The following is a 56,974-nucleotide window of genomic DNA, read 5'->3' as shown; positions in this document are numbered from 1 at the left end:
TGACGAAGCTATTGAGGTGCGCGAGATGTGGTGGGGATATGAAGGACTCGTGACGAGAACGTGACGTGACCGGACGGTAGCTCTCCGCTCAGGGCCGCCGAGCGCGTACGGTGGGGCGGGTCCGGACCAGCGAAGGAGCCGCGGATGACCGGCTGGACCACGGGAGACATCCCCGACCTGGACGGGCGCGTCGCCGTCGTCACCGGCGCCAACGGCGGCCTCGGCCACGTCATCGCCCGGGAGCTGGCGCGCAAGGGCGCGACCGTCGTGCTCGCCTGCCGCAGCGGGGCGCGGGGGAGCGCGGCGATGGAACGCATCCTCGGCGAGGTGCCCTCCGCGGCCGTGGAAGCGGCGCGGCTGGACCTCGGCGACCTGGGCTCGGTCCGGGAGTTCGCCTACGGGCTGCCGTACGAGCGGGTCGATCTCCTCGTCAACAACGCCGGGGTGATGGCGCTGCCCCACGGGACGACGGCGGACGGCTTCGAGACGCAGTTCGGCGTCAACCACCTGGGCCACTTCGCCCTCACCGGGCTGCTGCTGCCCTCCCTGCTCGCCGCGCCCGGCGCGCGGATCGTGACCGTCTCCAGCTTCCTGCACGTCCTGGCCAACGTCGATCCGCGCGACCTCAACAGTGTGCGGCGGTACGGGCGCTGGACCGCCTACGCCCGCTCGAAGTCCGCCAACCTGCTCTTCACCCACGAGCTGGCGCGCCGGCTCGCGGCACGCGAGGGAGCCTCGGACGTGCGGGCGGTCGCCGCCCATCCCGGGTACGCCGAGACCGGACTCCAGACCGCCGGGCCCCGGGCCGAGGGGCGCCGGCTCGCCGAGCGGCTGGCGCGGCTCGGGAACCGGGTCGTCGCCCAGTCCCCGGAGGCCGGCGCGCTGCCCGTCCTGTACGCCGCGACCGCGCCCGGCGTGCCCTCCGACTCCTTCACCGGCCCGTCCTTCGCGATGTGGCGCGGGTCGCCCGCACCGTCCTGGCGGGCGTCCTGGACCACCGACGACACGATGGGGGAGCGGCTGTGGGCCGCCTCCGAGCGGCTGACGGGGGTCGTCTACGAGCCGCTGCTGCCCTGAGGGCCCCCGCAGCCGGCCCCGGCGCTCAGGCCGTCTGGCCGCCGTCCACCACCAGGTCCGTACCCACCACGGACGCCGCGTCGTCCGACGCCAGGTACAGCACGGCCGCCGCGACCTCCGCCACCGCCGACACCCGGCCGAGCGGCGTCTCCTCGCGCATCCGCTCGGCCCGCCCCGCCTCCGTCTCGCCCGGCCGCAGGGACATCGAGGTCGCCGTGGCGCCGGGGCTGACGGCGTTGATGCGGACGCCGTCCCCGATGTGGTCCAGGGCCGCGCCCCGGGTGAGGGCCGAGACGGCCGCCTTGCCCGCCGCGTAGGCCGTGGCGCCCGGGCTGCGCTTGTGCGCGCCGAAGGTGGAGGCGATGTTCACGATCGTGCCGCCACCCGGCCGGGTGCGCATGTGCCGGACCTCCGCCCGCAGGGCGAGGAACACGCCCGTGACGTTGATGTCGAGCTGGGTGTGCCAGTCCTCCTCCGACAGGTCGGCCAGGGGAACCCCGCCGCGGAAGACGCCCGCGTTGTTCACGGCCACGTCGAGGGGGCCGAAGTGTTCCACCGCCGCTGCCACGAGGGCGTCCACGTCGGCGCCCCGGGTGACGTCGGCGGTGACGGCCAGGGCCTTGCCGCCCGCCTCCTCGACCAGGGCGGCCGTCGCGTCGAGCGGCTCCCGTGCGCGCCCGGCGACGACGACGTTCGCGCCCTCGGCCGCGAGCGCGAGAGCGACGGCCCGTCCGATGCCGGAGCCGGAGCCGGTGACGAGGGCGGCCTTGCCGGTGAAGCGCTGGGTGGTCATGGATCTCCCCTTTTCCTGACCGCGTTGCCGCGTTGTCGCTTTTTATTGACCGATCGGTTCAGTATGGGCTCGTGAAAACACCCCTCCGCGGAGGGGTGCGCCCGCGGCTCAGTCGAGCAGTGCGAGCGCCTGTTCCGCCGCGTCCCGCACCCTGGCCGGGTCCGGCGAGGCCTTCCCGACCACCCGCATGCCCTGGAGCAGGACCAGCAGCATCCGGGCGAGCGCCAGCGGATCGCGTCCGGCGGGCAGTTCGCCCTCGGCGCGGGCCCGGGCCAGGGACGTGTGCAGCACGGTCTCCAGCTGGTCCCAGTTGCGCTCGACCCGCCGGGCGGCGACCGCGTCGTGCGGGGCCAGCTCGGCGGCGGTGTTGGTGACGAAACAGCCCTGCAGGCGCGAGTCGTCGGCGCCCGCCTCGGCGGCGTAGCGCCGCACCAGGGACCGCACGCCCGGCAGGGCCGGGCCCGGCCGGGACAGGTCCTCCAGCAGATCCAGGAGCAGTCCCTGCTCGTAGCGCGCCAGCGCCTTCAGGTACAGCTCGCGCTTGTTGCCGAAGGTGGCGTAGATGCTGGCGCGCCCGACGCCGAGGTGCTCGACGAGGTCGGACATCGACGTCGCCTCGTAGCCGCGCCGCCAGAACAGCTCCAGGGCTGCCCGCAGCGCGGCGTCCGGATCGAACTCCTTGGTCCTGGCCATGACCCGCAGCCTAGGCTCTTCTGAAACGATCGGTCAAGAAAGAGTGGGTCGGTCGGAGCTCGGTCAGGGGGCCTTCACAGCCGTCACCCGGTACGTCGCCACCCGCACCGCCCCGTCGTCCAGGCACTCCCCGGTCGCGAGGTCGAAGCGCTGCTTGAGCAGCGGGGAGGCGACGAACGGGCGGCCCCGGTGGGTGCCGGTCAGCCCGCGCGAGAGGACCGCCGCGCCGGTGAACGGGTCCCGGTTGTCGATGGCGTACAGCACGCCGTCCCGGTCCCGGAACAGGGCCGCTTGCCCGCCGTCCGGCAGCAGGGCCGCCACGCCCCGGCCCGGGAGCAGGGCGCCGAGGTCGCAGGCCGTGAACCAGTCGTCCGTCAGCCGCAGCCGGACCTCGATGCCGGCCGTCGCGGGAGCGAGGGTCTCGGGTGCCAGGGTCATCGCCGGGTGCTTCCTTCCAGGAGGTCGTCTTCCGAGGGGCGCCGCAGGCCGATGTCCAGCAGCGGCAGGTCGGGCTTGATCTGGTCGCGCTCGGGCACGAAGCCCACGACCGGGTCGGGGGTGTCGGGCGCGTTCACGAAGGACACGAACCGGGCCAGCTTCTCCGGGTCGTTGATGGTCTCGGCCCACTCGTCGCGGTAGTGCGAGACGTGGGCGGACATCAGGGACTCCAGTTCGTCGCAGATGCCGAGGGAGTCGTGGACGACCACGTCCCGTACGTGGTCCAGGCCGCCGGGGATCCGCTCCAGCCAGGTGGAGGTGCGCTCCAGCTTGTCGGCGGTGCGGATGTAGAACATCAGGAACCGGTCGATCAGGCGGACCAGTTCGGCGTCGGAGAGGTCCTGCGCCAGGAGTTCCGCGTGGCGCGGGGTGGCGCCGCCGTTGCCGCCGACGTACAGGTTCCAGCCGGCCGACGTGGCGATCACGCCGAAGTCCTTCGACCGGGCCTCGGCGCACTCGCGGGCGCACCCGGAGACCGCCGACTTCAGCTTGTGCGGGGAGCGCAGCCCCCGGTAGCGCAGCTCCAGGTCGATCGCCATGCGCACCGAGTCCTGGACGCCGTAGCGGCACCAGGTCTGTCCCACACAGGACTTCACCGTGCGCAGCGACTTGCCGTACGCGTGCCCGGACTCGAAGCCGGCGTCGACCAACCGTGCCCAGATCACCGGCAGCTGCTCCACGCGGGCGCCGAACATGTCGATCCGCTGACCGCCGGTGATCTTCGTGTAGAGCCCGAAGTCCCGGGCGATCTCGCCGATGACGATGAGCTTCTCCGGCGCGATCTCGCCGCCGGGGATGCGCGGGACGACGGAGTACGAGCCGTTCTTCTGGAGGTTGGCGAGGAAGTGGTCGTTGGTGTCCTGGAGGGCCGCCTGCTCGCCGTCGAGGACATAGCCGCTGGCGCCGATCGCCGGGGCGAGGGAGGCGATGACCGAACCGACCGCCGGCTTGCAGACCTCGCAGCCCTCACCGCCCCGCGCGCCCTCGCGGCCGTGCCGGTCGAGCAGTTCGCGGTAGGAGGTGATCCGCAGGGCGCGGACGACCTCGTACAGCTCCTCGCGGGTCTGCGCGAAGCAGCCGCACAGCCCGTTGTCGACCTCGACGCCGCTCGCCTCCAGCTCGGCGGTGACCAGTTGGCCGAGCACCTTGACGCAGGAGCCGCAGCCGGTGCCGGCCCTGGTGCACTTCTTCACCTCGGGCACGGTCGTGCAGGAGTGCTCCGTCACCGCGCCCCGGATCGTGCCCTTGGTGACGTTGTGGCAGGAGCAGATCACCGCGTCGTCGGGGAGCGCGGCGGGACCCAGCCGGGCCGGGGCGCCCGCACCGGCGGGCAGCACCAGGTACTCGGGGGAGACCGGCGGGACCGAGCCGGTGAAGGCGCGCAGGGTGCCGTACGCCTCCGCGTCCCCGACCAGGATGCCGCCGAGCAGCGTGCCGTCGCGGCCGACCACCAGCTTCTTGTACAGCCCGGCGCGGGAGTCGGAGTAGACGACGTCCAGGCAGCCGTCGGTGGTGCCGTGCGCGTCGCCGAAGGAGGCCACGTCCACGCCGAGCAGCTTGAGCTTGGTGGACAGGTCGGCGCCGGTGAAGGACGCCTCCTGGGCGGCGATGGTGGCGGCGGCCGTCTCGGCCTGCTCGTACCCGGGCGCCACCAGGCCGTAGACCCGGCCGTCGGCGGCCAGCGCGCACTCGCCGATCGCGAACACGCGGGGGTCGGTGACCGTGCGGCACCGCTCGTCGACCGTGATGCCGCCGCGGTCGCCGACCGCCAGTCCGCAGTCCCGGGCCAGCTGGTCCCGGGGCCGGACCCCGGCGCTGAACACCACCAGATCGGTGGCCAGTTCCGACCCGTCGGACAGCTTCATGCCCGTCACGGCACCGTCGTCGCCGGTCACGATCTCCTGGGTGCCGACGCCCGTGTGGACGGACAGCCCCATCTCCTCGACGGTGCGCAGCAGCGCCGCGCCGCCGCCGTCGTCGACCTGCACCGGCATCAGGCGCGGCGCGAACTCCACGATGTGCGAGGTGAGCCCGAGTCCCCTGAGCGCGCCGGCCGCCTCCAGGCCCAGCAGCCCGCCGCCGACCACGGCACCTGTCGTCGCCCGGGTCCTCGCGTACTCCTCGATGGCGAGCAGGTCCTCGATCGTCCGGTAGACGAAGCAGCCCTCGGCGTCCCTGCCGGGCACGGGCGGGACGAAGGGAAAGGAGCCGGTGGCGAGGACGAGCAGGTCGTAGCCGACGACCAGGCCCGACCGGGCGGTCACCCTCCGCGCGTCCCGGTCGACGGTCTCGGCCGGGTCGCCGACGTGCAGTTCGACGCCGTGCTCGGCGAGGAGGGCGAGGTCGGTCAGCGACAGGTCCTCGGGGGTCCTGCCCGAGAAGTACGAGGTGAGCTGGACGCGGTCGTAGGCGGGCCGCGGTTCCTCGCACAGGACGACCACGCGGTGCGTGCGGGTCAGGCCGCGCTCGGCGAGGGCCTCCAGGAAGCGCTGGCCGACCATGCCGTGACCGACCAGCACGATCGTCGGGGAGGTGGGCGGGGTGGCGGTCATCAGGAGCCTCCGTCATGGGTGAGCAGGTGGAGCAGGGGGCCGCCGCCGGAGGGGAGCGGCTCTGCTCCCTCCCAGGCGCGCGCCAGCGCGCCGACGGTGCCGAGTTCGCCGACCAGGACCCCGCCGACCAGCCGGTCGTCGCGGACGACGACCTTGCGGTAGGTGCCCCGGGTGGCGTCGGCGAGCTGCACGACGTCGTCGCCGGGGCGGGGGTCGGTCTCGCCGAACGCGGCGAGGTCGAGGGGGCCGGAGGAGTCGCCGGCCCCGGTGAGGGTGAGCCGGGTCAGGGAGCGCGTGCCGGTGTAGCGGGTGGCGCTCCCCGCGCCGCCCCCGGCGAGCAGCTCGGCGAGGGCGTCCGCCTGTTCGAGGGCGGGCGCGGCCAGCCCGTACACGTGCCCTCCGTGCTGGGCGCAGTCGCCGATCGCGCGGATGTGCGGGTCCGAGGTGCGCAGCTCGTCGTCGACGAGGACGCCGCCGGCGACCTCCAGTCCCGCCTCCCGTGCGAGCCCGGTCCGGGGCCGCACCCCGCACGCGAGCACCACCAGGTCGGCACCGAGGGCGTACCCGTCGCCCATCTCCACGGACCGCACCGCGCCGCCGGCACTGCGCACGTCCCGTACCCGGCACTCGGTGTGCACCTCGACGCCCAGGTCCTCCAGGTGCCGCCGCACCAGCGCGGAGGCCGCCGGGTCGAGCTGCCGCTCCATCAGGCGCTCGGACTGCTGGGCCAGGACGACCTGGGCGCCGCGCACGGCCAGCGCGCGGGCGGCGGACACCCCGAGGAGCCCGCCCCCGACGACGACCGCCCGCGCCCCGGTTCGTACCGCCTTCGACAGCGCCAGGCAGTCGTCCATGGTCCGGAACGCGTGCACGCCCTCGGGCAGCTCGTGGTCCGGGGTGAACAGCCCGCGCAGGGGAGGCAGCACCGCGTTGGAGCCGGTCGCCAGGACCAGCGTGTCGTACGCGATCACGGACCCGTCGGCACACCGCACGGTCCGCCCGCCCCGGTCGATGCCGCTGACCCGGCCGCGCAGCAGCCCGGCGGGCGCCGGGAGGGCGATCACCTCGAGGCCGTACCGCCCGGCCAGCACCTCCGCGAGCAGCACCCGGTTGTACGGGCGGTGCTCCTCGTCGCCGACGACCAGCGCGGGCGTGCCCAGCTCACCGAGCCGCCGGGCGAGCGCCACACCCGCGAGTCCGGCGCCGATCACCACCACACGCGTCTTCGAGGTCATGGCGTCGAGCGTGCGGTGCGGGTGTTACCCGGCCGCATCCCCTCTGTTTCCCGGGGGGAACGCTGCCCTCAGCGGGCGCGGCCGGTACGTGTGAGGGGAGGCGGGAAGCTCAGAAGTCCCTCATCTCGATGGACGGCACATCCATCCCGTCCATAGGGTCGCGATCATGCCCGACATATCGCTGACCACGGTCGTTCTGCTGTGCCTCGCCGCGCTCGCGGCCGGCTGGATCGACGCCGTGGTCGGCGGCGGCGGCCTCCTGCTGCTGCCCGCGCTGCTGCTCGGCCTGCCCTCCGGCACCCCGGCCGCGCACGCCCTGGGCACCAACAAGGCGGTCGCCATCGTCGGCACCACGGGCGCGGCGGTGACGTACGCCCGCAAGGCGCCGGTGGACGTGCGCACCGCCGTACGCATCGGTCTGGCGGCGCTGGCCGGGTCGTCGGGCGGCGCGTTCTTCGCGGCCGGGATGAGCACCGAGGTCCTCAAGCCCGTGATCATGGTGGTGCTCCTCGTGGTCGCCGCCTTCGTGATCCTGCGCCCCGCCTTCGGCACCGCGCCCGCCACCGGTCCGGCCACCCGCCGCCAGATCCTCACCGCGATCGGCCTGGCGGGCGTGGGCATCGGCTTCTACGACGGTCTCGTCGGCCCCGGCACGGGCACCTTCCTGGTCCTGGCCCTCACCGCCCTGCTCCACCTGGACCTGGTGACCGCCTCGGCCACCGCCAAGATCGTCAACTGCTGCACCAACGCGGGCGCCCTCGCCACGTTCGCCTGGCAGGGCGCGGTGCTGTGGCAGCTGGCCGCCCTGATGGCCGTCTTCAACCTGGCCGGCGGCATGTTCGGCGCCCACACGGCCCTGAAGAAGGGCAGCGGCTTCGTCCGCGTCGTCCTGCTGACGGTGGTGTTCGCACTGGTGGCGAACCTGGCGTGGGAGCAGTGGGTGGCTTAGGGGGCGGGGCGGCGCCGCGGTCTCACCGGCTGCCGGTCAGATGGGCGAAGACGACCACGTTCCCCTGGTATCCGGTACTGCGTGAGTAGGCGCCGCCGCAGGTGATGACGCGGAGTTCGGGGCGGTCGGCGGCGCCGTAGACCTTCTCGTCGGGGAAGGCGTCGGCGGCGTAGACCTCCACCGCGTCCACCGTGAAGAGGGCGACGCCGCCGTCGCGCCGGTCGACCTCGATCGTCGACCCCTTGGCCAGGGCGCCGAGGCGGTAGAAGACGGCGGGGCCCTCGGCGTTGTCGACGTGCCCGGCGACGACCGCGGTGCCCGTCTCGCCGGGGGTGGTGCCGGCCTCGTACCAGCCGGCCAGGTTCTTCTTCTCGGCGGGCGGCACGTCCAGGCTCCCCGCCCCGGTCAGGCCCAGGCCCGTCAGCGGAGCGTCCACGCCGATCGCCGGGATGCGGATGCGGTCCGGCGGGGAGGGCGGCAGCGCCGGTGCGGCGGCACCCCGGTCGGTGCGGCCCGTCTGCCCGGTGGTGCCGGACTGCGCGGCCGACGGCTGGGGCGGGGCGTCGGTGCGGGCGCCGCCGAGCAGCAGCCACGCCCCCGAACACAGGGCGACCGCGGTGACGGCCGCTATCGCGGTGTCCTTGACCCTGCGCATGACGTCCCCTCTCCCTCGGATCCCTGGAGCCCCCTGCCCCCTCCGGGCCGCGAGGGGCGTCGGACCCGGAGGGGGTGGGGAAGTGCGGTACCGGCGGACGGGCAGCGGAGGGTGCCCGTCAGATCCCGTCGCCTCTCGCCCGGCGATGCAGGAGCCAGGTACCGCCCGCGGCGGCGACGGCGAGGGCCGCCACGCCGGCCGCGGTCTGCACGGGATCGGGGCCAAGAGCGCCGCCGACCCCCGTCTTCACGCTTCCTCTCGGGTACACCCGCTCGGCGGCCGAGGTCAGCGTGACCACCAGGTCGCCCGTCACCCGCCGGCCGTCGTCCCCGCAGGTCGCGACGATCTCGTACGTCCCCGGCTGCGCGCTCGGCGGCACCTCGAAGTGGCCACTCGCCTCCCCCTCGTCCGAGCCCGGCGCCAGCGGGAACGCGCCCGCGCCGACCGCGCCGGCGTCACCGGCCGCGGAGCCGTGCTCTCCGCACGCCGCCGTCGTCACCAAGGCCCGCTCGCCCGGCACGACCGAGGACGGATAGACCGTCAGGCCGCCGGGGTCGGCGCCCTCCCCGGCGTACACCGGGGCCGCGGTGGTCAGACCGACGGCCGCGGCGGCGAGCGCGGTGCCGGTCAGCAGGCGGGCGGTACGTCGCATCGGTGCTCCTTGAGCTGTTCGGTGGCCCCTGCCCTACCGAGGAAAGTGGCACCGGGCCCGGCCCGCTCCCCGGGCGGTGTGAACGGGTGACCGGTGCCTCCGAACGAGCCCGGAAGCGCTGCGGCTTGACCTCGAGCAAACTTGAGGTATCAGGCTCTCCCGCATGGACACAACGACCGCACCGCTCCGCGTCACCCTGCTCGTCGGCAGCAACCGCCACGGCCGCTTCGGCCCCGTCGTCGCCGACTGGCTCCTGGACCACCTCCGGGCCCACGACGACCTGGTTCCCGAAGTCGTGGACGTCGCCGCGACCGACCTGCCCACGACCTTCGCCCCGACCCCGGAGGCGACCGCCGTGCTGGCGCAGATCACCCCGAAACTCGCGGACGCCGACGCGTTCGTCGTGCTGACCCCCGAGTACAACCACTCGTTCCCGGCGGCCTTGAAGAACGTCGTCGACTGGCACTTCACCGAGTGGCGGGCCAAGCCCGTCGGTCTGGTCTCCTACGGCGGTCTGGCCGGCGGCCTGCGGGCCGCGGAGCACCTGCGTCAGGTCTTCGCCGAACTGCACGCCGTCACCGTCCGCGACACCGTCTCCTTCCACAACGCGGGTGCGTCCTTCGACGACGAGGGCAGGCTCAGGGACCCGTCCGGTCCGGACGCCGCGGCCAAGGCCATGCTCGACCAGTTGGTGTGGTGGGGGCGGGCCCTGCGGGAGGCGAAGGAGAAGCGGCCCTACGACGGCGCGTGAGGCGCCCCGGGAACGTCGCACGGGCGCCACGGGAACTTCCCGTGGCGCCCGCTGCGGCGGTAGTCCGCCGGCTCCTGGGCGCGGGTGCGCCCGGGAACCGGAGGCGGGCCGTCAGGCCACGTTCACCGCGCTCCACGCCGCGCCGACCGCCGCGTACTCGGCGCTGTCGGTGCCGTACAGGTCACCGGCCGCGCTCAGGGTGGCGGCGCGGGCGCCGGCGTAGTCGGTGGACGAGGTCATGTACACCGTCAGCGCCCGGTACCAGATGTCGCCGAGCCTGTCCCGGCCGATCCCCGGGACCGTGGAGCCGTCGCAGGTCGGGGAGTCGTAGGACACGCCGCCCACGGTCCGCGCGCCGCTGCCCTCGGCCAGCAGGTAGGCGAAGTGGTTGGCGACGCCGGAGGAGTAGTGGACGTCCAGGTCGCCCACCGAGGTGCTCCAGCAGTCGGCCGAACTGCCGTCCCTGCTCGGCCGGTCCATGTAACGCAGCGCCTCGCGGCCGAAGCCGTCCCGCACCGCCTTCTCGCCGATCAGGTAGTCCCCGGGGTCGGCGGAGTTGCCCGCGTGCCACTCCACCAGGGTGCCGAAGATGTCGCTGGTCGCCTCGTTCAGGCCGCCGGACTCGCCCGAGTACGTCAGCGCGGCCGTCGACGACGTCACCCCGTGCGACATCTCGTGCCCCGCGATGTCCAGCGAGACCAGCGGTCCGAAGGTCGCCCCGTCACCGTCGCCGTACGTCATGCAGAAGCAACTGTCGTCCCAGAAGGCGTTGTTGTACTTGTTGCCGTAGTGCACGCGGTTGTACGAGCCCTTGCCGTCGCCCGCGATGCCGCTGCGCCCGTGGACGTCCTCGTAGTAGTCCCAGGTGGCGTCGGTGCCGTACTGCGCGTCCACCGCGGCCGATGCGCGGTCGTCCGCGTTCCCCGTGCCCCAGTGGTTGTCGGCGTCGGTGAACAGCGTCGCCGGCGCCCGCACCAGGCAGATGCCCAGGAAGCACAGGTCGGTCTGGTTCTCCGCGTCACCCGTGTACGTGTCGCCGCGCGTCGCGTCCTTGAGCTGGTACGACGCCCCGGACCGGGTCGTCTCGAGCGGCACCGTGCCCCCGTACAGCGACTTGCCGTCACCGGACGCCGACTCGATGCTGTCCCAGGCGTCGATGCGGGCGCCCGTGCCGGCGTCGGTCAGCACGGTGCGCGCGACCGGGTTGCCGAGGGAGTCCTGCGCCACCGCGTCGGTCCGCCAGGCCAGCTTCGGGGCGCCGTGCAGGGCGTCGACGACCAGCTCGGGCTTGGCGGTGAGCTTCTTCAGCAGCTCGCCCGGGTTGGCGGCGCGCAGCGCGTCCGCGGCCAGGCCGGCGGCCTTCGGTGCCGACAGCTTGGGAGTGACGGTGGGCAGGGCGAGGGCGGCGTCCGTCGCGCGGTCGGCGTCCCGGAAGCCGCCGTCGGGTGCGAGATGGACGACGAAGTCGCCGCCCAGGACCGGGAGTCCGCGGTAGGTGCGGTCGTAGCGGACGTGCTGGGCGCCGTCCTCGTCGACGACGACGTCGCGGGCCTCGGTGTCCTGCGCGTCCGTCAGGTCCAGGGCGCCGGCGTGGTCCAGCAGGGCCGAGGCCGCGTGCTCCAGGGCGGCGGCGGGGGTCGGGCGGTCGGCGGCCGTGGCGCCGGGGGCCAGGGCGGCGAGCAGGAGGGTCGCGGTGGTGGCGGCGATGCCGGCCGTGGCGGTACGGGAACCTCTGACGTGCCGTATTCGGCTCATCGGACTCCTTGGGGGAGGAGCGCTCGAAGGCGCACAGGGGTGGGGGGAGTGGGGGGAGGCACTGATGCCGACTCAGATTTAAAAGTCCATGACATGCCGTGTCCATAGGGGCTCCCGTGAAGATCGCGGGAGTCATGGGCGGAGAGAACGACCCTCTGTGGACACCGCGCGACTTCCGCTCTTCGGCCGGGCGCGCGTCCGCCGCGTCGAGGGCGGGAACCGGACGGTCCTGCGCCGACGGCTACCGCGCCGCCCGCTCCACCCGCACCGCGCACACCTTGAACTCCGGCATCCGCGAGGCCGGGTCCAGGGCCGGGTTGGTCAGGGTGTTGGCGCGGCCCTCGCCCGGCCAGTGGAAGGGCATGAACACGGTGTCGGGACGGATGCCGGTGGTGATCCGGGCCGGCGCCACCGCCCGCCCGCGCCGGGACACGACCGCCAGCGGATCGCCCTCGGCCGCGCCCAGCCGCGCCGCCAGCCGCGGGTGCAGCTCCACGAAGGGGCCGGGCGCGGCGGCGTTCAGCTCGGCCACCCGCCGGGTCTGCGCCCCGGACTGGTACTGCGCCACCACCCGCCCCGTGGTCAGCAGCACCGGGTACTCCTCGTCCGGCTCCTCCGCGCTCGGACGGTGCGCGACGGGCACGAAGCGGGCCCGGCCGTCGTCGGTGGCGAAGCGGCCGAGGAAGAGGCGGGGGGTGCCCGGGTGGGGCACGGTGCCGGTGCCCTCGGTGGTGCCGTCGTCCGCGGGGGGCGCCGGGCACGGCCAGAACAGGCCGTTCTCCCGCACCAGCCGCCGGTAGTCGATCCCGGAGTAGTCCGCCGGGCCGCCCGCGCTCGCCCGCCGCAGCTCCTCGAAGACCTCCTCGGGGTCGACCGGGAAACCCTTCTCCACGCCGAGCCGACCGGCCAGCCCGTGCAGCACCTCCAGGTCGCCGCGCACCCCGTCCGGCGGCGTGAGCGCGCGCCGCCGCAGCAGCACCCGGCCCTCCAGGTTCGTCGTGGTCCCCGTCTCCTCCGCCCACTGCGTCACCGGCAGTACCACGTCCGCCAGTTCCGCCGTCTCGGAGAGCACCACGTCGCACACCGCCAGGAAGTCCAGCGACCGCAGCCGCTCCTCGACGTGCGCGGCACGGGGCGCGGAGACGACCGGGTTGGAGCCCATCACCAGCAGCGACCTGATGTCGGTCCCCAGCGCGTCCAGCAGCTCGTACGCGCTGCGCCCCGGCCCCGGCAGCGAGTCGGGGTCCACGCCCCACACCCCGGCCACGTGCCGCCGCGCCGCGGGGTCGGTCAGCTTGCGGTACCCCGGCAACTGGTCGGCCTTCTGCCCGTGTTCGCGTCCGCCCTGCCCGTTGCCCTGCCCGGTCAGGCAGCCGTACCCGGACCGGGGCCGCCCGGCCCGCCCGGTCGCCAGGCACAGGTTGATCCACGCGCCCACCGTGTCCGTGCCCTTGGTCTGCTGTTCGGGCCCGCGCGCGGTCAGCACCATCGCCGCCTCGGGCGCGCAGAACAGCCGCACCGCCTCCCGCAGTTCGGGGACGGACACCCCCGTGATCCGCTCCACGTACTCCGGCCAGTGCGCCATCGCCGCCGCCCGCGCCGCCTCCCAGCCGGACGTGCGCTCCTCGACGTACGCCTCGTCGACCCGCCCCTCGGCGACCACGAGGTGCAGCAGGCCCAGCGCGAGCGCGAGGTCGGTGCCGGGCCGGGGGGCGAGATGCAGGTCGGCCTGCTCGGCGGTCCGCGTCCGGCGCGGATCGACGACGATCAGCGTGCCGCCGTTGTCCCGCAGTTCGGTGAAGTAGCGCAGGGACGGCGGCATCGTCTCGGCCGGGTTCGACCCGACGAGGATCACGCACCCGGTCCTCGGGATGTCCTCCAGCGGGAACGGCAGGCCCCGGTCGAGCCCGAAGGCCCTGGTCCCGGCCGCCGCGGCCGACGACATGCAGAACCGCCCGTTGTAGTCGATCTGCGAGGTGCCGAGGACCACCCGGGCGAACTTGCCCAGCGCGTACGCCTTCTCGTTGGTCAGCCCGCCCCCGCCGAAGACGCCGAGCGCGTCCGCCCCGTGCTCCGCCCGCGTGCGCTCCAGGTTCCCGGCGATCCGGTCCAGCGCCTCCGCCCAGCCGGCCGGTACCAGCGCGCCGCCGTCCGACCGCACCAGCGGCGTGGTCAGCCGCGCCCCCGGCGCGAGCACCTGCGCCGCCGTACGCCCCTTGCCGCACAGCGCGCCCCGGTTCACCGGGAAGTCCGTCCGCTCGGACACCTCGACGGACCCGCCCTCGACGGGCGTCAGGTTCATCCCGCACTGCAGGGCGCAGTACGGGCAGTGCGTGGGGGTGACGGCGGGGCTCCGCGTGCCGGTGTTCTGCATGCCGCCCAGCCTGCGGCCGACGTGTTACGCGACCGGGCGGCGCCCTGTTACGCCGCGGGGGCGGCGGCCTCTCCGCCCCCGGTGGGGCCACCGTGAGGGAGGCGTCACCCGGCGCCGGCCAGGGCCCGCGCCACCCCCGGCTCCTTCGGCCCGAGGAAGTGCGGGTCCGGCTCGAAGACCGCGTCCAGCGCCGCCTTGCCCGCCGCCAGGACCTCCCGAGCGCCCCCGTAGTACCAGGTCACGTCGTGCTTGTCGTCGACCCCGACGCCGTACGACGCCACCCCCGCCTCCTGGCACAGGGCCACCGCCCGCCGGATGTGGAAGCCCTGGCTGATCAGCACGGCCCGGTCGACGCCGAAGATCTTCTTTGCCCGGACGCAGGAGTCCCAGGTGTCGAAGCCCGCGTAGTCGCCGACGATCCGCCCGTCGGGCACGCCGCGGCGGACGAGGTAGGCGCGCATGGCGTCCGGCTCGTCGTACTCCTCGCGGCTGTTGTCCCCGGTCACCAGCACCACCTCGATCCGCCCCGCCCGGTACAGCTCCGCCGCCGCGTCCAGCCGGTGCGCGAGGTACGGCGACGGCTCCCCGTCCCACAGCCCGGCGCCGAAGACGACGGCGACCTCGGTGCGCGGCACGTCGGCGACGGTACGCAGCCGGTCGTCCGTCACGGCGTGCAGCCACGCGCTCGGCAGCAGCGCCAGCACACACCCGGCCATCACCGCCTGCACCAGCCGCCGCCGCCCCCTGCGGGTGCGCGGCAGGTGCGGTCTGCGAAGTCTCGGGCGGCGCATGCGGGCGGTTCCCTCCCCGGTCGGTTCCTGCCACCTGGGACGCCCGCGCGGGCCGTCCGGTTCGCCGCCCGCTCACACGGACGGCCCGCCGCCGTGTGAACCGACCGAAAATCCCCGTGACACCCACGCAACGGGGAGGCAACGTCCGGCGGCCACCCTCGGTGCATGACGGCGACGACAGTGACGAGCGACAGGAACACGGCGGCCACCGGCAGGGCGCCCGCCCTGGTCGTCGTCGCCCACGGCAGCCGCGACCCGCGCGCCGCGGGCACCGTACGGTCCCTGCTCGGCCGGGTCCGCGTCCTGCGTCCCGCCCTGCCGGTGCGCCTCGGCCACATCGAGCTGAACGAGCCCCTGCTGCCGGACACGCTCGCCGCGCTCGGCGACGGGGCGGCGGTCCTCGTCCCGCTCCTGCTCGGCCGCGGCCACCACGTCAAGCGGGACATCCCGGAGATGGCCGCGGTCTCCCCGGCCCGCACCCGCGTGGCCGCCCCGCTCGGCCCGCACCCCCTCCTGGTGGACGCCCTGCACGCCCGCCTCACGGAGGCCGGCTGGCCCACCCAGCCGGGTCCGGAACACGCCGTCGTCCTCGCCTCGGCGGGCTCCCGGGACCCGGAGTCCCGCGCGGACACCGCCCGCACGGCAGCGCTCCTCGCCGCCCGCCTCGGCGTCCCGGTCGTCCCCGGGTACGCCTCGGCGGCGACCCCGACGGTCCCGGAGGCCATCCGCACCCTGACGGCCCGGGGCCACCGCCGCGTCGCCCTCGCCTCCTGCTTCACGGCCCCGGGCCGCTTCGCGGCCCAGTGCGCGGCAGCGGCCCCGTGGATCACCTCGGCCCCCTTGGGCACCCACCCGTCGATGGCCCACCTACTGCTCCACCGCTACGACGAAACGCTGATGACGGACGGCGCCATGAAACGCAGGGCGCTAGCAACCCCCTAAGGGGCGCGGGGAACTGCGCGACAAGCCACGGACGGCCCGCGGCCGCACGACTACCGAACCCGGCAGACGAGTAGGCCCCCAACTGTCACACCTTCCCCTTACTGTTCATGACATGGAAGGCACCCGCACCGCACCCCCCTACGACCCGGCGTCAGCCGCCCGCTACGCCCCCGAACCGGACAAACGCCCCGGCCGCACCGCCTTCCAGCGCGACCGCGCCCGCATCCTGCATTCCGCCGCGCTGCGCCGCCTCGCCGGGAAGACGCAGGTCGTCGCGCCGGGGGAGGGCAGCCCGGTCTGGGACGCCAGCCCCCGCACCCGCCTCACGCACTCCCTGGAGTGCGCCCAGGTCGGCCGCGAGCTGGGCGCCGCCCTCGGCTGCGACCCCGACCTCGTCGAGGCGGCCTGCCTCGCACACGACCTGGGCCACCCGCCCTTCGGGCACAACGGCGAGCAGGCGCTCAACGCGTTCGCCGAGGACTGCGGCGGCTTCGAGGGCAACGCCCAGTCACTCAGGCTCCTCACCCGCATCGAGCCCAAGCGGTTCACCGAGGACGGCTCCGTCGGCCTCAACCTCACCCGCGCCACGCTCGACGCCGCGACCAAGTACCCCTGGCCGCGCGGCGCCCACCCCACCGACCCCCTCTCGCCCAAGTTCGGCGTGTACGACGACGACCGGCCCGTCTTCGAATGGCTCCGCAAGGACGCCCCCGGCGCCCGCACCTGCTTCGAGGCCCAGGTCATGGACTGGGCCGACGACGTGGCGTACTCCGTGCACGACGTCGAGGACGGCCTGCACGCCGGCCACATCGACCCGAACTGCCTGCTCGCCGACCCCGAGCGCGAGGCGGTGTTCGACGCGGCCGTCGGACGCTACGTCCCCGCCGGCACCGACCACGCCGAGCTGGCCGCCGCCCTCGACCGGCTCCTCGCCCAGGACTGGTGGCCGCACGGCTACGACGGCTCGGCGGTCGCCCAGGCCCGGCTGAAGGACGCCACCAGCCAGCTCATCGGCCGCTTCTGCCTGGCCGCCGAGGCCGCCACCCGGGCCGCGTACGGGAGCGGCCGGCTCACCCGGTACACCGCGGAGCTGGTCGTGCCGCGCGAGACCCGTATGGAGTGCGCCGTCCTCAAGGCCGTCGCCGTCCGGTATGTCATGCAGCGCACCGAGCAGGAGCGGCTCCGCGCCGACCAGCGGATCGTCGTCGCGGAGCTGGCCGAGGCCCTGACCGCCCGCGCACCGGACGGACTCGACCCCCAGTTCCGCGCCCTGTTCGACGCGGCCGACGGCGACCGGGCGCGCAAACGGGTGATCGTCGACCAGATCGCCTCCCTCACCGACACCTCGGCCCGCTCGCTTCACGCCCGTCTGACGGGGCATCCATGACACTGGCGGCGGGACGGGTGTGACCCGGCGGTGTCCCGTGCGCCCGAAACGCGGTACTCGGGCGGTCGGAACGCGACAGGTCGTGGCCTGAACGGGTCCTTCCCCCTTCCCGCACCACGCCACGTGCGGGACGCTCGCATGTGGCGGCACCCTGACGAGGAGGCAGACAAGTGGTCGACGCGGATCAGACATTCGTCATCGTCGGAGGCGGCCTGGCGGGCGCGAAGGCGGCCGAGACGCTCCGTACGGAGGGCTTCACCGGCCGGGTGATCCTCATCAGCGACGAACGCGACCACCCCTACGAGCGCCCGCCGCTGTCCAAGGGCTACCTCCTCGGCAAGGAGGAACGCGACAGCGTCTTCGTGCACGAGCCCGCCTGGTACGCCCAGCACGACATCGAGCTGCACCTCGGCCAGACCGTCGTCGCGATCGACCGCGCCGCCAAGACCGTCCACTACGGCGACGACGGCACCCACGTCAGGTACGACAAGCTGCTGATCGCCACCGGCGCCGAGCCCCGCCGCCTCGACGTCCCCGGCACCGACCTGGCGGGCGTCCACCACCTGCGCCGCCTGGCCCACGCCGAGCGCCTCAAGGGCGTCCTCGGCTCCCTCGGCCGGGACAACGGCCACCTCGTGGTCGCCGGCGCGGGCTGGATCGGCCTGGAGGTGGCGGCCGCGGCCCGCGAGTACGGGGCGGAGGTCACCGTCATCGAGCCCTCCCCGACCCCGCTGCACGGCGTGCTCGGTCCCGAGCTGGGCGCCGTCTTCGCCGAACTGCACGAGGCGCACGGCGTCCGCTTCCGGTTCGGCGTGAAACTGACCGAGATCGTCGGCCAGGACGGCATGGTGCTGGCTGCCCGCACCGACGACGGCGAGGAGCACCCGGCGCACGACGTGCTCGCCGCGATCGGCGCCGCCCCGCGCACCGCGCTCGCCCAGGCCGCCGGCCTGGAGATCGCCGACCGCGCCCACGGCGGCGGCATCGTCGTCGACGAGAACCTGCGCACGTCCGACCCCGACGTCTACGCCGCCGGTGACGTCGCCTCCTTCCACCACGCCCTCTACGGCACCAGCCTGCGGGTGGAGCACTGGGCCAACGCCCTCAACGGCGGCCCGGCCGCCGCCCGCGCGATGCTCGGCAAGGGCCTCGCCCACGACCGCGTGCCCTACTTCTTCACCGACCAGTACGACCTCGGCATGGAGTACTCCGGCTGGGCGCCCGCCGGGTCCTACGACCAGGTGGTGATCCGCGGGGACGCGGCGAAGCGCGAGTTCATCGCCTTCTGGGTCAGGGACGGCCGGGTGCTGGCCGGGATGAACGTCAACGTGTGGGACGTCACGGAGCCGATCCAGCGGCTGATCCGCTCCAAGGCCCGGGTGGACACGGAGGCGCTGGCCGACCCGCACGTATCGCTGGAAAGCCTCGTCGCATAGCTGTCGTACCGTCCCCGTAGACTTCACGCGTGGCAGGACGGATCAACGACGAGGACGTGAAGGCGGTACGGGACGCGGTCCCGATCGACGCCGTCGTCTCGGAGTACCTCCAGCTGCGGGGCGCGGGCGGTGGCAACCTGAAGGGGCTGTGCCCCTTCCACGACGAGAAGTCGCCGTCCTTCCAGGTCAGTCCGAGCAAGGGGTTCTTCCACTGCTTCGGCTGCCAGGAGGGCGGCGACACCATCACGTTCGTGATGAAGATCGACCACCTCACCTTCTCGGAGGCGGTCGAGCGCCTGGCCGGCCAGGCCGGCATCACCCTGCGCTACGAGGAGGGCGGGTACAACCCCTCCCACCAGCGCGGCGAGCGCATCCGCCTGGTCGAGGCCCACAAGATCGCGGCCCAGTGGTACGCGGAGCAGCTCGCGACCGGCCCCGAGGCGGACACCGGCCGAGCCTTCCTCGCGGAGCGCGGCTTCGACCAGGCCGCCGCCGAGCACTTCGGCGTCGGCTACAGCCCCCAGGGCTGGGACCACCTCACCCGCTTCCTGCGCGGCAAGGGCTTCAGCGACAAGGAGCTGCTGCTCTCCGGTCTCTCCCAGGAGGGCCGCCGCGGCCCCATCGACCGCTTCCGCGGCCGGCTGATGTGGCCCATCCGCGACATCGGCGGCGACGTCGTCGGCTTCGGCGCCCGCAAGCTCTACGAGGCGGACAACGGCCCGAAGTACCTGAACACCCCCGAGACGGCGATCTACAAGAAGTCCCAGGTCCTCTACGGCATCGACCTCGCCAAGAAGGACATCGCGAAGGCCTCCCGCGCGGTGGTCGTCGAGGGCTACACGGACGTCATGGCCTGCCATCTCGCGGGCGTCACCACCGCCATCGCCACCTGCGGCACCGCCTTCGGCGGCGACCACATCAAGATCCTGCGCCGGCTGCTGATGGACAACGGCTCGGCCCGCGTGATCTTCACCTTCGACGGCGACGCGGCCGGCCAGAAGGCGGCCCTGCGCGCCTTCGAGGATGACCAGAAGTTCGCCGCCGAGACCTACATCGCCATCGCCCCCGACGGCATGGACCCCTGCGACCTGCGCCTGGCCAAGGGCGACGACGCGGTCGCCGACCTGGTGGAGCCGCGCACCCCGCTCTTCGAGTTCGCCCTGCGCCAGATCGTCGCCCGCTACGACCTGGACACCCCGGCGGGCCGCGCCTCGGCCCTCGACGAGGCCGCCCCCGTCGTCGCCCGGATCAAGAACAGCGGCGCCCAGCACGAGGTCGCCGTGCAGCTCGCCGGGATGCTCGGCATCCTCGACACCCAGTTCGTGGTCAAGCGGATCGCGCAGCTGGCCCGCTGGGCCCGCGACCGCGGCGGCAAGGGCCCCGCCCCCGACCAGCGGCAGCGCGGCGGCGCCCCGCAGCAGCCGGCCGGGCCCACGACGGCGGCCCCCCGCGGCCCCGCCCTCAACCTGCGCAACCCGGTCTTCGCCACCGAACGCGAGCTGCTCAAGCTCGCCCTCCAGTGCCCCGAGCTGGTCTCCCCGGCCTTCGACGCGTACGGCGTCGACGAGTTCACCGCCCCGCCCTACGCCGCCGTGCGCGAGGCGATCCTGGAGGCGGGCGGTGCCGAGTTCGGCGTCCAGGATCCGCAGGACTACCTGGTCCGGGTCCGCGAGGCCGCCCCCGACGACGCCGTCCGCGCCATGGTCACCGAACTCGCGGTCGAGGCGATCATGCTGCACCGCGGCGTGAAGGGCGTCGACGAGGTCTACGCGGGCGCCCAGCTGGTCACCGTCCGCCGCCGCGCCGTGGAGCGCCGCATCCGCGACATCACCGGCCGCCTCACCCGCCTCTCCGGCCACGGCGATCCCGCCGAACTGGCCGCCGTGCAGAACGAGCTGTGGATCCTCCAGCAGTACGACCAGAACCTGCGCGAACACGGCGCCGCCGCGCTCTAGCAGAGACCCCCGGAACACCCGCGGGTAACCCGTCGGTCACGGACCGGACGCAAAAAGTCACCGCACGCCCCTCGTGGCGGTGATGTGTCGTACCCCACACTGGGGGCGGTACCCGAGTGCACGCGTGCGAGGCGGACGGCGGTGAGCGAGCCGGCTCCGCCCCCGTCGTACCGCCGCCGGCCCCCGCCGGCCGCGTCCATCCTGGAGGTCGCCCCCGTGCAGACCCAGACCCTCACCCAGACCGACACCGAGCGCGGCCTGCTCGTCGCGATGCCCGCGCAGCCCGGTGCCGTGGCGGCCGTGCACCACCCCGGCGTCCCCGCGGACGCGCCCGAGCCCGCCGAACCGCCGCCGCCCACCCGTACGGAGTCCGGCGGCCCCTCCTCCGACCTGTTCCGGCAGTACCTGCGGGAGATCGGCCGGATCCCGCTGCTCTCGGCGGCCGAGGAGGTCGACCTCGCCCGGCGGGTGGAGGCAGGCCTGTTCGCGGAGGAGAAGCTGCGGCGCACCCCCGGCCTGGACGACCGCCTCGCCCTCGACCTCGACCGGCTCGTCGTCATGGGCCGCCTCGCCAAGCGCCGTCTGATCGAGGCCAACCTGCGGCTCGTGGTGTCGGTGGCCAAGCGGTACGTCGGGCGCGGGCTGACCATGCTCGACCTGGTCCAGGAGGGGAACCTGGGGCTGATCCGGGCGGTCGAGAAGTTCGACTACGCCCGCGGCTACAAGTTCTCCACCTACGCCACCTGGTGGATCCGCCAGGCCATGTCCCGCGCCCTGGCCGACCAGGCCCGCACCATCCGCGTCCCCGTCCACGTCGTGGAGCTGATCAACCGCGTGGTCCGCGTCCAGCGCCGCATGCTCCAGGAACGCGGCTACGAGCCGACCCCGCAGGAGGTCGCCGCCCACCTGGACCTGCCCGCCGAGCGCGTCGGCGAGGTGCTGCGCCTGGCCCAGGAGCCGGTGTCGCTGTACGCCCCGGTCGGCGAGGAGGAGGACGTCGCCCTCGGCGACCTCATAGAGGACGGCGACGCGGCCAGCCCCGTCGAGTCGGCCGCGTTCCTGCTGCTGCGCCAGCACCTGGACGCGGTGCTCTCCACCCTCGGCGAACGCGAACGCAAGGTCGTCCAGCTCCGCTACGGCCTGGTCGACGGCCGCCCCCGCACCCTGGAGGAGATAGGCCGACTTTTTGGCGTCACCCGCGAACGCATCCGCCAGATCGAATCCAAAACCCTCAACAAACTCCGCGACCACGCATACGCGGACCAGCTGAGGGGCTATTTGGACTGACCGCCCGTAGCTGCGGGCAGTCGTGCCGCTGGGGCGGCACGGGTGGGCGCAGCGGCACCCCGACGCCGGGCAACCCCTCACCCCACCTCGGCCACCGCCTCCGCGAACTGCGCCTTGTACAACCGCGCGTACGCGCCATCCGCAGCGAGCAACTCGGAGTGCGCCCCCTGCTCCACGATCGCCCCGTCCTCCATCACCAGAATCGTGTCCGCGTCCCGAATCGTCGACAGCCGATGCGCGATCACGAACGACGTCCGCCCGTGCGCCAGCTTCGCCATCGCCTTCTGGATCAGCACCTCCGTGCGCGTGTCCACGGACGACGTCGCCTCGTCGAGCACCAGGATCACCGGGTCGGACAGGAACGCCCGCGCGATGGTGATCAGCTGCTTCTCACCCGCGCTCACCCCCGTGCCCTCGTCGTCGATCACCGTGTCGTAGCCGTCGGGCAGCGTCCGTACGAACCGGTCGGCGTGCGCGGCCCGCGCGGCCTCCTCGATCTCCCCGCGGGTGACCTCCCGCGAGGCGCCGTACGCGATGTTCTCCGCGATGGTGCCGCCGAACAGCCAGGTGTCCTGGAGCACCATGCCGATACCGGCCCGCAGCTCGTCCCGGGACATCTTCGCTATGTCGACGCCGTCCAGGGTGATCCGCCCGCCGGACACCTCGTAGAACCGCATCAGCAGGTTGACCAGCGTCGTCTTGCCGGCCCCCGTCGGTCCGACGATGGCGACCGTGTGCCCCGGCTCCACCTTCAGCGACAGCTCCTCGATCAGCGGCTTCTCCGGGTCGTAGCGGAAGGACACGTGCTCCAGCTCCACCCGCCCGCGCAGGTCCTCGGGCCGGGTGCCCGGGAGCGGGTCCGCCGACTGCTCCTCGGCGTCGAGCAGCTCGAAGATCCGCTCCGCCGAGGCCACGCCCGACTGCACCAGGTTCGCCATCGACGCGACCTGCGTCAGCGGCATCGAGAACTGCCGGGAGTACTGGATGAAGGCCTGCACGTCGCCGATGGACAGCTGGCCCGAGGCCACCCGCAGCCCGCCGACCACCGCGACCAGCACGTAGTTGAGGTTGGACACGCACATCATCAGCGGCTGCATGATGCCGCTGTTGAACTGCGCCTTGAACCCGGCCTCGTACAGCGCGTCGTTCTGCTCGGCGAACTGCTTCGCCGACTCCTCCTGCCGCCCGAACACCTTGACCAGCGCATGGCCGGTGTACATCTCCTCGATGTGCGCGTTCAGCTGCCCCGTGGAGCGCCACTGCTGCACGAACTGCGGCTGCGACCGCTTGCCGACGCGCGTGGCCACCACGAACGACAGCGGCACCGTCACCAGGGCGACCAGCGCGAGGATCCAGGAGACCCAGAACATCACCGCCAGCACGCCGATGATGGTGAGCAGTGAGTTGATCAGCTGGCCCATCGACTGCTGGAGCGTCTGCCCGATGTTGTCGATGTCGTTGGTGGCGCGGCTGAGCACCTCGCCGCGCTGGCGCCTGTCGAAGTACGACAGCGGCAGCCGGGACAGCTTCGTCTGCACGTCCTCGCGCAGCCGGAACATCGTCCGGTTCACCGTCCGGTTCACCAGCCGCGTGGCCACCGCCATCAGCAGCCCGGCCACCGCGAACGTCCCCAGCGCGAGCAGCAGCACCTCGCCGACCGCGCCGAAGTCGATGCCCTGCCCGGGGGTGAAGTCCGTGCTGCGGAGCATGTCGGCGACGTTGCCGTCGCCGCGCTCGCGCATCGACTCCAGGACCTGCTCCTTCGTGGCCCCGGACGGCATGTCCCGCCCGACGATGCCGGCGAAGACCAGGTCGGTGGCCCGGCCGAGGATCTTCGGCCCGACCACGTTGAGGCCGACGCTGACGACCACGCACGTCAGCAGCGTGAACAGCGTCGCCCGCTCCGGCCGGAACTGCGCGACGAGCCGCTTGCTCGACCCCTTGAAGTCCATCGATCGCTGGTCGGGGCCGCCCCCGGCCATCATGCGACCCGCAGGCCCTGCCATCAGGCAGCCTCCGCTTCCGTCAGCTGGGAGAGCACGATCTCCCGGTAGGTCTCGTTGTCCGCCATCAGCTCGTGGTGCCGGCCCACGCCGACCACCCGGCCCTCGTCCAGTACGACGATCCGGTCAGCGTCCCGGATGGTCGCCACCCGCTGCGCCACGATCACCACGGTCGCCTCGGCGGTCTCCTGGGCCAGCTCCGCCCGCAGCGCCGCGTCGGTGGCGTAGTCGAGGGCGGAGAAGGAGTCGTCGAAGAGGTAGATCTCCGGGCGCTGGACCAGCGTCCGCGCGATCGCGAGCCGCTGGCGCTGACCGCCCGACACGTTGGTGCCGCCCTGCGCGATCGGCGCGTCGAGCCCGCCCTCCAGCTCGGAGACGAACTCCTTGGCCTGCGCCACCGCCAGCGCGTGCCACAGCTCCTCGTCGGTGGCGTCCGGATTGCCGTAGCGCAGATTGGTCGCGACGGTCCCCGCGAACAGGTACGGCTTCTGCGGCACCAGGCTCACCACCTTGGCCAGCGTCTTCGGGTCGACGGTGCGCACGTCCACCCCGTTGACCAGCACCTCGCCCTCGGTGGCGTCGAAGAGGCGGGGGACCAGCCCCAGCAGGGTCGACTTGCCGCTGCCGGTCGAGCCGATGACGGCGGTCGTCTCGCCCGGCTTGGCCACCAGGGCGATGTTCCTGAGCACCGCCTCCTCGGCGCCGGGGTAGCGGAAGCCCGCCTCCCGGATCTCCAGGTGCCCGTGCCGGCGCAGCTCGGTGACCGGCGCCGCCGGCGGCACCACGCTGCTCTCCGTCCCCAGGACGTCCTGGATGCGCTCGGCGCAGACCTCGGCGCGCGGCACCATCATGAACATGAAGGTGGCCATCATCACGGACATGACGATCTGCATGAGGTAGGCGAGGAACGCGGTCAGGTCGCCGATCTGCATCCCGCCGCTGTCGATCCGGTGGGCGCCGAACCAGACCACCGCGATCGACGACAGGTTCACCACCGTCATGACCACCGGGAACATCAGCGCCAGCAGGTTGCCGGTGCCGAGGGACACCTCGGTCAGCTCGGTGTTCGCCTTCCGGAAGCGCTGCTGCTCGTACTCGTCGCGCACGAAGGCGCGGATGACGCGGTTGCCGGTGATCTGCTCGCGCAGCACCCGGTTCACCGTGTCCAGGCGCACCTGCATCTTCCGGAACAGCGGGCGCAGCTTCCGCACGATCAGCGTGACGCAGACCGCCAGCACCGGCACGACCCCGAGCAGCACGCCGGACAGCGGCACGTCCAGGCCGAGCGCCATCACGATGCCGCCCACGCACATGATCGGCGCCGACACCATCAGCGTGAACGTCATCAGGGCCAGCATCTGGACCTGCTGCACGTCGTTGGTGGTCCGCGTGATCAGCGAGGGCGCGCCGAAGTGGCCCACCTCGCGCGCCGAGAAGGACTGCACCCGGTCGAAGACGGCACCGCGCACGTCCCGGCCGAGGGCGGCGGCGGTGCGCGCCCCGTAGTAGACGGCACCGATGTTGCAGACGACCTGGGCCAGCGAGATGCCGATCATCAGGGCGCCGTAGCTCAGGATGTAGCCCGAGTCACCCTTCACCACGCCGTCGTCGATGATGTCCGCGTTCAGGGTCGGCAGGTACAGGGAGGCGCAGGTCTGCAGGAACTGCAGCGCCACCAGCAGGGCGATGGGTTTCTGGTACGGCCTGAGATAGGTCCGTAGTAGTCGTATGAGCACACTGAGTCTCTCGGAGTCGGCGACAGGGGCCGCGGTTGGTTGCCCCTGGCCCCTATCGTCGAACACTCCACCCGCGTTACCTCAACCGATTAACCCAAGAGCGCGGCAAATTCCGGCCTACGGGCGGTAAGCCCCCGGCATCACAACGCGCCCGGGTGCGTCTGCTCGCGCACCGACACGAACTGCTGGCGCACCGCCTGCCCCACCGCCAGCTCCTCGCCCGGTTCGAGGACCTGCGCCACCGCGCCCTGCCAGGCCGGGGGAGTGCGCGGGTCCAGCGTGCCCTGGGAGACGCCCAGCGCCCAGGCCGCCTGCCGGGCCGAGCCGATCGCCGCGTAGTCCGCAGGCTGCGGCACGACGACCTGCGTGCCGAACAGCGCCGGCGCCGCCGCCTGCACGGCCGGCAGTTCGGCCGCCGCGCCCAGCAGGAAGACCCGCCGTACGTCCACGCCACGGAATCGCAGCACGTCCAGGGCGTCGGCGAGACCGCACAGCATGCCCTCGAACGCGGCCCGCGCCAGGTGCTCCGCCCTCATCGACTCGCGCCTGAGGCCGGCGAGCGTCCCCGCGGTGTGCGGCAGGTTCGGCGTCCGCTCGCCCTCCAGATAGGGGAGCAGCACCAGCCCGTGCGAGCCGGGCGTCGACTTCATCGCCAGCTCGGACAGGCTCTCCAGGTCAGGCACGCCGAGCAGTTCGGCGGCGCCGCGCAGGACCCGTACGGCGTTCAGCGTGGTGACCACCGGCAGGTGCATGCCGGTGGCGTCCGCCAGGGCGGTGATCATCCCGGACTGGTCGACGAGCGGCTCGGTGTGCACGGCCATCACGGAACCGGAGGCGCCAAGCGACACCACCGCGTCGCCGAGGCCGATCCCCAGCCCGAAGGCGGCGGCCTGGGTCTCGCCGGTCCCGGCGGAGATCAGCAGCCCCTCCGGCGTCGTACCGGCCGCGTCGGCCGGGCCGATCACCTCCGGCAGCACCGCCTGGTGCCCGAGCGCCAGCTCGACCAGGTCGGACCGGTAACCGCCGGTCGCCGCCGACCAGTACCCGGTGCCCGAGGCCCCGCCCCGGTCGGTGGTCCGCCGCACCGGCCGCCCGAGCAGCTGCCACACCAGCCAGTCGTGGGCCTGGAGCAGTACGGCGGTGCGCGCGGCGGCCTCCGGCTCGCTCCGCGCCAGCCAGCGCAGCTTCGTCACCGGCTGCGCGGTCTGCGGCACCGAGCCCACGGCCTGCGCCCAGGCCTCGCGGCCGCCGAGCGCGTCGATCAGGTCGGCCGCCGCGACCTGCGAGCGCTTGTCGCCGCCGACCATGGCGGGCCGCACCGTATTGCCCTGCGTGTCCAGCGGCACGACCGAGTTGGCCTGCGCCGACACGCCGATGGCCTGCACGCCCTCGAGGAGTCCGCCGCCGGCCGCCTCCCCGAGGGACAGCAGCCAGGCCTGCGGATCGACGTCCGCGGGCCGGCCTCCGCCCTCGGGGCTCTCCAGCGGGTGCGGCGCGTAGCCCTGACGCAGCACGGCACCCGTGTCCGAATCGCAGACGACGATACGAGTGAAATCGGGCGAACTGTCCAACCCGGCGACTATCCCCATACCCGAAATTCTGCCGCACCGGCCGCGGTGGCCGTACCGGGACCTCAGGTGTTGCTGGTGCCCCAGTCGTCCGGACCGCTGCCGTTCGTACCGCGCTCCCGCAGCGAGCGGACCCGGTGGGCCACCGAGTCGGGCATCCGGTCACCGACCTTGTCGCTCACCACGTGGTACGCCTTGTCGGCGAAGTGCCTGCCCTGCTGGGCGGCGGACTCCGCGGTGTTGCGCACGGCCGGGTTCTGCGCGACCTGCTGCGCGGACTTCCGCAACTGCTCGTATCGCTCCCGCCCGGCCTTCGTGCCGAGCACGTAACCCACCGCTAGTCCGACGACGAACGTGAGCCGGTAACGCATGGCGGCCACCCTTCTCTTCACTGGCTCCGGGGTGCTGGAGAGTACCGATTGGCGGAGCACCCCCCTGCTTGCGCTAATGTATGTGTCGCAGCGAGCGCGCGCCCCCTGGCGAATACCCAGGCCGACACGTTCGATGCGACACGAGACCTTCCTCGGTAGCTCAATTGGCAGAGCAGCCGGCTGTTAACCGGCAGGTTACTGGTTCGAGTCCAGTCCGGGGAGCTCGGTCCTCCGTAGCTCAATTGGCAGAGCAGCCGGCTGTTAACCGGCAGGTTACTGGTTCGAGTCCAGTCGGGGGAGCGCGGTGAACGAGGACCCTCCGGGGTCCTTTTTCATGTGCCCGTGAGGTGTTCTCACATCCCGGGAACCACGCGGCACGCTGCGGAGTCCTCAAGGTCAGGAAGGCAGCCGTGGAAGCCGACCAGCCGAGGCAGGAGATCGTATGAGCGGCTATGCTGCGGCAGACGGCGCGCACACATGTACGCGACACGCCGCTTTGGGGCGGTAGCTCAGCCGGTTAGAGCAGCGGACTCATAATCCGTCGGCCGTGGGTTCGAGTCCCACCCGCCCCACTCAAGCACTTCGCCGCAGGAACGTTCTCCTGCGGCGTGCGCGAAACCGGTCAGGCCTGTTCCCGGCCCTCCGGCCCCTCCCCGGTGCTCTCGATGTCGTCGTCGCGTTCGCCCTCCGCCTGCGAGGGCGTGCTGTGCCCCACGTCGGGGGTGTCGGGCTCGTCGTCGCGTTCGCCCTCGGCCTGGGACGGGGTCGGTTCGCTCATCGTGGTACCTCCTCCTGCCGGGCGGGTCGCGGGACGGGTACCCCGTCCGGGAGGCCGCCACCATCCGTTACAGCGGTGCCCACCAGGTGACCGTCGTGCCCCGTCCCCCGTCTCCGTCGCCCTCGCCGTCGGCGGTGACCCTCAGGCGTACGCCCTCCCGGCCCCCGGCCGACGGGGCGGGCGTCTCGACGGCGACCTCGACGCGGGTGACGCCCGGGCGCGCGGACACGTCCGCCAGGGCCTCGCTCAGGGCGGCGAGGAGGCGGTCGGCGACTCGGTCGGGCACCCGGGTGTCGACGGCGCCCCGGAAGTGAGTGGAGGGCGCGGCACCGAGCCGGGCGGCGGCCGACGCGGTCTCGCGCAGTACTCGCACGCGCAGGCCGGCAGGCGGTTCGGCCGGTGGCTGCTGCAGCGCGAAGATGGTGGTGCGGACCTCCTGGACCGTGGAGCGCAGCTCGTCCACCGCCCGGCCGAGGATGTCGCGGACGTCGTCGGCTCCGGGGCGGCGCTCGGTGGACTCCAGCATCATGCCGGTGGCGAACAGCCGCTGCACCACCAGGTCGTGCAGGTCACGGGCGATGCGGTCGCGGTCCTCGTAGACCGCGAGCCGCTCCCGGCCGCGCCGGGCGTCGGCCAGCACCAGGGCGAGCGCCGCCTGCGAGGCGAACTGCGTCGCGAGCAGCCGTTCCACGTCCGTGTAGGGGCGTCCGCCGCGGCGGCGGGGCAGGGCGAGGGTGCCGATCAGCCGGCCGCTCGCCTGCAGGGGCAGCATCATGCTCGGCCCGAACCGGTGCCGTACGTGGGTCGTCATGCGAGGGTCGGTCGCCGAGTCGTCGATGAACACCGGTTCGCCGCCCAGAAGCTGTTCCAGCACCGGGCTGCCCGGCGTGATGGTCGCACCGACCATGCCGTCAGGGTCCTCGGGGGTCGAGGCGGTCACGATCTCCATGCCGCCCTCGGCGGTCGGGTGCAGGATGACACCCGCGGAGGCGGCGGCGAGCAGCCGGGCCCGTTCCGCCACCGTGGTCAGCGCGTCGTCCGCGCCCTCCTCGGTGAGCAGCGCGGTGGTGACGGCCGCGGCACCCTCGATCCAGCGCTCCCGCTGCCGGGCCGTCTCGTACAGCCGGGCGTTGCCGATCGAGACACCGGCCTGCACGGCCAGGACCCGCAGCAGCTGCTCGTCCTCGACGGTGAACGGACCTGCCCCGGGCCGCCCGGCCAGGCGCAGCTCGCCGAACTCCTCGTCCCGCACGTGGATCGGCACCCGCAGCCGGGGCGCCGAATCCGGCACGGGGCCCGGGTGCGGGGCGCGGAACTCGGCGAGGCCGCCCTCGCCCGGATCGGTGACCACCAGGGCCGCGCGGTGGGCGCCGGTCAGGTCGGCGGCACCGTCCACGATGCGCTGCAGCACACTGCGCAGATCGAGGTCGGTGCCGACGCCCGCGAGCGCTTCGAGGAGACGGGACAGTCGGGGCGCGGGCTGCGCGGTCATGCGTGGGGCTTCCTCGGTTTCCTGCCGTCCCCCTCCGGGTGTCCCGCCCCCTCGGCCGTCCGGCGCCGGATCAGTCGGAGCCGGTACCGGAGTCGGGACCGGGGCCGGATCCCGGGCCGGCGTCCGAGGTGGTCGGGTGCAGGACGAGCGGCTCGACCCGGCCCTCCAGCATGCTGCCGAGGCCCTGGACCGCGCACACGTCGGGCCGCTCCGCGATGTGCACCGGCATACCGGTGGCCTGACGCAGCATCTGGTCGAAGCCCGGCAGCAGCGCGCTGCCGCCGACCATCATGATCCCGCGGTCGGCGAGGTCCGCGACCAGGTCCGGCGGGCAGTCCCGCAGCACCTTGCCGATGCCGTCGAGCACGGCCGTCAGCGGCGTCTGGATGGCGTTGCGCACCGTGGCGGTGTCCACCCGCACACTGCGGGCCAGCCCCGTCGCCACGTCCCGCCCGTGGATCTCGGTGGACGCCGGCCCCTGCGGGGTCAGGCCGTTGCCGGACAGGGCGAGCTGCAGCGGGCGTACGGACTGGCTGGGCAGCACCAGCTCGTGCTGGTGGCGCAGCAGCTGCACGATCGCGTGGTCCACTGCCTCGCCGCCCACCGGGATGCGCTCGGCGGTCACGATCGAGCCGAGGGAGAGCACCGCGACCTGCGTGGCGTGCGCCCCGCACACCATGATCATGGTGGCCTCGGGCCGCTCCACGGGCAGCCCGCAGCCGACCGCCGCCGCGATGAGGGTGTCGACGAGCTCCACCCGGCGCGCGCCCAGCCCGACCAGCGTCTCGATCGCCGCGCGCTGGGACAGCGGGTCCGCGTCGTGCGGGGTGCACACGGCGGCCCGCAGCCGGGGCTTGCGGCGCAGGGTGCGGCGGATCCGGTCGCCGAGCAGGTGCCGCAGCATGCGCTGGGCCATCTCGATGTCGACGACCGTGCCACCGGAGACGGGCCGCACGACACGGATGTAGCCGGGGGTGCGGCCGGTCATCTTCTCCGCGAACTCGCCGACCGCGATCAGAGCGCCCGTGCGGGTGTTGACGGCCGCGGCGGACGGCTGGTCGACGACGAGCCCGGCCCCCTTCACGTACACGCGGGTCCGCGCCGCGCCCAGGTCGACGGCGAAGTGGCAGCGGCGCAGCGCCTCCAGACTTGCGGTGCTGGCGGTACTGGCGGTCATGGCGAATCCTCCCGAGAGCGCGGACCGTGCGGGGCCGCCCGGTGGCCGGCCTCTTAGCACCGATCGTGCGCGGCTGCGCGGGCGGGCGCCTGCTGGAGGGGGCCGGGCGGGGGGCGGCTGAACGGGGGGTGTGCCGGCCGGGCACCGGCGGGAAGAGCCGCGCGGCCCGGCGACCGCTTCCCGGTCCCGTGCGGCCCGATCCCATTCCGCTGCCGGACCCCGGCCGGCTGGAGTCTCGCCGGAGCCGGCCGATCGGGCACGCAGGCCGTCCGGGTGGGTCGAGGTCCGGTCGCCGGCCCGGGACGCGTCCCGCCTCCGGTCGCCGGACCCCCGTGCCACTGGCGGGAACCCGCCAGGGCGTCTACCCGCCGCCTCCGGTCAACTCCCTTGCCCCACAAGGCCCCTGAGACTGCTCACAGCACTCGTCACTGCACTCTACGACGACACGAAGAGAGACGTGGATGAGCACAGGACCAGTCAGACGTGGGGCGACCCTCCTGTCGGCGGGGCTCGTGATCGCGCTGCTGCCGGCCGGGACGGCGGCGGCGCAGGACCCGCCCCCGGACCCCGCGCGCACCCGGGCCGTCGCCGCCCGCGACACCCCTCGCACGGACCCGGCGGCCGACACGGCGCGCACCGTCACCCTCGTCACCGGCGACCGGGTGACCGTCACCGAGCTCGGCGGCGGCCGCAAGACCGTCACGGTGGACCGGCCCGAGGGTGCCACCGGTGCCGTGCACACGCGCCGCTCCGGCCGCCGGACCGTCGTCGTACCGGACGAGGCCCTGCCGTACCTGCGCGACGGCAGCCTCGACGAACGGCTCTTCGACGTCGGTGGGCTGCTGGAGCAGGGGCTCGCCGACACCGAGACCGGGGAGCTGCCGCTGATCGTGACCTACGGCAAGGGCGCGCGGGCCGCCACCCCGAGGGGCACCGAGCGGACCCGGGCGCTGCCCAGCGTGCGCGGCGCCGCCGTCGAGGCCGGCAAGGGGCGGGACTTCTGGCGGGAGTTCACCCGGCGCGATGCCGGCATCGACGGCGTGTGGCTCGACGGGCGGGTCGGCGCCGCCATGGCCGAGTCCAACGCGCAGATCGGCACGCCGGAGGCCTGGGAGGCCGGTCTGACCGGCAAGGGCGTCACCGTGGCCGTGCTGGACAGCGGCGTGGACGCCGGGCACCCCGACCTCGCGGGGCGGATCGCGCAGAGCAGGAGCTTCATTCCCGGCGAGGAGGTCGCCGACCGCAACGGCCACGGAACCCACGTCACCTCCACCGTGGGCGGCAGCGGAGCCGCCTCGGACGGCAAGCAGAAGGGGGTCGCGCCCGGTGCCACGCTCGCCGTCGGCAAGGTCCTCGACGACGAGGGCTTCGGCAGCGAGTCCGAGATCATCGCCGGCATGGAGTGGGCCGCGCGGGACGTGGACGCCGACGTGATCTCCATGAGCCTCGGCTCGACCGAGCCCAGCGACGGCACCGACCCGATGGCCGAGGCCGTCGACACCCTCTCCCGCGAGACCGGCGCCCTGTTCGTCGTCGCGGCCGGCAACACCGGCGCCCCCTCCTCCATAGGCTCGCCCGGCGCGGCCGACGCCGCCCTCACCGTGGGCGCGGTCGACTCCGCCGACCGGGCGGCCTGGTTCACCAGCGCAGGGCCCCGCTACGGAGACAACGCGCTCAAGCCCGACCTGTCGGCCCCGGGCGTCGGCATCCTCGCCGCCCGCTCCCGGCTCACCGAGGGCAGCGGCGACTACACCAGCATGGACGGTACGTCGATGGCGACGCCGCACATCGCCGGCGTGGCCGCCCTGCTCGCCGAGGAGCACCCGGACTGGACCGGCGCGCGGCTCAAGGACGCGCTGATGTCCACGTCGAAGGAGCTGGACGCCTCCGTCTACCAGTTGGGGGCGGGCCGGGTCGGCGTGCCGGACGCCGTCGGCGCCGGGGTCACCGCGACCGGCAGTGCCGACCTCGGCTTCCACTCCTGGCCGTACGCGTCCAACGAGCCCGTCACCAGGAAGCTCACGTACACCAACGACACCGACGCGGACGTCGGGCTGACCCTGTCCGTGCGGGGCGCCCCCGAGGGCGTCGCCGTCCTCGCCGACACCTCCCTCACCGTGCCCGCGCACGGCACCGCCTCCACCACCGTCACCGGCGACGGGTCCGAGGCGCCGGTCGGCGCCACCGGCGGGCAGATCGTCGCGGCCGACGCGAGCGGGAAGACCCTCGCGCACACCGCGTTCGGACTGGTCAAGGAGGACGAGCGGTACACGCTCACCGTGCGCGTCAAGGACCGCTCCGGTGCCGCCGTCCCCGCCGACCTGACCGTCCAGCAGCTCACCGAGGGCGTCGACCCCGTCCCCGCGCACGTCGGGGAGTCCGGCACCCTGGAGCTGCGGCTCCCGCGCGGGACGTACAGCCTGACCTCCTTCCTGGACGTGCGCGGCAGCCACGGCGCCGACTCCCTCGGCCTGGGCTTCCTCGCCGCCCCCGAGGTCGTCGTCGACCGGGACCGCGAGATCACCCTGGACGGCCGCGCGCTGCGCGAGATCAGCGCCGACGTCCCCAGGCGCACCGAGACCCGCCAGCTCCTCATGGAGTACGACCGCGACGCGAACGGGTCCGACCTGTTCGGCGCCGTCCAGGTGCCGCTGACGTACGACAGCGTGTTCGCCGCGCCGACGCAGAAGGTCACCGAGGGAGGCTTCGAGTACCGGACCGTGTGGCGGCTCGGCAAGCCGCTGCTGGAGGTGAAGGGGGTCGGCGAGGCCACCGTCCAGTCCGGCGGGACTCTCGTCGAGGGCCGCACCAGGCTGCCGCTGGTCGACGTCGGTGACGTCGGGGCCGGGCCCCTCCCGGACCGCGTACGCGGCAAGGCGGTCCTCGCCGAGCTGACCGACGGGACCGAGCCGACGGCGCTCGCGCAGGCGGCGCAGGACGCGGGCGCCAGGGCGCTGTTCGTGACCGACGACGCCCCCGGGCGGCTGATGTCCTGGTGGGGCACGGACGACAACGCCGACCGGCCGCTGCAGATCGCCACGGTCTCCGCCGCCGACGCCCGCCGGCTGCGCGCGGCCGGACGGGCCGACATGACCGGCACCCGCGACACGCCGTACGTGTACGACCTGTCCGAGGGGCACGCGGGTGCCGTGCCCGACCGGGACCTCACCTACGAGCCGGGCCGCCGCGACCTCGCCGTGCTGCACACCGAGTACCACGGCGACGCACCGGCGAGCGGCGGCGAGTTCCGGTACTCGATCACCGACACCTTCCCGGTCGGCCTCGGTTTCCGGGAGCGGATCGACTACCCCGCCGAGCGCACGGAGTACGTGTCCACCGGGCCCGGTCAGCGGTGGCACGAGACCGTCACGAGCGCCGGTGAGGCGCTGGAGGAACGCGGCGGACTGGTCGGCTACCGGGGAGGCTCGCGCGCCGAGCTGAACTGGTTCAAGCCGGTGTGGCACCCCTACCTCGGCACCGGGCTCGGCTGGGGACAGCAGCGCTCCGGGAACCAGCTGCAGTTCAACGCGCCAGGCTGGGGCGACTCGGGACCCGACCACACCGGCTTCGGCGACGTGTGGAGCGAGGGCAGCGGCATGTCGCAGACCACGTCCGTGTACCTGGACGGCGAACTGGCCGACCGGGGGCCGAGCTCCGCCGCGTACGTGTGGGACGCGCCCGCCGACGAGCACACGTACAGGCTCGTCACCGACACCGCGCTCGACGCGGCCCGCTGGCCGCTCGCGAGCGAGGGCCACGCGGAGTGGACCTTCCGGTCGGCGGCCACACCGCAGGACCGGTGGACGTACCTGCCGCTCATCAACCTCTCCTTCGACGTGGACACCGACCTCGCGGGGAAGGTGCGCGGCGGCGGGAAGCCGCGGGTCGGCCTCGACGCCGCGTACGTGGCGGGCGCCCCGGACACCGGGAGGATCGGCGGCGGCACGCTGGAGGTGTCGTACGACGGAGGGATGTCCTGGCAGCAGGTCCGGCTGCGCGGTGACGGCGGCGGGAAGGCGTCCTGGCACGGGACGCTGAGCGTGCCGCGCGGCGCCGAGCACGTCTCGCTGCGGGCCTTCGCGCGCGACGACCGGGGCGGCTCGGTCACGCAGGAGATCGTGCGGGCGGTGGCCGTGAGGTAGGCCCGCGGGCGTTTTCGTGGGCCGGCACGCGGACGGCGCCGCCTCCCTGGGACGGGGAGGCGGCGCCGCCTGGGTTCTCGGACCGTCAGACCAGCCAGCCGACGAAGTGGACGAGGCCGGCGAGGATGTCGGTGAGAAGGTTCATGATCGTGCAGCTCCTTGCGCTGTTCATGTGCGGGACCCGCCGGGACTCGCCGGGACCCACTGGGGACTACTGGGACATGTGCGCGACTACGGTCTGCAGCCCGTCGCTCGCACACCGTAAGTGTCGTTGGTCCCTGCAGTCACATGCGCTCTCCTGAGCGACGATCACCTGTTCCAGGGAACAACTGCTCGCTTGTTCGGATCACGCCAAGTTCGGCCAAGTCCTGCGGTCGCAGGCGCAGTTGACCGGCCGTCGTCTCGATCTCCTCCGGCGGTCGCTTGAGGATCGCCGCCGCGTGCTCCGGCGCGATGACGGAGAAGTAGCTGTCCGGGGTGGCCCAGGTGGCGCCGGGCGCGGCCAGGGCCAGCGCACCGCCCGAGCCGCCCTCGCCGATCACCAGTGTGGTGAGGGGCGTGCGCACCGAGGCCACGGCGCCGAACAGGTCCGCGATCGCCGGGCCCACCCCCTGCCGCTCCGCCGCCGCGTCGTTGGCCGCGCCCGGCGTGTCCACCAGGGTCAGCACCGGGATGCCGAGCCGGTCGGCGAGCAGGATCAGCCGGGTCGCGGTGCGGTACCCGGCCGGCCGGGTCGCCGCCCCCGTCTGGGCGGCGTACGCGACCGTGCGCCCCGCGTGCGTGCCGAAGCCGCAGAGCATGCCCTCCGGGTCCCTGCCCCCGCAGCGGTCGCCGGACAGGGCGACGCGGTCGGTGAAGTAGGCGTCCAGGTACGCCCCGGCGCGCGGGCGTCCGGGGGCGCGGGCCCGCCGTACCGCGTCCCAGCCGTCGGCCGGCAGGTCCCGCGCGCCCAGCGGCCCGGGGACCGGCGCCGGATCGCCGGACGGCGCCGTCAGCAGCCGCAGCCACCGCCCCAGCGTCGCGCGCAGCTCCCCGGGCGGTACGACCGCGTCCGCGCTGCCCGCCGCCACCTGCGCCTCGGCCGTGTACGCGGCGGGGTCGGCGTCCGGGGGCCGGACCCGCGAACCGGCGAAGCCGACCTGGGCGCCCGGCAGGGCGAGGACCACGTCGGCGCCCGCGCCCAGCGTCGCCCAGCCGCCCCCGGTCGCCGGGTCCCGCACCACCGCGACCTGCGCAAGACCGGCCGCCCGGGTGAGCGCCGACTGCCGGGCCGCCCGCTGCAACTGGGTCAGCGCGAGCATCCCCTCCTGCATCCGGCTGCCACCGGTGGCGACCAACGGCACCACGGGCAGCCGGTGTTCGCGTGCGTGCGCGTACGCCGCCTCCAGCCGGTCGCCGGTACGGCGGCCCAGCGAGCCGCCGAGGAAGCCGAACTCGAAGGAGACGAGCACCGCCGGCGTGCCCTCGACGCGGCCGGTGCCGCAGACCACGGACTCCTCCTCACCGGTGCGCTCGGCGGCGCGGGCCCGCGCGGCGTCGTAGCCGGGCCAGCCGAGGGGGCCGTCGGGCGGCCACGCGCCGTCCGGGCGGGGGAGCTCGGTGAACGTGGAGTCGTCGGTGACCAGGGCGAGGAACTCCCGTGCGGTCAGGCGCTCAGTCACGGTCCAGCGCCCGCTTCATGATCTTCCCCATGTCGTTGCGGGGCAGCGCGTCGAGGTGGCGGACGACACGGGGTCGCTTGTGCGGGGCGAGCCGGCCCGCGACGTGGTCGGCCAGCGTCTCGAGGGCGGGCGGCGCGCCGGGGTCGGCCGGCACGATCCAGGCCACGATCCGCTCCCCGAGGTCCGGGTCGGGCTCCCCGGTGACCGCGGCCTCCCGCACCGCCGGGTGCTCCAGCAGCGCGTTCTCGATCTCCCCTGCGCCGATCTTGTAACCGCCGCTCTTGATCAGGTCGGTGGCCTTGCGGCCGACGATGCGGACGTAGCCGTCGGGGTCGCGCACCGCCATGTCGCCGGTGCGGAAGAAGCCGTCCGCGGTGAAGGCGGCGGCGGTGGCGTCGGGGCGGTTGAGGTACTCGGTGAACAGGTTCGGGCCGCGCACCTGGATCTCGCCGACGCTCTCCCCGTCCGGCTCCGCGATCGGAGTGCCGTCCTCCTCCACGAGCCGCAGCTCCACGCCGGGCAGCGGTACGCCCACCGTCCCGGCGCGCGGCTCGCCGTCGGCGCGCACGCTGGTGTTCATCAGCGTCTCCGTCATGCCGTACCGCTCGATCACCCGCCGTCCGGTCGCGGCGGCGATGCGCTCGTGGTCGTGCACCGGCAGCGCGGCCGACCCCGACACCAGCAGCCTCGCCCCGGACAGCGCCTTCGTCAGCTCCGGGTCGGCGGGGAGCGTCTCGGCGATGCGGTGGTACATCGTCGGCACGCCGAACAGCATGGTCGCGCCGTCGTTCAGCTCCCGCGCGGCGCCCTCGGTGGAGAACCTGCCCAGGTGCCGCACGGACCCGCCGCGGCGCAGCGGGCCGAGGACGCCGAGGACGAGCCCGTGCACGTGGAACAGCGGCAGCCCCTGTACGAGGACGTCGTCGCCGGTCCACTGCCACGCGTCGGCGAGCGCGTCCAGAGTCGTCGCCAGCGCCCGCCGGGGGATGACGGCACCCTTGGGCGGTCCCGTGGTGCCGGAGGTGTAGACGACGAGCGCCGGGTCGCCTTCGCCGGCGCGGTCCTCGGGGACGGTCCCGCGTGCCCGTACGTCCACGTCGACGCGCTCCAGGGCGCCGAGGGCGGGCGGGAGTCCGGCGCCCGGGGGCGCCAGGACGAGGGAGGGCGCGCTGTCGGAGAGGATGTGCGCGAGCTCCTTGTCGCCGGACTTCGGGTTGAGGGGTACGGCGGCGACCCCGGCCAGCAGCGCGGCCACCACGGCGACGGCGGTCTCCATCGCCGGGGTCGCCCACACCGCGACCCGGCCGGCGCCGCCGATCCGCCCGGCCGTGGCACCCGCCGCCGCGGCGAGTTCGGCGTAGGTCAGGGAGCGCTGGCCGAACCGCAGCGCGGGCCGGTCGCCCGGAGCGCCGGTCGGGGCCGGGGAGAGGGCCGGGAAGAGAGAGGACACGCGAAGTACTCCTTAGCTGTTGCCCGAGAGCTGTCGTCCAAGGCTGCCGGACGGTGCCGATCGCCCGAAGCGGGTCTACCCGAAGCCGGGCACGACCAGTACGAGCCAGACCAGCGCCGGCACGGCCGCCACCACGATCCCGCCGTAGACCATCAGCTGGCGGAAGAACCGCTCGCGGTCCACGTCCGGGGCGGCGGCCAGCACCAGCGCCCCGTTGGTCGAGAACGGGCTGACGTCCACCACCGTCGCCGACACCGCGAGCGCCGCCACCATGCCGGCCGCCCCGATCTCGCCCTGCGCGAGGAACGGCACCGCCAGCGGGATCAGCGCGCCCATGATGCCCACGGAGGAGGCGAAGGCCGACACGATCGCACCGATGTAGCAGAGCAGTACGGCGGCCAGCAGCGGGACGCCGATGCCGCCGACGCCCTCGCCGGCCCAGGTGATGGTGCCCATCTCCTCCAGCACGCCGACGTAGGTGAGGACACCGCAGATCAGCAGCACCGTGGACCAGGCGATCTCGCCGACGGCCCGGCGGCTGTCCTCCGGCCAGGCGGTGCTCAGCACGACGGCGAGGGTGACCGCGCTCAGCCCCGCGTCCAGGTCGAATCCGAGGACGGCCACGACCAGGGCGACCAGGGCGGCGAGGGTGGCGACGCGGGCGGGGGTGAGGCGGATGCCGCCGGTGCCGTCGGTCTCCTGGCCGGGACGGACGGCCACGGCCGCGGGTGCGGCGCCGCCGGTACCGGGAGCCGGGCCGGCGCCCGTCCCCGCGGCGGTATCCGTCCCGGTGCCGGTGCCGGTGCCGGTGCCCGTGCCGGTGGGCCGCGTGCCCTCGCCGGGGCGGCCGCCGTCCTCGGGCGCCACCGCCCCGCGCGCCCACAGTTTCCGCCCGCCGAGCACCGCGAACAGCACGGCCGCGATGAGGAGGTTGGCCACCAGCGAGGCGAGGAACAGGCCGACCTCGCTGCCCGGGAGCTTCTCGCGCTCCACGATGCCGTTGACGATCGAGCCGTAGATGCTGATCGGCGAGAACCCGCCGGCCTGCGCGCCGTGCACCACCATCGTGCCCATGAGCAGCGGGCTGATCGAGTACCGGGTGGCGAAGCTCAGGGCGATCGGCGCGACGATCGCGACCGCGGCCGGACTGACCGCGCCGATCGCCGTGAGCGCGCCGGTGAGCGCGAACATCACCCACGGGATCAGCGCGACCCGCCCCCGCACCAGCCGGACGGCCGCGTGCACCAGCCAGTCGGTGGTGCCGTTGGCCCGGGCGATCGCGAACAGGTAGGTGACACCGACGAGGACGACGAACAGGTCGCCGGGGAACCCGGCGAAGATGCCGTCCGCGTCGAGGTCGGCGACGAGCGTGCCCACCCCGAACGCGGCGGCGAAGGCGAGCGCGCCCATGTTCACGGAGCGGGTGGTGGCGATGACGAACACCACGACGAGGACGAGGATGGAGATGAGTTCGGGGGACATGCGGGGGCTCCCGAGTGCTGACCTGACTGCCGGAAGGAGTGGCTGAGTGGCTGAGCCACTTGGGTGGTGTGGTTGGCTGGTCAGCGTGGGCCCGGCGGGGGCTGCCGTCAAGGGGTCGCGCAACAATTGGCTCAGCCACTCGTCCACCGGGCCACCTCCTCGCCCGGTGCTACGCTCCCGGCGAGAGGGGGGATCTCATGACCGACGCCCTGCGGCCCATGACCAAGCAGCGCCTGTACGAACAGGTGCTGGAGCGGCTGCGTCAGTACGTCACCGACGGCGGCCTGCGGGCCGGCGACCGGCTTCCGCCCGAACGGGACCTCGCCCAGCGCCTCGGCGTCAGCCGCGCCTCGGTGAAGCAGGCGATCGTGGTCCTGGAGGTGCAGGGCCTGGTGGAGGCGCGGCACGGCGGCGGGACCTATCTGGTCCGGGACAGCCTCGACGTCGAACCGGTCGAGAAGATGGTCGAACGCCGGCGGCGCCTCCCGGACGTCCTGGAGGCCCGCGAGGCGCTGGAGACGAAACTCGCCGAACTGGCCGCCGAGCGCCGCACGGAGGACGACCTCGCCGCGATGCGGTCCGCGCTCGCGGTGATGACCGAGGAGATCGACCGGGACGGGCACGGCGTCGAGGGCGACCGGCTGTTCCACGCGGCGGTGACGGCGGCGGCGCACAGCAGCCTGCTCGCCGAGTTCATGCGCTCCATCGCCCACCAGATCGCCGAGAGCCGCACCGAGTCCCTGCGCCAGCCCGGCCGCCCCGGCCGCTCCCTGGCCCAGCACCGGGCCATCCTCGACGCGATCGCCGCCCGGCAGCCCCGGCAGGCCGCCGCCGCGATGCGCCGCCACGTCCGTACGGTCGCCAAGGTTCGGCTGCTGGACTGGGACCCGGAGGACGAGCGCTGACCGGGACCAGCGCTATCCGCCGGCGGCCGTGCGCTGGAGCAGGCCCCAGGTGAACTCCGCGACCACCTCGTGGCGTACGCCGTCGTGGTCCGGGGCGGTGAAGGCCAGCCCCCACCGGGTCGGGGCCGAGCCCTGGAGCGGCCGGGCGGGGGCGAAGGCGCGGGCCGTCTCGTCGACCGTGCACGACCAGGGCGTGAGGTCCTCCAGGGTGCGCAGCTCGGGCCCGCTCGCGCCCGGCGCGCGGACCAGCCACTCGTTCCAGACCGCGCCCCTGTCGGCGACCAGCACCTCGAAGCGCAGGTCCGGCCAGAGCGGCAGCGCCCACTGCCGGGCCTCGCACTCCAGGTCACCGATCCGGCGGGGCGCCACCGACTCGGGCTCGCCGAGGACGGAGCGGTACCGCGAGGCCGCCGAGCGGGACCGGGGGGAGCGGAGCATCGCCTGCCAGCGCCTGTTGGCCTCGCGCATGTCCGCGACCGAGGCGCCCAGCTCGCGGCGGGCGTCCTCGACCGGGCCGGGGTTGTGGTCGGCCATGCGGCGCAGCAGGACGAGCTGGAAGTCGCGCGGGGTGAACGGTCCTGCGGACTGCTTTCCGGTCGGCATGGCAACCATCATCGCGGACGGTGCGGACCATGGGACGGCCGCACACCCATTGCCCGGGCAAACGCGATGTGAGTAGCCTGTGTTCGTCATTCCGACCGTCTGTTGAAATCTCGAACACACTAGGGAGGGGGCTGGACATGGGACGCCTCGTGCCGGCCGTGACCCGGGCTCTCGACATACTGGAGCTCTTCCTCGACGGGGACGGCACGCTCTCCGCCCCCGACATCGTGCGCCGGCTCCAGCTGCCGCGGACCACGGTCCACGAGCTGGTCACCACGCTCGCCGCCCGCAAGTACATCGTCCCGGTCGCCGGGCAGTCCGGACGGTACCGGCTCGGCGTGCGCCCGTACCAGCTCGGTGCCCGCTACGCCGAGCACCTCGACCTCGCCGCCGAGGGCCAGCAGGTCGCCCGGACCGTCGCCGAGACCTGCGACGAGACGGTGCACGTGGCGATCCTGGAGGACACCGACGTCATCTACATCGCCAAGGTCGACTCCACGCACGCGGTGCGCATGGTCTCCGCGGCCGGCCGCAGGCTGCCCGCGCACTGCACGTCCGTCGGCAAGATGCTGCTGGCCTCCCTGCCCGAGCCGGAGGTCGCCGCGCGCTTCCCCGACGGCGCCGAGCTGACCGCGATGACCCCGAACAGCATCACCGAGCCGGCCGCCCTGCGCGAGGCCCTGGCCGCGATCCGCGAGCGGGGCACCGCCGTGGAGAGCCGTGAGTCCAACCCGGACGTCTCCTGCGTGGCCGCCCCGGTCCGCGACCGCACCGGCCGCGTCGTCGCCGCCCTGTCGATCTCCGTGCCCATGATCCGCTGGAGCGAGGAACGCCGCGCGGAACTGGAGCAACTGGCCGTCAAGGGCGCCGTCGACCTCTCCGAGCGGCTCGGCCACCGGAGCGCGGCATGACGGCGGCCGGCACGGCCTTCGAGGTGGCCGTCCACGAGGAGGCGGCCCTCGGCGAGGGGCCCACCTGGGACCCGGCGACGGACCGCCTCCTGTGGCTCGACATCCTCAACTCCCGCGTCCACACCTACGACCCGGCCACCGGCCGGCGCACGCTGCGCCGAACCGACCAGCACGTGGGCGCCGTCAAGCCCCGCGCCGGCGGCGGCCTCGTCCTCAACCTGCGGGACGGCATCGGCCTGCTCGATCCCGACGGCACCTTCCGCTGGCTGCACCGCGAGCCCGTCCCCGGCCGTCGCGGCAACGACGCCGCCGTCGCCCCCGACGGGAGCCTGTGGGCGGGCACCATGCGCTACGACGAGGCGCGCGGCGGGGGCACGCTGACCCGGTACACCGGCGACGGCACGGCCGAGACCGTCCTGGACGACGTGACGGTGAGCAACGGCACCGGCTGGAGCCCCGACGGCACGCTGATGTACTACGCCGACACCCCGACCCGCCGCGTCGACGTCTTCGACGTCACCGCGGACGGCCGGGTGGCGAACCGCCGCCCCCTGGCCGGGATCGAGGACGGCGCGGGCTTTCCCGACGGACTGTGCGTCGACGCCGAGGGCTGTGTGTGGGTCGCCCTGTGGGACGGCGGCGCGGTACGCCGCTACACCCCGTCCGGCGACCTGGACCGGGTGATCACCCTCCCCGTCCCCCGCGTCACGGCCTGCGCCTTCGGCGGCCCGGACCTCACCGACCTGTACCTCACGACCGCCCGCGTCGGCCTGCCGGCCCCGCATCCGCTGGCGGGGTCGCTGCTGGTGGTGCCGGGGGCCGGACGGGGGGTGGCGCAGCCCGTGTTCGCGGGGTGAGCCGTGCCGGGCGTCCGCTCACATCCCCGTGCGGTCGAGCCCGGTGAGCACCTCGCGTTCGCCGGGCGTCAGCGGCGGCCCGGTCAGCAGGGGGAGCGGCGGGCCGGCCAGGGCGGCCAGGACCGCCGCCGGGTGGAACATGCGGGTCGGTGGTCTGCGCATGCTGGTGACGTCCCAGATCGCGGAGGCCGCCGCGAAGTTGCCGGTGGCCGCCCTCGTCATGCGCCGCGAGTACGCCGTCACCGCACGGTCGGCGATCCCCGGCCGTCCGCCGCCGCGCGTCGCGGGGTACAGGACGTCCTGCCCGACGGCCAGGGCCCAGGCAGCGTCCACCGGCCGCGCCGCGCCCCGCAGCACCCGCCGGGCGAGGCCGGGCGCGTCGAGCCCGCCGGCCCGCTCCAGCTCCCGGCCGAGGACCCGGGCGCCGAACGCGGCCACCGACATGCCCTGTCCGTAGGCGGGGTTGAAGGTGCCGAGCGCGTCGCCGAGGACCACGAGACCCTCCGGCCAGTGCGGCGCCTTGTCCAGGTAGTGCCGCACATTGCTGGTGGACCGGCTCAGGTGCACGTCGGTGAGCGGTTCGGCGCCGGAGACCAGCCGGCCGACGATCGGGTCCGGCAGTCCGAGCGTGTACCGCAGGAAGCCCTCGGGGTCGGCCGGCGGCTCACCGCCGCGCGTGCCGCCGCAGCTGACCAGCCAGCGGTCCCCCTCGACCGGCATCACCATGGCGCTGCGGCCCGGCCGGGAGACGTACGGGTCGGCGTGCACGACGGTCAGCGGGAACCGCTGAGCCCCGTCCGGTACCCGGTACAGGCGCGAGGCGTTGACCAGCCCCGAGTCCACGGTCAGAGTGCGGACGCCGGACACTCCGAGCCCGTCCAGCCAGCGGACGATCCGCGACCCGCGTCCGCTCGCGTCGACGACCAGGTCGGCGTCGAGGTCCGTCTCCCCGTCGGGCCCCGACACCCGCACGCCCCGCACCCGCCCCGCGGACCCCGTCAGCCCGACCGCGGCCGCCTCGCGGACCTCGACCGGCGTGTGCTCCAGCACGGCGGCCCGTACCGTCCAGTCCACCAGCGCCCGGGTGCAGGTGAGCATGACGGGCCCCTCGCGCCGCCAGCGGCGCAGCCAGCCCTCGGGGGTGCGGGCCAGCATGCCCGAGCTGAGGGACACCTCGTGGGCCCCGGCGGCGAGCAGCCGCTTGCCGAGGCCCACGCCGGGCACGATCTCCTCCATCGCGGCCAGCCCGCCGGACATGAGCAGGTGCGCGTGCCGGCCCTGGGGCAGTCCCCGGCGCAGGTGGGGGCCGTCGGGCAGCTCGTCGCGGTCCAGCACGACGACCTCCTCCACGCCGGCGTCAGCCAGTACGGCCGCGGCGAGCATTCCGGCCAGCCCGGCACCGACGACGACAGCTCTACGCGACATGGGGCTCCTCGGGTTCGGTCAGGGATCCGGTCAGGGAGGACGGGCTCGTGCCGCCGGGCGCGGCGCCGCGGCCGGTCGTGCGGTGCAGGGCCTGCGACAGCTCCACCAGCCCGCTCGGGCCGGGCACCTCGGTGGCGTGCAGCCGGTAGGAGCGGCCGGTGTCCGGCGGTTCCTCGTGGGCCGCGGCCCGGCGCGCCGCGTCGGCGAGCATCACCGCCTCCGCCGCCAGCCGGGCCTCGTGCGGGGAGCGTCCCGCGCGCAGGGCGGCGTCCCGCACCCGTTCGCGGACCCGGTGGTCGAAGTACGGCGCCAGGGCGAGCAGGGCGTCGTGGATGGAGACCTCGCGCCACTGGAGCCGGGCCCGGGGGAGCTGCCACCAGGCGGCCGGCGGCTTGGGCGCCGTGGACACCGACCCCACCAGCGACCACAGCGGACCCAGCCGCCGGTAGTCGTCCAGCCCCCGCCAGTGGGCCAGCACGGACGGCAGCAGCCGGGGCAGCGCGAACCCCACGGAACACACCAGCGCCGCCAGCGACGCCATCGGCGGGGCCACCGTGGTGGACAGGAAGTCGAGGTCGTTGCCCGCCCACCGCGCCACCACGGCCGTGTACTTGGTGCACTGGAACCCCACCAGGTCCAGCAGCCCGCCCAGCAGGATGAGCCGCAGCCCGGCCCGCAGCAGGCCGTCCACCTCACGGCTCCACTTGACGCAGACGGCGCACATCACCAGCATCGCCGCGCTGTGCCCCAGCAGGTACAGCAGGATCATCTCCCGCATGAACGGGGCGTCCGCGTAGTACGTGTCGAGGTCGGTCAGCCGCTCGGTGCCCGCGTCGGCCAGCAGGAACAGCACGACGATGGCGGCCACCAGCAGACCGTAGGCGGCCATGCTGCGCAGCACCGCGCGCCGCACCACCGGCCGGGGACCGCCGCGCCAGTTGATCAGCAGCACCAGCACCGCGCAGCTGTACGCGGAGAGCATGCCGTAGGTCAGCGGAGCCCCGAAGTTGGTGACGCCGGTGAGCTCGTTGACGGTGCCCAGGGTGGCCGGGGCGGCGCACACGAAGACCAGGGCACCGAGGACGATCGCCACGCAGGTGGACAGGGTCAGCGGATTGCGGACGGCGGTGCGCGGGCGGCGGAACAGCAGCACCGAGGTCATGCCGAACACCACTGCCGCCAGGTAGACGACGAGACTCACGCCCGACCACTCCTCTCGTGCGGGACTTGCCCGGCCCGGCCGCGCCGGTGGTCCGTGCGGCCGCCCTTACCCCTGCCCGTACGACCGCCTGCGGACGCGTGGCCCGTCACGCGGTGCCCGCCGTGGTCCTGCCGCCGGGCAGGGCGGACGCGGCGGGCACCCGCCCGGTGCCGGCGAGCACGTCGGCGATCCTCGCGAGGGTCGCCGGGTCCGGTGACGGCACCGGGGACCGGCCGCTGCCGGAGACCGGCGGTGACGTCGGCCCGGGACCGGCCTCGCGGCGCAGCGCGTCGGCGATCACGGCGGCCCAGGCCCTCGCCCCGGCCAGCCCGGGATCCCCCGTCGCCGTCAGCGCGTCGGCCCGGATCCGGTCGTACAGGTCCCGGTCGCAGTACGCGGCCAGGTGACCCAGTGCGTTGTGGATGCTGGTACGGCGCCACATCAGGAGGGTGGCGGGCGAGGCGAACCGGGGGCGTGGCAGACGCAGCGCCCGGCGGGCGAGCAGGTCGTCCAGCGCACGCTCCAACGGTTCGAGCCGGACGTACGCGCGGGATGCCCGCCGCCACTCGGCCGCCCACGGCGCCGCCAGCGGCACGAGCACCCCGACGACCACCAGCAGGGCGCCGAGGCCGGCCGCGGCCGGGGAGACGGTGGTGCCGAGCGCCGACCAGTCCTGCCCGGACCAGCGGGCGCCCACCGCGACGAGCTTGGCGACGCTGTAGCCGGCGCCGCACAGCGAACCGGTCCCGAGCAGCAGCAGCCCGGCCCGCAGCCCGCCGCGCACGTGCCGGGCCCAGCGCAGCGCGGAGACCGTCGTGACGGTCACCGCGGTCAGGTGCGCGACCAGGTACAGCACGATCATCTCGGCGATGAACGGGGTCGTCGCGTAGTAGGTGTCCAGGTCGGTGCGGCGCTCCACGGGCGCGTCGCCGAGGACGAAGGCCACCCCGATGCCGAGGATCACCACGGCGTAGGCGAGCGTCCACCGGCGGGCGGTGCGGCGCACCCGGGGGCCGCCGCGCCAGTGCACGACGAGCACCTGGGAGGCGGCGCAGTACCCGGTGATCGCCGCGTAGGTGAGCGGCGCCGCGAGGTTGGGCACACCGCTCAGCCGGTTGACGGCCCCGACCGTGGGCGGCGCCCCGAGCAGGAAGCAGAGCCCGGCCAGCCCCAGTACCGCGCAGATGGCCCGCAGATACGGGTCGTGCCGGTGCCGCACCAGGTCGGGGGCCTTCACGGCGAGGCCGAGCCAGAGCGCCGCGCAACTCAGGTAGTTGATCAGGCTGGTCATCTGGTCGTCCCGCGGTAGTTGAGCGCGGCCCCGATGCGGCCGGCGAGGCTGCGCGGACTGGCCGCGTCGCCGCCCTCCGCGGCGAACACCGAGTCGGTGGAGGCGTCCAGCCAGGTGCGCAGCCGGCTGCCCATCAGCATGCCGAAGCGGTCCGCCTCCTGCTCCTCGGCCAGGGAGAAGTCGGTGCGCGCCGCCACCGGCCGCAGCCGGTCGCCGGTCCGCGCGCCCGCGGCCGCCTCGGCCCCGCCCTCCGCCTCGGCCTGACGGCGGCTCATGTGCCAGACCTCGTGGCACAGGATCACGATCTGGTGCCAGACCGCCGCGCGCTCGTCCACCACCACGTCGTCGTGGCTCTCGCGCTCCAGCCACAGTCCGCTCGCGGTGTGCGGCGGGAACGCCGCCCGGTGCACGACCACCTCCCGGCCCCGCCACGCGCTGACGGAGGCGACGAGCGCGTCGAACAGCACCTCGGGATCGGCCGGCACGGCCACCCGGATGGGGTCGATGAGGGCGTCAGCCAGACGCCGCATCTCCTTCCTGGTACGCACCGTTGTCTCCTCGTTCCCCCGGCCGTCCTCCGGTCACCCCTGCAATATGCCAAGACGCGTGCCCTGTGGGCCAGTTCCCGGCAGCTCCGAGGGCGTCTCCGCGCCCTCCGGGAAAGTCCTGCCCGGGATCCTGTCCGAACCATTGACGCGCAAGCGCTTGCCACCTACGTTTCCCGTTCGAAGTTACGGGCGGCCTTCGATATATCGAACATGATGGATCGACCGCGGAGACCGCACAGCGAACGACGACAGATGGGGCAGGGCATGGGACGACCTGGCCTGGATCGCAGGCACTTTCTGGCCGCGGCCGGCGGCCTGACGGTCGCGGGCGGCTTCGGCTTCGCGGCGCTCGGCACCGGCGCCGACGCGCTCGCCTCCGGAGCGGACACCCGGGTGAGCTACTGGAACCTCTTCAGCGGCGGCGACGGCTACAACATGATCGCGATGCTGGACTCCTTCCGTGAGGACAACCCCGGCATCGACGTGAAGGACTCCACCCTCCAGTGGGGCAGCCCCTTCTACACCAAGCTCGCCATGGCCGCCGCCGGCAACCGCGCCCCCGACCTCGGCGTCATGCACCTCGGCCGCGTCACCGGCTTCTCGCCCGGCCGCCTCCTCGACCCCTGGGACCCCGCGCTGCTCGCCGAGTACGGCGTGCGGGAGGAGGACTTCAACCCCGAACTGTGGAAACGCGCCGTCATCGACGGCAAGCTCTACGCCCTGCCGCTCGACATCCACGTCCAGCTCTGCTTCTACCGCAAGGACGTGCTGAAGAAGGCGGGCCTGCTCGGCGACGACGGCCGGATCGTGCCCGTCACCTCCACCGAGGAGTGGTTCGACGTACTCAAGGAGGCCAGGAAGGCCACCGCGAAGGGGCTGCAGACCATCGGCCTGTGGCACAACGACCAGAACTTCCAGTGGTGGTTCTTCGTCGCCTTCTACACCCAGCTCGGCGGCACCTGGTTCGACGACGCCAGGACCGGGGTCACCTTCGACACCGACAAGGCCGTCCAGGTCCTGGAGTTCCTGCGCAAGCACGTCGCCGACGGGTACGCCAACCCCTCCTTCGGCGGCGGCGCCGGTGCCGAACAGTTCGTCAACGGCTCGCCGTTCGCCTGGGAGGGCAACTGGTCCGTGCCGGTCTTCGACGCCGCGAAGCTCGACTACGGCGCCACCCCGCTGCCGCCCGTCTTCGGCAGGCGCGCCACCCACGCCGAGTCCCACTCCTTCGTCCTGCCGCACCAGGCCGGCCGCGGCGGCGCCACCAACGAGGGCGCGCACCGGCTCGCCGCCTACGTCGTCAAGCACGCCCGGCAGTGGGCGGCCGGCGGCCACATCCCCGCCTACACGCCGACCCTGTCCACGGCCGCGTACAAGAAGCTGCAGCCGCAGAACGAGTACGTCTCGGCCATGGACTACCAGGCCACCGAGCCCAAGGTGTGGTTCGCCGGCTCCACCGGCATCCTCGCCCAGCGCGTCGGCCCGATCGTCGTCTCCTCGACGACGGGCTCCGCGAAGCCCGAGTCGGCCGCCCGCCGGATGAAGAGCACGCTCGCCGAACTGCTCGCCATGAAGAACCCCATGGACGGCCGCACCGCAGCGCAGGGAGGTACCGCCGCATGACCGCCACCGGTGCCGAGACGATCCTCCGCCCGGCGCGCGCGAGGACCGCCGCCGACAGCGCGGGCGCCCGCCGACGGCAGGGTTTCCAGCACGGCGGCTGGTTCGTCGCGCCGTTCCTCGCCCTCTTCGCGCTCTTCGTGATCTGGCCGCTGCTGCGCGGCGTCTACCTCAGCTTCACCGACGCCAACATCTCCGGCGACACCGCGCACTTCATCGGGCTCGACAACTACCGAGAGGCACTGAAGGACCCCCTGATGTGGGACGCGCTCGGCCACAGCGCGTACTTCACGCTGCTCGTCGTGCCCTGCATCACCGTCCTCGCCTTCCTCCTCGCGATGCTGGCCCACCACATCGAGCGCGGCAAGTGGCTGTGGCGGCTCTGCTTCTTCCTGCCGTTCCTGCTGCCCTCCACCGTCGCCGCCAACCTGTGGCAGTGGCTGTTCAACCCCGGCACCGGCATGGTCAACCACGTCTTCGGCCTCGACACGCCCTGGCTGACCGACAAGTCCTACGCCATGCTCGCGGTCGTCGTCACCACCCTGTGGTGGACCGTCGGCTTCAGCTTCCTGCTCTACCTCGCCGCGCTCCAGGGCATCCCCGCCCACCTCTACGAGGCCGCCAAGCTGGACGGCGCGAACGCCTGGCACCGCACGGTCCACATCACGCTGCCGATGCTGCGCAACATCACCGGCCTCGTCCTCGCCCTGCAGATCCTCGCCTCGCTCCAGGTCTTCGACCAGGCCGTCGTCATGCAGGACTTCGGACCCGGCCCGGAGAACTCGACCCGCACCTTCGTGCAGTACACGCTCGAACAGGGCTTCACCAGCTACCGCGTGGGCTACGCCTCCGCGATCTCCATCATCTTCTTCGTGCTCATCGCGGCCGTCGCCCTCGCCCGGATGTGGCTGCTGCGCAACCGTGAGGAGGGCGGCCGATGACCACCGCCGCGGCACCGGACCGGAGCAGGCCGCGCAGGGCCTGGACGCCCGCCCAGATCGTGCTCACCCTGCTGGGCACCGCCGTCTCCGCCCTCTTCCTCGCCCCGCTCGCCTGGGCCCTGTTCACCTCGCTCAAGTCGGAGACCGAGGCGGTCGAGGTGCCCACGCACTGGCTGCCGCACGACTGGACCGGCCAGGCCTGGCAGGCCCTCTTCGAGACCGGCAACATCACCAACTGGTTCGTCAACTCACTCGTCGTGTCCGTGTGCGTGACGACGATCGTGCTGCTGGTCGCCGCACTCGCCGGATACGGCTTCGCCCGCACCGAGTTCCGCGGCAAGGGCGCCCTGATGGGTGTGGTGATGGCGGGGCTCATGGTCTCCCCGGCCGTGCTCGGCGTGCCGCTGTTCACCACCGTCCAGCAGATGGGCATGGTCGACACGTACTGGGGCATGATCCTGCCGCAGTGCGCGCCCGCCGCGATGGTCTACATCCTCTACAAGTTCTTCCAGGGCATCCCGCGTGAGCTGGAGGAGGCCGCCTTCATCGACGGCGCGGGCCGCTGGCGCGTCTTCTTCACGATCATCGTGCCGCTGTCGCGCCCCTCGCTCGCGGCGGTCGGCATCTTCACCTTCATCAGCTCCTGGAACAACTTCCTGTGGCCCTACATGGTCACCAACGACCCCGACCTGATGACCATGCCGAACGGCATCGCGACCGTCATGAACTCCTACGGCATCCAGTGGGCCCAGCTCATGGCCGGCGGCCTGATGGCCGGCCTGCCGCTGATCGTCGTCTTCGTCTTCTTCCAGCGCCAGATCGTGGCGGGTGTGGCGCACACGGGTCTCGCCGGGCAGTAGAGCGCCCCGAAAGGGGCGCGGGACTGTGTCCGTATGCGGCTCCGCCGCGTGTGCGCGACCAGCCCCCACGCACCCGCAGACAACACACAACCCCCTCGAAAGGAAAAGATGCGCACCGCCCGCTTCACCCTCGACCCCGCCTTCACCGTCGGCGCCGTCAACCCCCGTCTCTTCGGCTCCTTCGTCGAACACCTCGGACGCTGCGTGTACACCGGCGTCTTCGAACCGGGCCACCCCACCGCGGACGCCGAGGGGCTGCGCCAGGACGTGCTGGAACTGGTCCGCGAACTCGGTGTCACCGCCGTCCGCTACCCGGGCGGCAACTTCGTCTCCGGCTACAGGTGGGAGGACTCGGTCGGCCCGGTGGAGGACCGCCCGCGCCGCCTCGACCTGGCCTGGCGCTCCACCGAGACCAACCGCTTCGGCCTCTCGGAGTACATCGCCTTCCTCAGGAAGATCGGCCCGCAGGCCGAACCCATGATGGCCGTCAACCTCGGCACCCGCGGCGTGGCGGAGGCCCTCGAACTCCAGGAGTACGCCAACCACCCCTCCGGCACGACGCTCTCCGACCTGCGTGCCGAGCACGGCGACAAGGACCCCTTCGGCATCCGACTGTGGTGCCTCGGCAACGAGATGGACGGCCCCTGGCAGACCGGCCACAAGACCGCCGAGGAGTACGGACGCGTCGCCGCCGAGACCGCCCGCGCCATGCGCCAGATCGACCCGGACGTCGAACTCGTCGCCTGCGGCTCGTCCGGCCAGTCCATGGAGACCTTCGCCGAGTGGGAGGCGACGGTCCTGAAAGAGACGTACGACCTGGTCGACCACATCTCCCTGCACGCCTACTACGAGCCGCACGACGGGGACGTCGACTCCTTCCTCGCCTCCGCCGTGGACATGGAGTCGTTCATCGAGAACGTCGTCGCCACCTGCGACCACGTCGGCGCCCGCCTCAAGTCGAAGAAGCGGATCAACCTCTCCTTCGACGAGTGGAACGTCTGGTACATGACCAAGACGCAGGCCGAGGTCGGCGCCCTGGACTGGCCCGAGGCGCCCCGCCTGCTGGAGGACAACTACAGCGTCATGGACGCGGTCGTCTTCGGCTCGCTCCTGATCGCCCTGCTCCGGCACGCCGACCGCGTCACCGTGGCCTGCCTCGCCCAGCTCGTCAACGTCATCGCCCCGATCATGACGGAGCCCGGCGGCCCGGCCTGGCGACAGACGACGTTCTTCCCCTTCTCCCAGGCCTCGAAGTACGGCCGTGGCGAGGTGCTCGACGTGCGCGTGGACTCGCCGACGTACGAGACGGCGAAGTACGGCGAGGCCGACCTGCTGCACGCCACCGCCGTGCGCGCCGAGGACGGCTCGGTCACCGTGTTCGCCGTCAACCGCTCCCGCACCGGGGCCCTCCCGCTGGAGGTCGCCCTCGGCGGCCTGGGCGTGACGGAGGTCGTCGAGCACAGCGCCCTCTCCGACGCCGACCCCGATGCCCGCAACACCCTCGCCGAGCCGGAACGTGTCACCCCGCACCCGGTGGACGGCACGGGCCTGGACGACGGCAGGCTCACCGCCGTCCTGGAGCCGCTGTCCTGGAACGTGATCCGGCTGCGCTGACCCCGCCCCGGGTCAGCCGCGGCGCCGGCCGGGGGAGGGGACCGGCTTCACCGGCACTCCTCCGGCCGCGCTGCCCAGCAGCTCCAGGCGCACCGGGCCGGGACCCGGAGCCGTGTCGCCGTCGGACAGGACCGCCAGGGCCAGGGTGTTGGCGGCGGCGCGGGTGCGCAGGATGCCGTTCGGGAGGACGAAGGTGTGGGGGGTGTCCTTGGCGCCGCTCACGTACTCGCCCATGTTCCAGCCGTTCAGGAAGACCTGGACGCGCAGGTCCCGGTCCGGGGCGCCGTCCAGGACGAGGCCCACGGAGGCGTCGGTCTCGGGTGGGACGTCCAGCCGGAACGTGGTCCGGTACCAGGTCACGCCCTGGCGCCGGTCCTCGTCCGGGACGGCCGCCGGGGATCCCGGCTCCCACCCGCCGTCGTCGTACCCGGGCAGGTGCCAGCCGTGGCGCTCCCCGTACAGCCCGCCGTGGTTGAGCGGCCCGCGCACCGGGTCGGGGGCGGCCGCGCCCATGATCCGCCAGCGCACGTCGGGGGAGGCGCCCTCGAAACGGGCCGTGGTCAGCCCGCGGGCCGCCCGGTAGGCGTCCTGGCCGTGCTGCGTGCGCCGGACGAGGACGGACAGAACGGGTCCGCTGTCCCCGCCGCCCCGCACGCGCAGGGGTTCCGGCAGCCGGAAGTCCGCCGTGGCCGTCCACGTGCCCTTCCCGTCGCCCGCCCCGCCCGGCCGGTGGCTGCCCAGCGGCTCCCCGTCCAGCCAGGCCATCAGCAGTCCGCCCGCGCCCGTGCTGTACGCGAGGGACACCGACTCCAGGCCGAAGGCGCCGGAGAGGCGGGCGCGGTACCAGACGTCGCCGTAGTGGAAGCCGTAGTCGTCGGCGAAGAGCACGGGCCCGCCGTCGGGGACGGGCGTCGTGCTGTGCGACGTGCGCCGGTCGGCGACCGTCCAGCCCTCGTCGCCGTAGTCGGGACCGGCCTCGAAGTTCTCCGTGCGGCGCCGCCAGCCGCCGAGCGCGGGCAGGACCAGCTCGGGCACGCCCCGCAGCGGCCACACGGCCATCAGGCTCAGGGCGCGGCCCAGCCCCGACTGCACCGTCTCGCCGTTCCAGGTGATGTCGGTGATGCCGGGCGGCGCCCACACCTCCAGCTCGCGCTCGCCGACCGTGTCACCGGTCAGCCGGATCGTGGCACCGTCCAGGACGGCCTCGCGCAGCAGCTCGGGACCGCGCACCAGGACCCGCCCCGACGGGGTCTCGTACGGCCACAGCCGCAGCGAGGCGGCGTCGTCGGCGAAGAGCAGCAGCAGGGTGCGGTCGGAGTCGCCGCTGCGCACCCGCACCCGGGTCAGCCGGTCCTCCTTCAGCGGCACCATCACGTGCAGCTTGCCCTGGTCGAAGGTCCAGGCGGCCTCCTCGTCCAGCCGGGTCGGCCACGGCTCGCCCGGACAGTCGAGGACCAGGTGCGCCATCTCGCCGGCCCGCCCCACGAACGCGGCGATGTCCAGCCGCCCGACGCTCATCGCCAGCATGGGCTGCACGGTGGCGTACGCGAGCCTGCGCCCCGCGCCCAGGCGGAGCCCGGTGGCGAGCAGCTTGGCGTCCCGGGCGGGGACGGTGACCTCCACCTCGCTCCCGCCCATCGGCAGCGTCGAGGTGACGTCGGCGGCCGAGTCGTTGCGCAGGACGTAGGCGTGGGCGCCGGTGTCCGGGTTGGCCAGATGCCGCACCCGGAGGCGGTCGTCCGCGGCCCGGACCGCCGGCGCCCCGGTCATCCGGGTGAAGTCCGGGACGTGGCGCAGGAGGTGGCCGAGCTGGTGGAGCGGCGCGAGCTTGGCCGTCGGCCGGCGCGCCTCGTCGATCGCCGCGGTGGGGTCGTACGTCGGTGAGGGCGCCGACGGGGCGGCGAGCCACCCCCACGAGGTGCCACCGAACGCCATGCGGACGTTGTGCAGCGTACTCCCGTGCGCCAGGCGGGCGAAGTGGAGCCGCCGTGCCTCGGCGGCCTCCCGGGTCCGCTCCGGCTCCTCCCAGGCGAGCGGGGAGCCGGGGTGCAGCACGGGCACCTCGACGCCGTCGGCGCGCAGCCTCGCGTGCAGGTGGTCCAGGCCGGCACGCTCCGGGGTGTCGGCCCGGTAGAGCAGCACCGTGCCGGCGCCCCGGGTGAACTGGTGACGGGCGACGATCGCGTTGACCCGGCTCAGCCACTCGTCGGCGTGGCGCAGGTACGCGGGATCGGTGGTCCTGGCCCGGCCCCCGACCGTCGTCAGCCAGCCCGGCAGACCCCCGGCGTCCACGTCCGCGCCGATGTACGGGCCGGGGTGCAGGACGACGTACAGGCTGCACTCGGCGGCCGTGCGCAGGAACAGGTCGAGGTCGCGGACGCCGGTGAAGTCGTACGTGCCCGGGGCGGGGGAGTGCTGGTTCCAGGCGAGGCGGACGCTGACCGCGTTGTGGCCGTACGCGCGCATCTTCTGGAGCACGTCCCGCCACAGCGAGGGGCTCGGCAGCCGGAACGGATGCAGCTCGCCGGACCACAGTGCCAGCCGCCTGCCGTCCACCAGCAGGGAGTACCGGTCCAGGGCGACCCGGTGGCGCCGGCCGTCGGCACCGGGCGGGCCGGGCGGCGGCCCGGTGGGCACGGGGCCGGGGCCACCGGAGTAGGGCAGCGCGGCGCTGCTCACGCTGCCGCCGAGGGCGAGACCGAGGACGGTGGTGCCCGCGAGGGCGCTGAACGCTCGTCTGCCGAGCCGGTTGGGCCTGCTGAGCTCCAAGGGAGCCTCTCCTGTTGCGCGCGGTGCCTCCGGTCCCGTCGGCTGCCCGGGACCGCCTGTGCCGGGCCATTGTCCCAGCGGACAGCCCGTGGCCCGGTACGAGGACCGCCGCGCGGACGGACCGCACAGATTTCCGGTGGGGGCACCGCCCGCCGTCGTGCGCGGGGCGGCCACGCGCACGAGGGCTCTCCGGCGGGTTCGAGGGCCCACGGGCGGGCAGGCCCGCCCAGGCGGGCGGCGGCTCCGCGCCCACCGGCTTCGGCGAGAACCGCCGGTTCAATCCGCTCGGCCACGCCGGCGCGACTTCGGCGTCGACACCGGGCCGCGGGTGAGTACGGGGAGGCCCGGCCCCGGCCGGTGGTTCGCCGTAGGTGTGGGCGGTCTCCGTCAGCCGGTACGGGTACGCCCCCGGCCGGCGCCCCCGGTGCTCACTTCGTGTCCTCGTGCCCGCGCAGGTGCAGCGAGCGCAGGGCCACCTCGATGGCGAAGCGGTGGTCGGGGTCGGCGAGGCGGTCGCCCAGGTGGGTGTCGAGCGTCCGCAGCCGGTAGCGGACGGTCTGCGCGTGCACGCCCAGCACGTCGCCGACCTGCTCCGCGGGCGCCCGGGTGGACACGTGGACGCGGAGGGTCTCCACGAGCCGGTCGCGCCGCCTGGCCGGCAAGGCGTCGAGCGGGGCCAGCTCACGGGCCGCGATCCGGTCGACGAGGGCGGGGTCGGACAGCAGCCACAGGGTCGTCAGATGATCCTCGCAGCGGATCAGCGGAGCGTCGGGGATGACATCGTCGTCAACGAGCTGCAGCACGCGGCGGGCCCAGCGGACGGAGTCGGCGGCCTGGGTGATCGGCACGGTCAGGCCCACGGCGGCACGGGTGCCGGCCAGGGCGGTGCCGATCATGCCGAGGCGGGCGGGGGTGGGGTCCCCGGGCACGAGCAGGTGCGGCTGCGGTATGTCCAGGTCGGCGAGGACGTCCCGGTCGAGGCCCGCCTGGATGTGCTCCGGCGCCGGGGACTGCAGGGCGACGAGGAAGCAGGAGCGGGGCAGCTCCCAGGCGGCGGCCTTGCACAGTTCGGACACGGCCGTCCGGGGCAGCGGCGCTGAGGCCAGCAGGAAGTGCAGTAACTGTCTTCGTAACGCGGACTCCTCGGAGGCGGCCCGCTCCCGGACCTCCGCGTACCCCTCTCGGGTGATCGCCTCCAGCTCCTCGACGTAGGCGAAGAGGGCGTCGGCGAAGGCGAGGATCAGCGAGGGGGAGAGGCTGTACTGCCGGCCCAGCGTCTTGGCCCGGCGCAGCGCGATGCGGGCGCCGAGCCGGTAGGCCCCCTGCAGCACCTCCAGGTCACGGCCCTCGTATGCCTCCACCCGGCCGAACCTGCGCAGCAGTTCGTCCCTCAGCTCCGAGCTGCTGGAGGGGTCGGCCACCCGGTCCACGAAGGCGGTCAGCGCCTGCTCGACGCCCTGGCGGATCGCGTCCCCGTCGGGGCCGTTGAGCAGCCTGCCGTACACCGGATAGCTGCGGGTGACCTCGGTGCGTATCTCGTTCAGCAGCCCCGGGAGCAGCGGCCGCATGAAGGCCGCGAACTTCTTGGGGAGGGGATCGAGCGGTTCACCTAACACCGAGGGACGCGCGATTGAGGGCATGAGTGATCCCTTGCCGTCGACATGTCCGGTGGGGGGGGGGGGGGGGGGGGGGGGGGGGGGGGGGGGGGGGGGGGGGGGGGGGGGGGGGGGGGTGTTTTGTGTTTTTTGGTTGTTTGGTGTTGTTTGTGTTTGGTTGTTTTTGTTTTT

General features: G+C 73.7%; 43 protein-coding genes and 3 tRNA genes. 19 read left to right on the top strand and 27 right to left on the bottom strand.

Translation table 11 applies throughout. The annotated features are described in order from the left end of the window. Positions 1–144: 144 nt before the first annotated feature. Positions 145–1,077, top strand: a complete 933-nt coding sequence (locus ACIQFU_RS00230) for an oxidoreductase (protein WP_402547807.1) — start codon at positions 145–147, stop codon at positions 1,075–1,077. Between the two features lie 25 nt (positions 1,078–1,102). Here the strand turns inward: ACIQFU_RS00230 and ACIQFU_RS00225 are convergent, their stop codons facing one another. The 5 genes from ACIQFU_RS00225 to ACIQFU_RS00205 form a co-directional block, all read right to left on the bottom strand. Further along, positions 1,103–1,870, bottom strand: coding sequence for an SDR family NAD(P)-dependent oxidoreductase (locus ACIQFU_RS00225; protein ID WP_402547805.1), 768 nt, complete (start codon positions 1,868–1,870; stop codon positions 1,103–1,105). A gap of 108 nt (positions 1,871–1,978) precedes the next feature. After that, positions 1,979–2,563, bottom strand: a complete 585-nt coding sequence (locus ACIQFU_RS00220) for a TetR/AcrR family transcriptional regulator (RefSeq protein ID WP_402547803.1) — start codon at positions 2,561–2,563, stop codon at positions 1,979–1,981. A 63-nt stretch (positions 2,564–2,626) separates the two neighbouring features. Further along, positions 2,627–3,001 carry a nitrite reductase small subunit NirD gene (nirD, locus tag ACIQFU_RS00215; RefSeq protein WP_402547802.1) on the bottom strand — a complete coding sequence of 125 codons (375 nt, stop codon included), beginning with the start codon at positions 2,999–3,001 and terminating at the stop codon, positions 2,627–2,629. Then, positions 2,998–5,613: a nitrite reductase large subunit NirB gene (gene nirB, locus ACIQFU_RS00210; RefSeq protein ID WP_402547800.1), complete on the bottom strand. Its 2,616-nt coding sequence runs from the start codon at positions 5,611–5,613 to the stop codon at positions 2,998–3,000. Before nirB ends, nirD begins: the two co-directional genes overlap by 4 nt. Further along, entirely contained in the window at positions 5,613–6,848 is a 1,236-nt protein-coding gene (locus ACIQFU_RS00205) for an NAD(P)/FAD-dependent oxidoreductase (protein ID WP_402547798.1), read from the bottom strand. The genes nirB and ACIQFU_RS00205 overlap by 1 nt, the downstream gene beginning before the upstream one ends. 166 nt (positions 6,849–7,014) lie before the next feature. On the opposite strand from ACIQFU_RS00205, the gene ACIQFU_RS00200 reads away from it, so the two are divergent. Continuing rightward, on the top strand, positions 7,015–7,797 hold the full coding sequence (locus tag ACIQFU_RS00200) for a sulfite exporter TauE/SafE family protein (RefSeq protein ID WP_402547796.1): 783 nt from the start codon (positions 7,015–7,017) through the stop codon (positions 7,795–7,797). Positions 7,798–7,819: 22 nt separating this feature from the next. Here ACIQFU_RS00200 and ACIQFU_RS00195 read toward each other — a convergent pair whose 3' ends face one another. Both ACIQFU_RS00195 and ACIQFU_RS00190 read right to left on the bottom strand, forming a co-directional pair. Continuing rightward, complete coding sequence (locus ACIQFU_RS00195; RefSeq protein WP_402547795.1) at positions 7,820–8,452, bottom strand: class F sortase; 633 nt, start codon at positions 8,450–8,452, stop codon at positions 7,820–7,822. Between the two features lie 118 nt (positions 8,453–8,570). Beyond that, positions 8,571–9,104, bottom strand: coding sequence for a hypothetical protein (locus ACIQFU_RS00190; protein ID WP_402547794.1), 534 nt, complete (start codon positions 9,102–9,104; stop codon positions 8,571–8,573). Between the two features lie 163 nt (positions 9,105–9,267). Here ACIQFU_RS00190 and ACIQFU_RS00185 point away from each other — a divergent pair, with 163 nt between their 5' ends. After that, on the top strand, positions 9,268–9,855 hold the full coding sequence (locus tag ACIQFU_RS00185) for an NADPH-dependent FMN reductase (RefSeq protein WP_402547792.1): 588 nt from the start codon (positions 9,268–9,270) through the stop codon (positions 9,853–9,855). 111 nt (positions 9,856–9,966) lie between these two features. Here the strand turns inward: ACIQFU_RS00185 and ACIQFU_RS00180 are convergent, their stop codons facing one another. The 3 genes from ACIQFU_RS00180 to ACIQFU_RS00170 all read right to left on the bottom strand — a co-directional run bounded on the left by ACIQFU_RS00180 (position 9,967) and on the right by ACIQFU_RS00170 (position 14,775). Then, positions 9,967–11,610, bottom strand: coding sequence for a M4 family metallopeptidase (locus ACIQFU_RS00180; RefSeq protein WP_402547791.1), 1,644 nt, complete (start codon positions 11,608–11,610; stop codon positions 9,967–9,969). Positions 11,611–11,851: 241 nt separating this feature from the next. Next, on the bottom strand, positions 11,852–13,984 hold the full coding sequence (locus tag ACIQFU_RS00175; protein ID WP_402547789.1) for a molybdopterin oxidoreductase family protein: 2,133 nt from the start codon (positions 13,982–13,984) through the stop codon (positions 11,852–11,854). Positions 13,985–14,088: 104 nt separating this feature from the next. Beyond that, the gene (locus tag ACIQFU_RS00170) at positions 14,089–14,775 is read right to left on the bottom strand and encodes a vancomycin high temperature exclusion protein (RefSeq protein WP_402547788.1); all 687 of its coding nucleotides are present in this window, start codon (positions 14,773–14,775) and stop codon (positions 14,089–14,091) included. A gap of 165 nt (positions 14,776–14,940) precedes the next feature. On the opposite strand from ACIQFU_RS00170, the gene ACIQFU_RS00165 reads away from it, so the two are divergent. From ACIQFU_RS00165 to ACIQFU_RS00145, 5 genes are all read left to right on the top strand, one after another. Beyond that, positions 14,941–15,717 carry a sirohydrochlorin chelatase gene (locus ACIQFU_RS00165; protein ID WP_402547787.1) on the top strand — a complete coding sequence of 259 codons (777 nt, stop codon included), beginning with the start codon at positions 14,941–14,943 and terminating at the stop codon, positions 15,715–15,717. 112 nt (positions 15,718–15,829) lie between these two features. Beyond that, positions 15,830–17,104 (top strand): deoxyguanosinetriphosphate triphosphohydrolase, encoded by a 1,275-nt coding sequence (locus tag ACIQFU_RS00160; RefSeq protein ID WP_402547786.1) that lies wholly within the window; start codon positions 15,830–15,832, stop codon positions 17,102–17,104. A gap of 170 nt (positions 17,105–17,274) precedes the next feature. Continuing rightward, on the top strand, positions 17,275–18,540 hold the full coding sequence (locus tag ACIQFU_RS00155) for an NAD(P)/FAD-dependent oxidoreductase (RefSeq protein WP_402547785.1): 1,266 nt from the start codon (positions 17,275–17,277) through the stop codon (positions 18,538–18,540). A gap of 29 nt (positions 18,541–18,569) precedes the next feature. Then, a complete protein-coding gene (dnaG, locus tag ACIQFU_RS00150) occupies positions 18,570–20,495 on the top strand; it encodes a DNA primase (protein WP_402547783.1) in 1,926 nt (641 codons plus the stop codon). 141 nt (positions 20,496–20,636) lie between these two features. Continuing rightward, the gene (locus ACIQFU_RS00145; RefSeq protein WP_402547781.1) at positions 20,637–21,782 is read left to right on the top strand and encodes an RNA polymerase sigma factor; all 1,146 of its coding nucleotides are present in this window, start codon (positions 20,637–20,639) and stop codon (positions 21,780–21,782) included. A gap of 77 nt (positions 21,783–21,859) precedes the next feature. On the opposite strand, the gene ACIQFU_RS00140 is transcribed toward ACIQFU_RS00145, so the two are convergent. The 4 genes from ACIQFU_RS00140 to ACIQFU_RS00125 all read right to left on the bottom strand — a co-directional run bounded on the left by ACIQFU_RS00140 (position 21,860) and on the right by ACIQFU_RS00125 (position 27,460). Further along, positions 21,860–23,788 carry an ABC transporter ATP-binding protein gene (locus ACIQFU_RS00140; RefSeq protein WP_402547780.1) on the bottom strand — a complete coding sequence of 643 codons (1,929 nt, stop codon included), beginning with the start codon at positions 23,786–23,788 and terminating at the stop codon, positions 21,860–21,862. Continuing rightward, positions 23,788–25,521, bottom strand: a complete 1,734-nt coding sequence (locus tag ACIQFU_RS00135) for an ABC transporter ATP-binding protein (RefSeq protein ID WP_402547778.1) — start codon at positions 25,519–25,521, stop codon at positions 23,788–23,790. Before ACIQFU_RS00135 ends, ACIQFU_RS00140 begins: the two co-directional genes overlap by 1 nt. A 140-nt stretch (positions 25,522–25,661) precedes the next feature. After that, positions 25,662–27,110: an FGGY-family carbohydrate kinase gene (locus tag ACIQFU_RS00130; RefSeq protein WP_402547776.1), complete on the bottom strand. Its 1,449-nt coding sequence runs from the start codon at positions 27,108–27,110 to the stop codon at positions 25,662–25,664. A gap of 44 nt (positions 27,111–27,154) precedes the next feature. Beyond that, positions 27,155–27,460 (bottom strand): YtxH domain-containing protein, encoded by a 306-nt coding sequence (locus ACIQFU_RS00125; RefSeq protein ID WP_164410265.1) that lies wholly within the window; start codon positions 27,458–27,460, stop codon positions 27,155–27,157. Positions 27,461–27,609: 149 nt separating this feature from the next. Between ACIQFU_RS00125 and ACIQFU_RS00120 the strand changes: the two genes are divergently transcribed. The 3 genes from ACIQFU_RS00120 to ACIQFU_RS00110 all read left to right on the top strand — a co-directional run bounded on the left by ACIQFU_RS00120 (position 27,610) and on the right by ACIQFU_RS00110 (position 28,032). Then, positions 27,610–27,682 (top strand) — tRNA-Asn (locus ACIQFU_RS00120). A 5-nt stretch (positions 27,683–27,687) separates the two neighbouring features. Beyond that, positions 27,688–27,760 (top strand) — tRNA-Asn (locus ACIQFU_RS00115). Positions 27,761–27,958: 198 nt separating this feature from the next. Next, positions 27,959–28,032: transfer RNA gene (locus ACIQFU_RS00110), tRNA-Ile, on the top strand. 50 nt (positions 28,033–28,082) lie between these two features. Here ACIQFU_RS00110 and ACIQFU_RS00105 read toward each other — a convergent pair. The 3 genes from ACIQFU_RS00105 to ACIQFU_RS00095 all read right to left on the bottom strand — a co-directional run bounded on the left by ACIQFU_RS00105 (position 28,083) and on the right by ACIQFU_RS00095 (position 30,907). Beyond that, complete coding sequence (locus ACIQFU_RS00105) at positions 28,083–28,238, bottom strand: hypothetical protein (RefSeq protein ID WP_402547774.1); 156 nt, start codon at positions 28,236–28,238, stop codon at positions 28,083–28,085. A gap of 67 nt (positions 28,239–28,305) precedes the next feature. Next, entirely contained in the window at positions 28,306–29,730 is a 1,425-nt protein-coding gene (locus ACIQFU_RS00100) for a GAF domain-containing protein (protein ID WP_402547772.1), read from the bottom strand. A gap of 70 nt (positions 29,731–29,800) precedes the next feature. Then, on the bottom strand, positions 29,801–30,907 hold the full coding sequence (locus ACIQFU_RS00095; protein ID WP_402547771.1) for a rod shape-determining protein: 1,107 nt from the start codon (positions 30,905–30,907) through the stop codon (positions 29,801–29,803). Between the two features lie 461 nt (positions 30,908–31,368). Between ACIQFU_RS00095 and ACIQFU_RS00090 the strand changes: the two genes are divergently transcribed. Continuing rightward, entirely contained in the window at positions 31,369–35,049 is a 3,681-nt protein-coding gene (locus tag ACIQFU_RS00090; protein WP_402547769.1) for a S8 family serine peptidase, read from the top strand. Between the two features lie 284 nt (positions 35,050–35,333). Here ACIQFU_RS00090 and ACIQFU_RS00085 read toward each other — a convergent pair whose 3' ends face one another. The 3 genes from ACIQFU_RS00085 to ACIQFU_RS00075 form a co-directional block, all read right to left on the bottom strand. Further along, positions 35,334–36,710: a carboxyl transferase domain-containing protein gene (locus tag ACIQFU_RS00085; RefSeq protein ID WP_402547768.1), complete on the bottom strand. Its 1,377-nt coding sequence runs from the start codon at positions 36,708–36,710 to the stop codon at positions 35,334–35,336. Continuing rightward, the gene (locus ACIQFU_RS00080; protein ID WP_402547766.1) at positions 36,703–38,160 is read right to left on the bottom strand and encodes an acyl-CoA synthetase; all 1,458 of its coding nucleotides are present in this window, start codon (positions 38,158–38,160) and stop codon (positions 36,703–36,705) included. Before ACIQFU_RS00080 ends, ACIQFU_RS00085 begins: the two co-directional genes overlap by 8 nt. Positions 38,161–38,235: 75 nt before the next feature. Continuing rightward, entirely contained in the window at positions 38,236–39,642 is a 1,407-nt protein-coding gene (locus ACIQFU_RS00075) for an SLC13 family permease (RefSeq protein ID WP_402547765.1), read from the bottom strand. Between the two features lie 197 nt (positions 39,643–39,839). Here ACIQFU_RS00075 and ACIQFU_RS00070 point away from each other — a divergent pair, with 197 nt between their 5' ends. Then, on the top strand, positions 39,840–40,547 hold the full coding sequence (locus ACIQFU_RS00070; RefSeq protein WP_402547764.1) for a FadR/GntR family transcriptional regulator: 708 nt from the start codon (positions 39,840–39,842) through the stop codon (positions 40,545–40,547). A 12-nt stretch (positions 40,548–40,559) separates the two neighbouring features. Here ACIQFU_RS00070 and ACIQFU_RS00065 read toward each other — a convergent pair whose 3' ends face one another. After that, on the bottom strand, positions 40,560–41,162 hold the full coding sequence (locus tag ACIQFU_RS00065; protein ID WP_402547763.1) for a hypothetical protein: 603 nt from the start codon (positions 41,160–41,162) through the stop codon (positions 40,560–40,562). A gap of 125 nt (positions 41,163–41,287) precedes the next feature. Here ACIQFU_RS00065 and ACIQFU_RS00060 point away from each other — a divergent pair, with 125 nt between their 5' ends. Further along, positions 41,288–42,061, top strand: coding sequence for an IclR family transcriptional regulator (locus ACIQFU_RS00060; RefSeq protein ID WP_402547762.1), 774 nt, complete (start codon positions 41,288–41,290; stop codon positions 42,059–42,061). Beyond that, positions 42,058–42,918: an SMP-30/gluconolactonase/LRE family protein gene (locus ACIQFU_RS00055; protein WP_402547760.1), complete on the top strand. Its 861-nt coding sequence runs from the start codon at positions 42,058–42,060 to the stop codon at positions 42,916–42,918. Before ACIQFU_RS00060 ends, ACIQFU_RS00055 begins: the two co-directional genes overlap by 4 nt. Before the next feature lie 18 nt (positions 42,919–42,936). Here ACIQFU_RS00055 and ACIQFU_RS00050 read toward each other — a convergent pair whose 3' ends face one another. The 4 genes from ACIQFU_RS00050 to ACIQFU_RS00035 form a co-directional block, all read right to left on the bottom strand. After that, positions 42,937–44,343 (bottom strand): FAD-dependent monooxygenase, encoded by a 1,407-nt coding sequence (locus tag ACIQFU_RS00050; RefSeq protein WP_402547759.1) that lies wholly within the window; start codon positions 44,341–44,343, stop codon positions 42,937–42,939. Further along, on the bottom strand, positions 44,333–45,544 hold the full coding sequence (locus tag ACIQFU_RS00045) for an MAB_1171c family putative transporter (RefSeq protein WP_402547757.1): 1,212 nt from the start codon (positions 45,542–45,544) through the stop codon (positions 44,333–44,335). Before ACIQFU_RS00045 ends, ACIQFU_RS00050 begins: the two co-directional genes overlap by 11 nt. A gap of 106 nt (positions 45,545–45,650) precedes the next feature. Further along, the gene (locus ACIQFU_RS00040; RefSeq protein WP_402547756.1) at positions 45,651–46,835 is read right to left on the bottom strand and encodes an MAB_1171c family putative transporter; all 1,185 of its coding nucleotides are present in this window, start codon (positions 46,833–46,835) and stop codon (positions 45,651–45,653) included. Beyond that, positions 46,832–47,383 carry a toxin gene (locus tag ACIQFU_RS00035; RefSeq protein ID WP_402547754.1) on the bottom strand — a complete coding sequence of 184 codons (552 nt, stop codon included), beginning with the start codon at positions 47,381–47,383 and terminating at the stop codon, positions 46,832–46,834. Before ACIQFU_RS00035 ends, ACIQFU_RS00040 begins: the two co-directional genes overlap by 4 nt. A 264-nt stretch (positions 47,384–47,647) precedes the next feature. Here ACIQFU_RS00035 and ACIQFU_RS00030 point away from each other — a divergent pair, with 264 nt between their 5' ends. The 4 genes from ACIQFU_RS00030 to ACIQFU_RS00015 all read left to right on the top strand — a co-directional run bounded on the left by ACIQFU_RS00030 (position 47,648) and on the right by ACIQFU_RS00015 (position 52,418). Next, entirely contained in the window at positions 47,648–49,006 is a 1,359-nt protein-coding gene (locus tag ACIQFU_RS00030) for an extracellular solute-binding protein (RefSeq protein ID WP_402547752.1), read from the top strand. Continuing rightward, positions 49,003–49,944 (top strand): carbohydrate ABC transporter permease, encoded by a 942-nt coding sequence (locus ACIQFU_RS00025; protein WP_402547751.1) that lies wholly within the window; start codon positions 49,003–49,005, stop codon positions 49,942–49,944. The genes ACIQFU_RS00030 and ACIQFU_RS00025 overlap by 4 nt, the downstream gene beginning before the upstream one ends. Continuing rightward, positions 49,941–50,804: a carbohydrate ABC transporter permease gene (locus tag ACIQFU_RS00020; RefSeq protein WP_402547749.1), complete on the top strand. Its 864-nt coding sequence runs from the start codon at positions 49,941–49,943 to the stop codon at positions 50,802–50,804. The genes ACIQFU_RS00025 and ACIQFU_RS00020 overlap by 4 nt, the downstream gene beginning before the upstream one ends. Positions 50,805–50,912: 108 nt before the next feature. Beyond that, positions 50,913–52,418 carry an alpha-N-arabinofuranosidase gene (locus ACIQFU_RS00015; RefSeq protein WP_402547748.1) on the top strand — a complete coding sequence of 502 codons (1,506 nt, stop codon included), beginning with the start codon at positions 50,913–50,915 and terminating at the stop codon, positions 52,416–52,418. Positions 52,419–52,430: 12 nt separating this feature from the next. Here ACIQFU_RS00015 and ACIQFU_RS00010 read toward each other — a convergent pair whose 3' ends face one another. Together ACIQFU_RS00010 and ACIQFU_RS00005 are read right to left on the bottom strand one after the other, a co-directional pair. Further along, entirely contained in the window at positions 52,431–55,187 is a 2,757-nt protein-coding gene (locus ACIQFU_RS00010) for a beta-galactosidase (RefSeq protein ID WP_402547746.1), read from the bottom strand. Positions 55,188–55,615: 428 nt separating this feature from the next. Next, positions 55,616–56,827, bottom strand: coding sequence for a helix-turn-helix domain-containing protein (locus ACIQFU_RS00005; RefSeq protein ID WP_402547745.1), 1,212 nt, complete (start codon positions 56,825–56,827; stop codon positions 55,616–55,618). Positions 56,828–56,974 lie beyond the last annotated feature (147 nt).

The organism is Streptomyces sp. NPDC093065 (assembly GCF_044754585.1).
Classification (GTDB): Bacteria; Actinomycetota; Actinomycetes; order Streptomycetales; family Streptomycetaceae; genus Streptomyces.
Note: the sequence above shows the minus strand (reverse complement) of the source record. Positions and strands in the feature narration are given on the sequence as shown.

Bases quoted from the DNA above. Each gene is read 5' to 3' on its own strand.
- ACIQFU_RS00230 (WP_402547807.1), top strand. From the start codon at position 145: ATGACCGGCTGGACCACGGGAGACATCCCCGACCTGGACGGGCGCGTC.
- ACIQFU_RS00225 (WP_402547805.1), bottom strand. From the start codon at position 1,870: ATGACCACCCAGCGCTTCACCGGCAAGGCCGCCCTCGTCACCGGCTCC.
- ACIQFU_RS00220 (WP_402547803.1), bottom strand. From the start codon at position 2,563: ATGGCCAGGACCAAGGAGTTCGATCCGGACGCCGCGCTGCGGGCAGCC.
- nirD (WP_402547802.1), bottom strand. From the start codon at position 3,001: ATGACCCTGGCACCCGAGACCCTCGCTCCCGCGACGGCCGGCATCGAG.
- nirB (WP_402547800.1), bottom strand. From the start codon at position 5,613: ATGACCGCCACCCCGCCCACCTCCCCGACGATCGTGCTGGTCGGTCAC.
- ACIQFU_RS00205 (WP_402547798.1), bottom strand. From the start codon at position 6,848: ATGACCTCGAAGACGCGTGTGGTGGTGATCGGCGCCGGACTCGCGGGT.
- ACIQFU_RS00200 (WP_402547796.1), top strand. From the start codon at position 7,015: ATGCCCGACATATCGCTGACCACGGTCGTTCTGCTGTGCCTCGCCGCG.
- ACIQFU_RS00195 (WP_402547795.1), bottom strand. From the start codon at position 8,452: ATGCGCAGGGTCAAGGACACCGCGATAGCGGCCGTCACCGCGGTCGCC.
- ACIQFU_RS00190 (WP_402547794.1), bottom strand. From the start codon at position 9,104: ATGCGACGTACCGCCCGCCTGCTGACCGGCACCGCGCTCGCCGCCGCG.
- ACIQFU_RS00185 (WP_402547792.1), top strand. From the start codon at position 9,268: ATGGACACAACGACCGCACCGCTCCGCGTCACCCTGCTCGTCGGCAGC.
- ACIQFU_RS00180 (WP_402547791.1), bottom strand. From the start codon at position 11,610: ATGAGCCGAATACGGCACGTCAGAGGTTCCCGTACCGCCACGGCCGGC.
- ACIQFU_RS00175 (WP_402547789.1), bottom strand. From the start codon at position 13,984: ATGCAGAACACCGGCACGCGGAGCCCCGCCGTCACCCCCACGCACTGC.
- ACIQFU_RS00170 (WP_402547788.1), bottom strand. From the start codon at position 14,775: ATGCGCCGCCCGAGACTTCGCAGACCGCACCTGCCGCGCACCCGCAGG.
- ACIQFU_RS00165 (WP_402547787.1), top strand. From the start codon at position 14,941: ATGACGGCGACGACAGTGACGAGCGACAGGAACACGGCGGCCACCGGC.
- ACIQFU_RS00160 (WP_402547786.1), top strand. From the start codon at position 15,830: ATGGAAGGCACCCGCACCGCACCCCCCTACGACCCGGCGTCAGCCGCC.
- ACIQFU_RS00140 (WP_402547780.1), bottom strand. From the start codon at position 23,788: ATGGCAGGGCCTGCGGGTCGCATGATGGCCGGGGGCGGCCCCGACCAG.
- ACIQFU_RS00130 (WP_402547776.1), bottom strand. From the start codon at position 27,110: ATGGGGATAGTCGCCGGGTTGGACAGTTCGCCCGATTTCACTCGTATC.
- ACIQFU_RS00125 (WP_164410265.1), bottom strand. From the start codon at position 27,460: ATGCGTTACCGGCTCACGTTCGTCGTCGGACTAGCGGTGGGTTACGTG.
- ACIQFU_RS00105 (WP_402547774.1), bottom strand. From the start codon at position 28,238: ATGAGCGAACCGACCCCGTCCCAGGCCGAGGGCGAACGCGACGACGAG.
- ACIQFU_RS00100 (WP_402547772.1), bottom strand. From the start codon at position 29,730: ATGACCGCGCAGCCCGCGCCCCGACTGTCCCGTCTCCTCGAAGCGCTC.
- ACIQFU_RS00095 (WP_402547771.1), bottom strand. From the start codon at position 30,907: ATGACCGCCAGTACCGCCAGCACCGCAAGTCTGGAGGCGCTGCGCCGC.
- ACIQFU_RS00090 (WP_402547769.1), top strand. From the start codon at position 31,369: ATGAGCACAGGACCAGTCAGACGTGGGGCGACCCTCCTGTCGGCGGGG.
- ACIQFU_RS00075 (WP_402547765.1), bottom strand. From the start codon at position 39,642: ATGTCCCCCGAACTCATCTCCATCCTCGTCCTCGTCGTGGTGTTCGTC.
- ACIQFU_RS00070 (WP_402547764.1), top strand. From the start codon at position 39,840: ATGACCGACGCCCTGCGGCCCATGACCAAGCAGCGCCTGTACGAACAG.
- ACIQFU_RS00065 (WP_402547763.1), bottom strand. From the start codon at position 41,162: ATGATGGTTGCCATGCCGACCGGAAAGCAGTCCGCAGGACCGTTCACC.
- ACIQFU_RS00060 (WP_402547762.1), top strand. From the start codon at position 41,288: ATGGGACGCCTCGTGCCGGCCGTGACCCGGGCTCTCGACATACTGGAG.
- ACIQFU_RS00055 (WP_402547760.1), top strand. From the start codon at position 42,058: ATGACGGCGGCCGGCACGGCCTTCGAGGTGGCCGTCCACGAGGAGGCG.
- ACIQFU_RS00050 (WP_402547759.1), bottom strand. From the start codon at position 44,343: ATGTCGCGTAGAGCTGTCGTCGTCGGTGCCGGGCTGGCCGGAATGCTC.
- ACIQFU_RS00040 (WP_402547756.1), bottom strand. From the start codon at position 46,835: ATGACCAGCCTGATCAACTACCTGAGTTGCGCGGCGCTCTGGCTCGGC.
- ACIQFU_RS00030 (WP_402547752.1), top strand. From the start codon at position 47,648: ATGGGACGACCTGGCCTGGATCGCAGGCACTTTCTGGCCGCGGCCGGC.
- ACIQFU_RS00025 (WP_402547751.1), top strand. From the start codon at position 49,003: ATGACCGCCACCGGTGCCGAGACGATCCTCCGCCCGGCGCGCGCGAGG.
- ACIQFU_RS00020 (WP_402547749.1), top strand. From the start codon at position 49,941: ATGACCACCGCCGCGGCACCGGACCGGAGCAGGCCGCGCAGGGCCTGG.
- ACIQFU_RS00015 (WP_402547748.1), top strand. From the start codon at position 50,913: ATGCGCACCGCCCGCTTCACCCTCGACCCCGCCTTCACCGTCGGCGCC.
- ACIQFU_RS00005 (WP_402547745.1), bottom strand. From the start codon at position 56,827: ATGCCCTCAATCGCGCGTCCCTCGGTGTTAGGTGAACCGCTCGATCCC.